Consider the following 57,671-nt stretch of genomic DNA (forward strand, 5'->3'; position numbering starts at 1 on the left):
AACCATTGTAATTTTTGGTAAAATTCCCAAAAAGAAGTTAATATATATTGGACTATTAGGATTAATAATATGCAGTGTAATTTTTTCATTTAAAAACCCGGTTTCTATAAGAGTAAAAGAATATTATAAAACAGGTTTAAATGTTTTAAATGTGAATTCAAAAAAATATGAATATAATTCTTCTAATGTTAGAAATGGTATTTATTATTGTTCTTTAAAATTAGTTAAAAATAATTTTATTTTTGGAGTTGGAATTGGTGATGTGCAAGATGAATTAAATAATTGTTATTCTGATAATATCTCCTCAAATATTTATACATGGAGAGATTATAATACACATAATCAATATCTTTTTTTCTTTGTTACAAGTGGAGTATTTGGATTTTTGTTTTTTTTATTGTTTCTCTATTATTTGATTAATAAATCTTATAAGCAGAAAAATTTTATTTATTTTTACTTTATAATTTCTGTTAGTTTAATGTTTTTAACAGAGAATATTTTAGAGAGATCAGATGGAGTAATATTTTTTTCTTTTTTTAATTCAATTTTCCTTTTTAACAATTTTAAAAGAAGAGTTTATTTATGATTATAGTTAATTCGAGATTTTTAACTCAAAAAATTACAGGAGTACAAAGATTTGCTATAGAAATTTGTAAAGAATTAAAAAATTCTAATTTAGAATTTGAATTTGTAACACCTAAGAATATTATCCATAATAATTTAGCTGATTTTTTAGAAGTGAAAAAAATTGGCAAACTTCAAGGTCATTTATGGGAACAAATTACATTACAATTATATGTTTTAAGAAAAAAAGCATTGTTAATTTCATTCTGTAATACAGCTCCAGTTTTTATCAGAAATCAAATAGTAACAATTCACGATTTAAGTTTTAGAAAGTATCCACAATGGAACTCTAAAGCGTTTTCGTTAGTTTATAATAATCTGATTCCCTTTTTAGCAAAAAAAGCAATGCATATTTTAACCGTTAGCAATACATCTAAGCAAGAGCTAGTAAATGAGCTAAATATTTCGGAAGAAAAAATTAGTGTTGTATATAATGCCGTAAGTTCAATATTTAAAGATCAATTAGATATTAATAATAATAGAGAAAAAGAAAATTATATTTTAACTGTTTCCTCATTTCATCCTAGAAAAAATTTAAAAAGATTAATAGATGCTTTCCTTAAAATTTCAAATTCAAATATAAAACTTTATATTGTAGGTAATTTTGATAAAAATTTTACTGATGAAGGATTTGATAAGAACGTATTAAGCTCTAGAATTAAAATATTAACAAATATTACAGATAAAGAATTAAAAACTTATTACAATAGTGCAAAACTATTTGTTTATCCAAGTATATATGAAGGGTTTGGTATCCCAATAATAGAAGCGATGAGTTGTGGTATTCCTGTATGTGTATCAGATATCAGTGTTTTTAGAGAAGTTTGTGGGAATAATGCTACTTTTTTTAATCCTTTTGATATTGAAGATATTAAAGATAAAATTATTTTGTCTTTAAAGAGAACAAAAAGTGATTTAAAAAGTACAGAAAAATATAGCTGGAATACTTCAGCTAGAAAAATAAATGAAATTATTTTAAAATTAAATTAATGAAAATTGCATTGGTTCACGACTGGTTCTATACAAATGGAGGAGCAGAAAAGGTAGTTCATTCAATTAGCAATATATGGGATGATTTAGATTATTATTCCTTAATAGACTTTTTAAACAAAAAAGATCGAGAGTTTATTGTTAAAGGAAAAAAGGTGAATACTAGTTTTATTCAGAGACTACCAACCGCAAAAAAAAATCATAGAAAATTTTTACAGTTCTTTCCAAAAGCAATTGAATCTTTTAATCTTAATAATTATGATTTAGTTATATCATCATCATCATCTATAGCTAAAGGAGTTTTAACAAACCAAAATCAATTACACATATGTTATTGCCATTCACCAATGAGATATGCTTGGAATTTATATCATGAATATTTAGAAGATAAAAAATTAAGAACTGGTTTAAAAGGTTGGTATGCAAAAAATGTCTTGTTTAATTTAAGAACTTGGGATTTTATTTCGAATAATAGGGTAGATCATTTTGTTGCGAATTCAAAGTATATAGCAGAGAGAATAAAAAAAATATATAATAGAGAAGCCACTGTTATCTACCCACCAGTAGATATAAATAGTTTTCAATTAGAAGCGAATAAAGAAAATTATTACGTAGCCGCTTCAAGATTGGTTTCCTACAAGAAGATTTTATTAATTGTTGAAGCTTTTAATAAAATGCCAAATAAAAAACTAAAAGTAATTGGTGATGGACCAGAAATGTCTAAAATAGTTAATACAGCAAATAATAATATAGAAATCTTAGGTAAAACTAGTCAAAAAGTAATGCTTAATGTTTTGCAAAAGGCAAGAGCTTTAGTTTTTGCAGCCGATGAAGATTTTGGAATTCTACCAGTAGAGGCACAAAGTTGTGGTACACCTGTTATAGCTTTTAATAAAGGTGGGTTAAGAGAAACCGTTATTGATAATGAAACCGGAGTGTTTTTTCAAAAACAATCTGCACCTGATATAATTGAAGCTGTGACTAAATTTGAAACAATGAAATTTGATCCTAAAATAATAAGGAAAAATGCAGAACGTTTTAGTAAAGAAAGGTTTGAAAAAGAGTTTAAAGAATTTGTACAACAAAAAGTAAAAGATTTTTAAATTGAGAAAAAGGTATTCAAAATACATAAAGCCCTTATCAATTATTTTTGATCTATTAATAATAAACTTAGTCGTATTTTTTATTTATGACAAAGAATTTTTAAATAGATATTTTCTAATTTATATTTCTTTGTTTTGGCTTATATCATCATTTTCTTTAGGGTATTACAAGACTTTTAGAAATACAAGATTATTTCAGATTTTTAGATTGTTAATAGTTCAAATGGTCATTTTTATACTTGGTTATTTTACTTATTTTGGTTTTTTTAGAGAAGGGGTAATTGTCAACAATCAAACTAAAATATTAACAACAATTATTGTACTGCTATTAAGCTTTAAACTTTTTATTTTTTATGCCATAAGAATATATCGGTCTAAAGGTAATAATTACAGAAAAGTTATTGTTTTAGGTAGTGATGCCTCTACAAAAAAAGTAATTCAGACATTAAATAAAGATAAAGGATTAGGATATAGGTATCTTGGTTTTTTTTCTGATAGTATAAAAAATAATAAGTTATACTTGGGTTCTATTAAATCGAGTTTTAGATATATTTTATCTAATGAAGTTGATGAAATATTTTGTTCTTTAAGTGAGTTGAAAGAATTAGAATTGAGAAAAATTATAAAATTTGCAAATAAAAATAACTTAATTTTAAAATTAATACCCAATCCTAAAGAGTTGTATAGTAAGGATTTAAATACTGAATATTTTGGAAACTCATTACCTATTTTAAATGTAAAAAAATTACCACTTGAAGTCTTCGAAAATAGGATGTTTAAAAGACTATTTGATATAATTTTTTCACTATTTATTTGTTTATTTATTTTTTCTTGGCTATTTCCTATTATAATATTAATTATTAGATTAGAATCTAGAGGAGCATCAATTTTTAAGCAAAAAAGAGAAGGTATTAATGGAGAAGAATTTGTTTGTTTTAAATTTAGATCGATGTATAAATCAAAGTTATTTGATTCTGGTCATACAAAGAAAAAAGATGCTAGAGTTACTAGAGTTGGATACTTTTTAAGAAAAACAAGTATAGATGAGTTTCCGCAATTTATAAATGTTCTTTTAGGGCAAATGAGTGTTGTAGGACCAAGACCACATATGAATGTTCATTCTTTAAAATTTGATAGAGAAGTTACTAATTATATGAAAAGAAAATCTGTAAAACCAGGTATTACAGGTTTAGCACAAATAAGTGGTTATAGAGGTGAGATACAAAAGAAATCAGATATTGAAAATAGAGTTCGTTTAGATGTTTTTTATATCGAAAATTGGTCCTTTTTATTAGATGTTAAAATTATAGTTAAAACCATTGTTAGTGTTTTTCTTGGAGAGGAGAAAGCTTATTAAATATGATGAAAGAAAAATTAGACATAACAGCATCTATTGTTCTTTATAATGAAAATTTAGAAGAGTTAAAAAAAACAATAAAATGTTTTTTAAATGTTCCGTTAAAGAAAAAGTTAATTTTAATAGACAACACTTCAAACACTTTGTTTAAGAATTCCTTTAAGCACCCAGATATTGAATATTTTGGAGTTGGAAAAAATATAGGTTTTGGTGCTGGTCATAATCTAAGTATTAATAAAATTAAAAATGCATCTAACTTTCATTTAATTTTAAATCCAGATGTTACTTTTAAAAAAGATATTATAAATAATTTAATATTAGAATTAGAGAGAAATAAAGAAGTTGCTATGATTGCACCTAAAGTATTATTTCCTAATGGTAATCATCAGTATTCATGTAGAAGGTATCCTTCAATTTCAGAATTGTTTGCAAGAAGGTTTTCTTTTTTAAAACCAGTATACAAGAAAACTATTTATAAAGGTCAATATAGAGATAGAGATTTAAATAAGGCGTTTTTTGTTGACTACATCACTGGTTGTTTTCACTTATATAGAACTAGTGATTTTGTGAGTTTAAAAGGTTTTGATGAGCGTTATTTTTTATACATGGAAGATGTAGATATTTGTAAAAAAATAGATTCTTTTGGAAAGAAAAAATTATACTTTCCTCAAGTAGAAATAACTCATGTATTAAAACAAGGTTCATCTAAAAGTTTTAGATTATTTTTTAGACATGCTACTTCCGCTTTTAAATATTTTTTAAAGTGGGGATTCTAATTCTCAAGAATATTTAAAATATATTTGCACTAACAACAACATAACAAACAATGAATGTACTTATTTTAGGTTCTGGTGGTAGAGAACACGCTTTTGCTTTAAAGTTACAAGAAAGCAATAAAATCAATCAACTTTTTGTAGCTCCTGGAAATGCAGGAACAGATAAAATAGCAACAAATATTAATATCAATCCAACAGATTTTAATGCTGTTAAAAAAACAGTGTTAGAGAACGATATTAAAATGGTTGTTGTAGGACCAGAAGCACCTTTAGTAGAAGGAGTTCATGATTTCTTTTTAGCGGATTCAGATTTAAAAAATATACCTGTAATTGGACCCAAAAAAGACGGTGCATTATTAGAAGGATCTAAAGATTTTTCTAAACAGTTTATGCTAAAACATGGTGTGCCAACAGCAAGATACCAATCGTTTACTAAAGATAATTTACAAGATGGTTTTGCTTTCTTAGAAACGTTAGAACCACCTTTTGTTTTAAAAGCAGATGGTTTAGCAGCAGGAAAAGGAGTTTTAATTTTAAACTCTTTAGAAGAAGCAAAAGCAGAATTAGAAGAAATGGTTTCTAATCAAAAATTTGGAGAAGCATCTGCAACAGTTGTTATCGAAGAGTTTTTAAAAGGGATTGAATTATCTGTTTTTGTTTTAACAGATGGTAAAAACTATAAAATTTTACCTTCAGCAAAAGATTATAAAAGAATTGGAGAAGGTGATGCAGGTTTAAATACTGGTGGAATGGGAGCCATATCTCCTGTGCCATTTGCAGATGAAGCTTTTTTAAATAAAGTTGAAGAATTGGTGGTTAAACCTACCATAAACGGATTGCAAAAAGACGGTATAGATTATCGTGGATTTATTTTTATTGGGTTAATGAACGATAATGGAAATCCTTCTGTTGTAGAATACAATGTAAGAATGGGAGATCCAGAAACAGAGGTTGTTTTACCAAGAATTGAATCTAATTTATTTGATTTGTTCGAAGGTGTAGCCAACCAAAATTTAAACGAAAAATCATTTTCTGTAACCAATAAAACTGCAACAACAGTTATGTTGGTTTCTGGTGGTTATCCTGAGGCTTATGAAAAAGGAAAAGAAATGACAGGCTTTAATGATGTTCAAGATTCTATCGTTTTTCATGCAGGAACAACTATTAAAGATGGTAAAGTAGTTACAAGCGGAGGTAGAGTTATGGCAGTAACTTCTTTTGGAAATACTATTGAAGAAGCTTTAGAAAAAAGTTATAAAAGCATAGACAAAATTCATTTCGATAAAATGAATTACAGAAAAGATATTGGTTTCGATTTAGTTTAGGCTTATTTTTATTTGGGCGTTTTAACAGGCTTTCGCTACTCGCTTTTTTGTTGAAAAAACAAAAAGAGCTCAAACACGCGCTCAATCCTTAACGCACAAGTTTACAATCTAAATTCTAATTCGAAAATTCAATTATTATTTAAAAATTTGGTAGCTTTAAACTGAAATAAAAATGAATACTACCAATAAAAAAATAATAATAGCACCTTTAAATTGGGGTTTGGGTCATGCAACACGTTGTGTGCCTATTATTAAAGCATTGATAGAAAATAGCTTTACACCAATAATTGCTTCAGATGGAAATGCTTTAGAGTTTTTAAGAAAAGAGTTTCCTAATTTAAAATATATAGAACTCCCAACTTATAATATTTCGTATCATAGAAATATAAAGTTGGGATTGTTTTTGCAATTTCCTAAAATTTTAAAAGCAGTTGAGGAAGAAAAGAAGGTAATCAATAAATTTATTAAACAAAATAAAGATGTTGTGGGTATCATTTCCGACAACAGATTTGGTGTAAGAAGCACTTTGGTTTCATCGGTTTATATAACACATCAAATAAATGTTTTATCTGGTAAAACAACGTTTTTAACTTCTTTTTTTCATCAAAAAATCATTAAAAAATTTGATGAATGTTGGATTCCTGATAATGAAAACTCTCAATTTTCTGGAAAACTATCATTAACTAATAAAAAAATAAATTCAAAATTTATAGGAGTTTTAAGTCGGTTTAAAAAAGAAGGTTTAGAACAAAAAATAGATGTTTTAGTTATTCTTTCTGGAGTAGAACCTAATAGAACAATTTTAGAAAAAAAGTTAATAAAAGAGTTTAAAAACGATGCTAGAAATATTGTTTTTGTATTAGGTAAAGTAGAGGTTGATCAAAAAAAATGGATCACTAATCATATTACTTTTTATAATTATTTGGTAAGTAATCAGCTTCAAGAAAAAATAAATTCGAGTAAAATAGTAATTTGTAGGTCTGGTTATTCTTCTATAATGGATTTAGCAGTTTTACAGAAAAAAGCTTTTTTTATTCCTACTAAAAATCAAACAGAACAAGAATATTTAGCTTTGTATTTATCAAATAAAAAAATAGCACCTTTTTGTAATATCAATAACTTTACAAAAGATAAATTGTTAGAATTAGAAAAATACACGGGTTTAAAAGTTAAAGAAAGTAAACTAAATTCTAATTTATTTAGCCTTTTCAAGCGTAAATGAAAATTCAGAACCTTCTCCGTATTTACTTTTTAACTGAATGGTTTCATTATGAGCTTCTACAATATGTTTTACAATAGATAAACCTAAGCCAGAACCTCCTTGTTCTCTAGATCTACTTTGGTCTACTCTGTAAAATCTTTCAAAAAGTCTAGACAAATGTTGTTGTTGTATACCTTCACCATCATCAGTAACTTTAATTAAGTATTTACCATTATAATTCTCTATTGCAACAGTTGTATAACCATTTGGCTTTCCGTATTTAATAGAGTTTACAACTAGGTTAATTAAAACTTGTTCAATTTTTTCTACATCTCCTTTTACATAAATAGAAGATTTGTATGTTTTATCTAATTTTAGTGTAATATTTCTTTTTTTGGCTTTCATTTCTAGCAAGTCAAAAACGTTTTGCACTAATTCTAAAAGATTAAAAACTTTTATATCAAGCTTCATTCCGTCATTTTCTAATTTAGAAATCATATCTAAATCTTTAATAACTGCAACTAATCTTTCTACACCTTTGTTAGCTCTTTCTAAATATTTAGTTCTTATTTGTTTGTCGTTTACAGCACCTTCTATTAAGGTTAATATGTAACCTTGTACAGTAAATAAAGGAGTTTTAAGTTCGTGAGCAACATTTCCTAAAAAATCTCTTCTAAAAGAATCTCTTTCTGTTAAGCTTTTTATTTCTAAACTTTTACCTTCTACATATTTTTGCATGCTCTTAGAAAGTTGCTCAATATCTGTAGTAGTAGAATCTTTTCGTAAATCATTAACATCTAGTATAGAAACATCTTCATAAATTTTTATGAGTCTTCTATAAATAAAGTGTTCTGTTCTATATTGAATTATTAAAAATGAAATAATAAAGAAAAAAGCAAAAGATAAAATTACAGTTGTAATTCCTAAATGTTTAACTACAATAAAGTAAGCTAAGGTTGCAATTATGGCAGATAGTATTGTTAAATATAAAGCAGACCAAAGAGCATAAGAATATGTTTTTTTTATTTTCATTAAGAAAAATTTATTTGTCAGAATCTTCTAAAACAAATTTATAACCTACACCTTTTACAGTTTTAAAATGGTCATCACCAATTTTTTCTCTTAATTTTCTAATATGCACGTCTATAGTTCTACCACCTACAACAACTTCATTACCCCAAACAGTATCTAAAATTACTTCTCTTTTAAATACTTTACCAGGTTTAGAAGTTAGCAAAGAAAATAATTCAAATTCTTTTCTAGGTAGAGATATTTTTTTACCGGCTTTATAAACTACATATTCGTCTCTATCTATTACAATATCACCAATTTTAAAAGTTTCATCACTTTCTTCTTCAGTTTTTAGTCTTCTTAATAAAGATTTTACTTTACTAACTAATACTTTAGGTTTAATTGGTTTGGTAATATAATCGTCTGCACCAGCTTCAAAACCAGCTACTTGTGAGTAGTCTTCGCCTCTAGCTGTTAAAAATGAGATAATTACATTTTCTAAAGATTTAATTTTTCTTATTTTTTCACAAGCTTCTATTCCATCCATTTCTGGCATCATTATATCTAGTAAGATTAACTGAGGAATATTCTTTTTAGCAGATTTTATTGCTTCTTGACCATTTGTAGCTGTAAAAACTTGATATCCTTCATTTTTTAAATTGTAACCTACAATTTCTAAAATATCTGGTTCATCATCAACTAATAAAATCTTAATATCACTTTTATTCATAAATAGATTTGTAAAACTATGAGTATCAAAAATAGTAATAAATATAGCACAATAACAACTACTTAACAATCATTTAATCTTTTCTTTGTTAGTTAACATTAAAATAACTTTACAAAAAAAAGATTTTAAGAATTTAACAGTTTCTTAAATACTTGTTTATTAAACAACAAATTAATTATTTCTTATCTTTACGTAATTAATTCACTTAATATTTATTTTATGAAAAAAAATTACTTTTTTACTTTATTGTTAACCTTATGTATAAGCTTTGTTTCGTTAGGACAGGTGCTTTTAACAGAGGATTTTACGTATGTTGATGGAAGTCTAGTTGGAAATGGCGCTTGGAAAAGTGTTGGAGGTACAGCTGGAGATTTTTTAGTTGCTTCAAACCAAGCTGTAGTTGAACATGGAACTCCAAGTGAAGATGTAGAAATTCCTTTTACCCAAGTTACTGGAGCTGTTTATGCTGGATTTAATTTTTCAGTAGATGATCTTGGAGCACCTTATAGTGGTACAGATAATGAATATTTTGCACATTTTGATTTTAAGGCAAGAATGGATGTGGTAGCTCCATCTGGAAGTGGTGATTTTAGTGTAGGTATTTCTTCAGGATCAGGTTCTGCAGAAGTTACCTGGGCAACAGATTTAACTTTTGGAACTAGTTACAGAGCAGTTTTAAAATATGATCAAGACACAGGTATTACTCAATTATGGATCAATCCAACAACATCAGCAGATACATCAATAACTACGTCAACAGCTAGTGTAGCTAATGTTAGTAACTTTGAATTAAGACAATCTGATTCATCAGAAAACGAAACAGTTAGAGTAGATGATTTGATGATTGGGCAAACTTTTACAGATGTTTTAGCTTTTGTAGCTGCAACTGATCCAGAATTATCAATTACTGGAATAAGTGAAAATGAAATATTTTCTCCAGAAACAACTAAAATCACAGCAGCTTTAAGTATAAAAAACTTCACTTTATCTGGAGATAATGGTTCTGGTATGAGTGATGGATCTGGAGATGGATACATTAAAACTACTTTTACTAAAACTGGAAATCCTGCAGAAGAAACTTCTTTTTTTACAACTACACCTCCAGATATTGAAGTTGAAGCAGGTGCAAGTTATTCTTTATCTGCAGAACTTGTAGATAATAGTGGAAATTCGTTAACTCCAGCTATTTCATCTTCTATTTCTTTTAGTGTTGCTTCTTATAATGTTGTAGCTGATATAGCAGCTTTAAGAGCTGGTAGTTCTGGAGATTTTTATGCACTTACAGGTGTAGAGGTAGTTATGACTTATAATGCTGGAAATTCTAGAAATCAAAAATATATTCAAGATGCAACAGGGGCTATCTTAATTGATGATACTTCAGGTGTAATAACAACGTCATATAACGTTGGTGATGGAATATCAGGTTTAAAAGGTAAATTAAGTTCATTTGGTGGCGTTATACAAATTGTTCCTCAAGTAGATCCTGGTGCTGCTACTTCAACAGGAAATACAATTACAGCTCAAGTTGTAACGATTGATGAATTAAATACTAATTTAAATAATTATGAATCTGAATGGGTTACAGTAGAAAATGTTAATTTTGCTGAAGCAGATGGTACAGCTACTTTTGCTGCTAGTACTAATTATAATATTTCAGATGGAACAAATACTTTAGTTTTTAGATCTGCTTTTAGTGGTTCTGATTTTATTGGATCAATAATACCTTCAAGTTCTGCTAGTGTTACAGGTTTAGCTGCTGAATATAATGGAACTTCACAATTATTTGGTACAAATTCTGCTAACATTGTATTAAGTACTTCTAAAAATGAAATTTTAGGTTTTGCTACATATCCAAACCCTATCACAAATAAAAGATTTACAATTTCTAGTAGTAATGCAGATTTAAAAGAAGTATCTATTTTTAATGTTTTAGGAAAAGAAGTGTTTTCAACTAGCTTTTCTGGATTAAATAAAAATATAGATGTATCTGCTATAACTTCTGGTGTTTATATCTTAAAAGTAACAGAAGCAGGTAAAACAGCAACTAAGAAATTGGTTGTGAGATAGTTTTATCTTCTTATAAATAATCAAAAAGCTCCGAAATTTTCGGAGCTTTTTATTTTTCACTATATTTAGTCAAGAAAAAGAAAACTTATTGCTATGAATTTGACTATCAAATTAAATGATATCCTGTTTTTGGATATAGAAACTGTACCCCAAAACGAAAACTGGAATCTTTTATCTAAAGAAACTCAAGAACTTTTTGAGAACAAAACAAAATATCAACGTAAAGATGATTTTACAGCTGAAGAGTTTTATGAACGTGCAGGAATTTGGGCAGAGTTTGGTAAAATAATCTGTATTTCTGTTGGTTATTTTGTAGACGTAGAAAATAATAAACAGTTACGAATAACTTCTTTTTTTGGAGATGATGAACATAAACTGTTATCAGATTTTAAAGTTTTATTAGATAAGCACTTTGTTAAAAAAAGTAATGTTTTATGTGCACATAATGGTAAAGAATTCGATTTTCCTTTTATAGCAAGAAGAATGATAATTCATCAAATAGAATTGCCTAAAAAGTTAAATTTATTTGGTAAAAAGCCATGGGAAGTACCTCATTTAGATACGTTAGAATTGTGGAAGTTTGGAGATTATAAGCACTATACCTCTCTAAAATTATTAACTTCAATTTTAGGAATTCCATCTCCAAAAGATGATATTGATGGAAGTGAAGTTGCACATGTTTATTATAAAGAAAAAAATTTGCAAAGAATAGTAGACTATTGTGAAAAAGATACAATAGCTGTTGCTCAAATTTTATTGCGTTTTAATAATCAAAAATTATTAGAAAAAGAAAATATTGTAAATGTTGATTAGCCTTCTAGTTTCATTGAAAGTTCTAACCAACGCTCTTCTTTTTGCTCTAAAGTATCAATGATTTTTTGTAGTTCTTCAGATTTTTCAGCAATATCTTCAGTAGTAATTTCTACATTTAAAAATTGTTTTTCAATGATATCTTTTCTTCTTTGAAGTCTTTCTATATCTGCTTCTAATGCACCAAACTCTCTTTTTTCATTAAAACTTAAAGAACTTTTTGTGTTTTTCTTTTCTACTTTTTCAACAATTTTGGTAGGTTTCACTTCTTTTAAAGCAGATGCATCATAAGCCCTAAAATCTGAGTAGTTTCCAGGAAAGTTTTCTACAATTCCTTCTCCTCTAAATACAAATAAAGCATCTACAATTTTATCCATAAAATATCTATCGTGAGAAACTACTAAAAGGTTTCCAGGATAATCTAACAAGAAATTTTCTAACACATTTAAAGTTACAACATCTAAATCATTAGTTGGCTCATCTAAAATTAAAAAGTTTGGGTTTTGTATTAAAACTGCACATAAATACAAACGTTTCTGTTCTCCTCCAGATAGTTTTTCTACAAAATCATATTGTTTCTTTTTGTCAAACAAAAATCGCTCAAGTAACTGAGAAGCAGAAATTCTTCTTCCTTTAGTTAATGGAATTTCTTCTCCAAATTCTTTTACAACTTCAATTACTTTTTGCCCTTCTTTTATTTCGATTCCTGCTTGAGTATAATACCCATATTTTACAGTTTCGCCTAAAATTACTTTACCAGCATCTACAGGAGCAGTTTGTGTAATAATATTTAAAAAAGAAGATTTTCCTGTTCCGTTTTTACCAATAATTCCAATACGTTCACCTCGTTTAAAAACATAATCGAAACCATCTAAAATCTTTTTGTCTCCAAAAGATTTATAAACTTTATGTAGTTCTAGAATTTTACTTCCTAAACGCTCCATATTAATTTCTAATTGAACCTGATGATCTTTTCTACGTTGATGTGCTTTTTCTTTAATCTTGTAAAAATCATCAGTTCTAGATTTAGACTTTGTTGTACGTGCTTTAGGTTGCTTACGCATCCAATCTAACTCTTTTTTAAACAAGCTTTTTGCTTTACTTAAATTTGTTGCTTCTAGAGCTAAACGTTCTTCCTTGTTTTGTAAATAATAAGAGTAATTTCCTTTGTATTTGTATATTTTACCTTCATCTAATTCTAAAATTTCGTTACAAACACGTTCTAAAAAATAACGATCGTGAGTAACCATAAATAAGGTAATCTTTTCTTTTGCAAAAAAATCTTCTAACCATTCAATCATTTCTAAATCTAAATGATTTGTAGGTTCATCTAGAATTAGTAAATCTGGTTTATTTATTAATACAATAGCTAAAGACAAACGTTTTCTTTGTCCACCAGAAAGCGATCCTACTTTTAGCGTTAAATCGTCTAATTTTAATTTAGATAAAATTTGTTTGTATTGTGTTTCAAAATCCCAAGCATTGTATTGATCCATTAAATCAAATGCTGCTTGATAAGCATCTGCATCATCAGGATTTTTTAAAGCATTTTCATATTGATTAACTATTGAAAGAATTTTATTATCAGTAGCAAAAATGGTTTCTTCAATTGTTAAATTTGGGTCTATATCATCTTTTTGTGCTAAATAAGCAATAGAAATTCCTTTTCTGCTAACTACTTGTCCAGAATCTGGTACATCTAATCCTGCAATAATGTTTAATATAGAAGTTTTACCACTTCCGTTTTTAGCAACAAAAGCAACTTTTTGATCTTTATTAATTCCAAAAGAGATGTCATCAAACAAGATACGCTCTCCATATGCTTTAGAAATATTTTCTACTGATAAGTAATTCACAAGTATTCTTTTTTGCAAAGAAACAAAAAACCCAAGTGTAAACTTGGGTTTTTGATATCATTTAATTTTATAGGAGGTTTTTTGGGGGATTGAAAAATTAAATGCCTTACTATGATATTGTAAAATTAAACCAAAAAAAGGTGCTTGTCAATCCCTGAAATCAGTGAAATTTTTTTCTCACTGAAAACAGTGAGATTATTCACTGAAAATGGTGATTAATCAATAGAATCAAATTTTTAAAATCTCTTAATTAATAGTATATTGCGACTTATAATATATCTATAAAAACTATGAAAATAATTGTGCCAATGGCTGGTATTGGTTCTCGTTTAAGACCACATACTTTAACAGTACCTAAACCTTTAACAGTAATTGCAGGAAAACCAATTGTACAACGTTTGGTGGAAGATATTACATCAGTAGTAAATCAAAAAATTGATGAAATTGCTTTTATTATTGGTCCAGCTGCTAAAGGGTTTCCAGCAGATACTTCAGAAAAATTAATTAAAATAGCTCAAGAATTAGGCGCTAAAGGTTCTGTATATGTACAAGAAGAAGCTTTAGGAACTGCACATGCTATTTATTGTGCTAAAGAATCTTTAAATGGACCTTGTGTTGTGGCTTTTGCTGATACTTTATTTAAAGCAGATTTTACTTTAGATGCTAATGCTGATGGAGCAATTTGGGTAAAACAAGTAGAAGATCCAAGTGCTTTTGGAGTTGTTAAATTAAATGATGGATATATTACCGATTTTGTTGAAAAACCTAAAGATTTTGTATCGGATTTAGCAATTATTGGTATTTATTATTTTAAAGACGGAGATAAAGTTAGAAATGAAATACAATATTTAATTGATAATGATCTTCGTGAAAATGGAGAATATCAATTAACAAACGTTTTAGAGTCATTAAAACAACAAGGAGCAAAATTTATTCCTGGTACTGTTAATGCATGGATGGATTGTGGTAAGAAAGACCCAACTGTAGATACAAATACACAAGTTTTAGGTTTTGAACAGAAAGCTGGTAATAATTTAGTTTCTAAAGATGTAGTTTTAGAGAATTCAGAAATTATTCAGCCTTGTTATATTGGTGAAAACGTTGTGCTTAAAAACACAAAAATAGGACCTTATGTTTCTATTGGGGCTAACAGTGTAGTAGAAAACTCTACTATTGTAAACTCATTAATACAAACTAATGTAGAAATTTCTAATGCAGATTTAGATAATGCTATGATTGGAAATCATGCAAAATATAATGGTAAATATACCTCTGTAAGTATTGGAGATTATACAGAATTAACATAAATGTATATAAATAAAAGGCAAAAAAATAAGAAAGAAAAGAAGGCTATTTATAATTATAAATTGGCTTTCTTTTCTTTTTTATTAGCTTTTTATTCTTTAAATAGTTTATCACAAGATAGTATTCCTGTTGCTGAAGATTTAACTGAAGAAAAAGAGTTGAAATTTCAGCAATTCTTTTTTAAAGCTTTATCAGAAAAATCGATTGGTAACTATCAAAAAGCTATTGAAAACTTAGAAAGTTGTAATCAGATTTTAAATGAAAATAATGCCGTTTTTTTTGAGTTTTCAAAAAATTACTTTCAATTAAATAAAACGTTATTAGCCAAAGAATATATTAATAGAGCTCTTATAAAAGAACCAAGTAATATATGGATGCTAAAACATTTGGTTAAAATTAATATTAAAGAAAAAGATTTTTCTGAAGCAATTCGTAATCAAAAAAAAGTTGTAGTTCTTAATTTAAAAGAAAGAGAGTTGCTTTTAAGATTGTATTTAAGAAACAGAGATTATGAAAATGCTGTTTTGTTAATGGATGAAATGGAACAAGAAAATGCTTTATCCTCAAACTTTAAGAGTTTAAAACTTAATTTAGAGAAAAAAACACGTAATACTGTTAAAAAACAAAAAGTTAATGATTCTGACTCTTTAATAGAGCAATTTAAAACTGATAAATCTTACCAGGTTTTAAAACAGTTATTAGAATTATATAAAACAAATCCACAAATTCTTTTAAAGTATTCTACTGAAGGAATGGCTCTTTTTCCTGCACAACCTTATGTGTATTTAATGAATGGAAAAGCATTAAATTATCAGAAAAGTTATAAAAAAGCGTTATTAAGTTTACAAAATGGTATCGATTTTGTAATAGAAGATAAAATGGAAGCAGATTTTTATAAAGAAATGGCAATTTCTTATAAAAATTTAGGAATGACTAAAGAGCAAAAAAAGGTTATTGAAAAATCTAAAAAATTAAAAAGTTAAGAATGAAGTTTATAAAGTATTTTGTTGTTTTTACCCTTGTTTTTGCTTCTTGTAAATCTAAAAAGAACTTAATGAGCGGGAGTATGGTTGCAGAAAAAATGTCGGCTAAAAAAGTAGCAAGAAAGCATATTGCATCTAACTTTGATAAAAAATCTATAGATGCAAAATTAAAAGCTAGCTTTAATAATGGAAAACTAAAACAAAGTATTTCTGTAAGCTTAAAAATGAAAAAAGATGAGGTAATTTGGTTAAAAGGAACCAAATTTATTACTGTATTTAAGGCAAAAATTACACCAACTTCAGTAAAATTTTATTCTCCTTATGCTAAAAATTATTTTGATGGAGATTTTTCTATGCTGAAAAAGTTATTAGGAACAGATATAAACTTTAATCAACTTCAAAATTTATTGTTAGGTCAATCTGTAATGAATGTTAAAGAAGAAAAACAAAATATAACTATAGAAAACAATTCTTATGTTTTATCACCAGAAAGTCAATCTTTATTGTTTGATATTTTCTTTGCTGTAAATCCTTCTCATTTTAAATTAGATAAACAATCAATTGTAAACGCTCAAAAAAATCAGAGATTAGATGTTTTTTATCCATCTTATAAACTAATTGATAATGCAGTTTTTCCTTCTAAAATTCAAATAAAAGCAAAACAACCTGGTAAATTTACAAATATTGATTTTACAGTAAAATCTGTAGTGTTTAATACAGAGTTAAACACCTCTTTTTCTATGCCTAAAGGTTATAAGCAAATAAAACTATAGTGAAAAGTAAAAAGTTTTACATACCGTTATTAATTTTTTTTCTAAGTGTTTTTTCTGTTATTGGTCAAACAAGAAAACAGTTAGAAGCTCAACGTAAAAAATTAAATAAAGAAATTAAACAGGTAAATGCATTACTTTTTAATGAAAAAAAGAAAGAAAAAAATGCTTTAGAAAATTTAAAAGATATCAATAAAAAAATTGAAGTTAGAGCTCAATTAATTTCTACAATTAATTCTGAAGCTAAAATTTTATCAAAAGAAATTACTGATAACGAAACTAAGCTTAAAAAGTTAAATAAAAATTTAGCAGATCTTAAAAAAGATTATGCAGATATGATATTTAAATCTTATAAAAGTAAGTCTCAACAAAGTAGAACTATGTTTTTGCTTTCTTCTCAAAACTTTTATCAGGCATATAAAAGATTAGAGTATATGAAACAATATACTTCTTTTAGAAAAACTCAAGGAGAAAATATTATTGTACAAACAAATATTGTAAAAAAATTAAATGACTCTTTATTGTATCAAAAAACAGTTAAGGACACTTTAATCTTATCAGAAAAAAGACAAAAAGAGCAAATAGAAGGAGATAGAAAAGATCAAGAACAATTAATTACTACTATTAAGAAAAAAGAAAATAAGTATAAGAAATCTCTTCAAAATAAAATTAAAGAAGAAAAAAAGATTGTTGCTAAGATTGATAAAAAAATTAAAGAAGAAATAGCAAGAGCAAATAGAATTGCAAGAGAAAAACTTAAAAATAAACCTAAAACAGTTAAGAAAAATGAGTTTATTTTAAGTCCAGAGGCAAAAGCACTAGCAACAAAGTTTGAATTAAATAAAGGTAAATTGCCTTGGCCTGTAAGTGAAGGTATTATTGTTAGAAAATTTGGAAAACAACCTCACCCAACATTTCCTGGTATTACAGTTAATGGAACTGGGTTGCATATTGTAACAAAAAAAGGGTTAAGTGCAGAAGCTATATTTAATGGTGTTGTTTTAAATATTTTGGTTAGTTCTGAAGGAAGAAAGAATATTTTAATTCAGCATGGAAATTATATATCATCATACAATAACTTAGAAAACACCTATGTTAAAAAAGGTGATAAAATAAAAACAGGCCAAAAAATTGGTCAAATATTTACAGATAAAGTTTCTAATAAAACAAAATTAATTTTTGTTTTATTTAAAAATACAACTCGTTTAAATCCTTCTTCTTGGATTTTAAGAAGGTAGTTTTATTTTTCTAAATTAAATTTGCTAAACAAAGCTTTTAAGGCAGTAGCATCATTTGGGTTTAATTTACCAGCTAAAACTAAACTTAGTTGTTTACGTCTTAAAGCACCTTCAAATCTTTCTTTTTCTATGTCAGTTTCAGGAATAATTTGTGGTATTTCTACAGGTTTCCCTATTTCATCTACAGCAACAAAAGTGTAAATACCTTCGTTAACTTTTGTTCTAGATCCAGATTGTCTGTCTTCTGTCCAAACATCAACGTAAGTTTCCATAGAAGATTTAAAAGCTCTAGAAACCTTAGCTTCTACAGTAACAACACTTCCTACAGGAATAGGTTTGCTAAAAGCAACATGATTTACAGATGCAGTAACAACAATTCTTCTAGAGTGTCTTCTTGCAGCAATACTACAAGCTCTATCCATTCTTGCCAATAATTCTCCACCAAAAAGATTGTCTAAATAGTTTGTTTCACCAGGTAAAACTAAATCCGTAAGAACAGTTAATGATTCTTTTGCAGTTTTTGCTTCCATAAAAAAATATTTTTGCAAAGATAGTAATCACTTATTTATAAAGTGAATATAAAATTGATAAGGAAAATTGAGTTAATGTTACTTTTTAATTAATAACCAAGCGTCTTTAGAAACAGTATCTTGAATCTTATAAAGATTATTGGTAGCTTCATTTCTGCTTGCATAACTATTAAAAGAAACTTGAGTAAGCCCCCATTTGTTAACACCTATAATTTTAGCATCAAAACCATTTGCTTTTAACTGTTTTACTTTTTTTTCTGCATTTTCAGCAAATTGAAAAGCACCAGCTATAATATGGTAAGGTTTAGAAACTTCTTTTTCTTTAGCAACATTTAAGTTAATAGTTGGTAAAGGATTAGAAATTACAAATGTTGCAGATTGAATCTTTTTTTGAAGTGCTTTTTCTTGATTAGCAAGTACTTCTTTCTGTTGTTTTTGTTGATATCCGTTTATAGCAGAAAAGCCTAATGTTAATAAAATTGCAGCAGTAGCAGCATATTTTATAAATGCAGGAATCTTCTTTTTTTCTTCTTTAACAAGAACAGGAGCTAAAGGTTTTACTTGTTGTTTGTATCTTGTAATTGCAGAAGATTCTACAGTTGTTAAACCAAAAGATTCTGTTAAGTAGTTAACAGTAGTATTTGGTTCAAAAACAATTTGTTTTTCTTCATTTAAACTTAAAACTCCTAAGTTTTCTATTTCTACAGCTTTAGATTGTAATTCGTTTTGCCATTTAATAACAGACAAAGAAATAGCTGTAGAGGCTTTTTCAAAAGAAATATTTTCTGCAGAAGCAATATAATTAGCTAATAAACCATCATTATGTTTTAATAGGTTGTTAAATGTAATTTGTTTTGTAGGTGCAGAAAAAGTGTGAGTAAAGTTATTCACTTTTGCTCCAATTTTATTGGTTACAAATCCTCCAAAATCTGGTACAATTACACAATCGTATCTGTATAATAAATCGTTTATATAAGTAGCTAATGTCATTATAACAAATATAGAGAATTTGGTGTTTTGTAAAAGAAAGTTCTCTAATATTTATCAACAAATATTTTTATATATTGGTATTCAAATTGTTACTGAATTGAAAGAAGAAAAATTACTTGCAATCTTAAGATTACAAAGATGTAAAGCTGTTGGCTCTATTTTGGCTAAGAAACTCATTGTAAATGTGGGAGATATAGAACAAGTTTTTAAAGAAAAAACAGCTGTTTTATCTAAAATTAACGGAATTGGAACACATGCTCTAAAACATCTTTTTGACACTAAAAACATCGAATTAGCAGAACAAGAGCTAAAATATATTAAAGAAAACAGTATAAATTATTCTTATTTTTTAGAAGATAATTATCCAGAAAATTTACAACATTGTATAGATTCTCCAATATTACTTTTTAAAGATGGAAACTTAGATTTTTCTAATAAAAAGATTATTTCTATTGTAGGTACAAGAAATATTAGTTCTTATGGAAGAGATTTTTGCAAGCAACTTATTAGTGATTTAGCAGAATACAATCCAATAATTGTTAGTGGTTTTGCATATGGTGTAGATATTTGTGCACATAAAGCTGCAATAGAAAATAACTTACAAACTATTGCTGTTTTAGCACATGGTTTTGAACAAATTTATCCAAAAGTTCATAAAAAATATATCAATCAAGTAAATGAAAATGGTGGTTTTTTAACCGAATTTTGGAGCGAAGAAACTCCTTTAAGAGAAAATTTTTTAAAACGAAATAGAATTGTTGCAGGTATTGCTAAAGCTACAATAATTATAGAATCTGCTTCTAAAGGTGGTTCTTTAGTAACTGCAGATATTGCAAACTCTTATGATAGAGATGTTTTTGCTGTTCCTGGTAGAAGTACAGATATTTATAGTAAAGGGTGTAATAATTTAATTAAAAACAATAGAGCACATTTACTAAACTCAGCTTCAGATATTGTTAAAATGTTAAATTGGGATGTTCAAGAAAAACCAAAACTAATTCAAAAACAATTATTTTTAGAATTAGATGAAAACGAACAAAAAATCTATGATCTATTACATGAAAAAGGACAACAATTATTAGATGTAATTTCTTTAGAATGTAATATTCCAATTTTTAAGCTTTCATCTATTTTACTTCAATTAGAATTAAAAGGAGTATTAAAACCTTTGCCAGGAAAGATGTTTGAAATAGTGTAGAGTCAAATTTTAATCCGTATTTTTGTTGTATATCCTTATTAAAATGGCAGAAAAACAAAAATTAATATCAAAAAAGAAACCCACTTTTCCTGTAAGTAAATTATTAGCTGCATTTTTAAAAAAACATAATAGAAGTACTAAAATTAGTATTTTATATAATGATTTGTTGCGTTTTCAGGGTTCTGTAAATGTGTATGATAAAAATGATGAGGATACACTTTGGGTAAGAACATATTATTCTGAGTGGGATAGAGAAGAAATAGATTTAAGTTTAAAACAAATTTATACAATCTTACACTCTGATGGTAATGATAATACAATTCCGTTTTTAAATATAGATGCAATTGATTTTTGTACGTTTGGTAACTCTAAACCTTTTAGAATAAAAGTTAGAAATATTTTAAATGATAATTTTACCTATTTCTATGTAAAACAAGCAGATGCTTCTCGTGTTTATGGTTTAGAATTAGAGCATATTTTATCTCCATACACCATTAACTATTTAGTGTATAAAGATACTTTAATAGAAGAGCATATTTCTGGAATTCCAGGAGATGATTTTATAGAAAACATACTTCCAACTTGTTCAAGGTCAGAGCAATCTCAAATAGCAAAAGAGTTTGTAAAATTTAAAGAAAGATGCTTTATTCGTCTTTTAGGAGATATGCGTTCTTACAACTATGTTATTACACCAATACACGATTTTGATAAAATTGTATATAAAATTAGAGCAATAGATTTTGATCAACAGTCTTTTGAAGGGAATTTAAAAGTTTACAACTTACAATTCTTAAAAGAAAACTTTAAAATGGTGCAAATGGTTGGTAAGAGGCTTCAAAACAGTTCTATAGAGCAATATAAAATTGAAGAACGTTCTTACATTGCAAAAAGAATGATTAGTTCTCCAGATAGAATTCAGCATATTGTTAGATGTATGAAACAAGATTCTATTTCTTTTCCAGAGCACATAGAATTATTAAAAAAAGGTTTAATAGATTATGTGCATGATGTTGAGTTTAGGAAATGTAAAAACATGGGAGAAATTTTAGAAACCATCTTAATATTTGTTAAGCGTAACTATTTAGATATTAGTGGAAAATAGTTTTTTTTGAAGCTGTTTCCTGCTTTTCACTATATCTTTTTTATGAAAAATAAAAAAGGATGTCGTTTCAATCAGGGCTAAACCTATTTGCTAGCTTTTTTACTTCTTACACTTTCAATAATAACTGTAAGCAAAATTAAACTACCACCAATATAAGTATTTAAGCTAGGTATTTCATTCACAAAAATATAGGCAATTATAATTCCAAATATTGGCTGAACACTACTAATTATACTTGCTGTAGAAACAGAAAAATGTTTTAAAGAACTCACTAACATTGTGTGTCCAATTGCAGTAGTTAATAGAGCAACTAGTAATAATAATGGTAATTGACTTTCAATATTCGAGAAATCACCAAAAAATAAAACAGGAATCAAGAATAAAGTAACTACAATCATTTGATAAAACATCAACATACTACCATTGTAATCTTTAACATGTTTTTTAATAGTAAGATTTCTAAGGGCATAACATAAGGCCGAAAAAATTCCGAATAAAATTCCTTTTAACTGATCGTTTTCTAAAGAAAAATCTGGCACAAGCATATAAACACCAAATAATACTAAAATTGCCAGAAAAACATGAATTGGGTTAAGTTTTTGCTTAGAAAAAAAAGGTTCTAATAATGCAGTAATAACAGGAAATGTATACATAGAAAGCATGCCAATTGCTACATTAGATAGTTTTAAAGCATAAAAATAAGTAACCCAATGAGCAGCCATAAAAAAGCCACTTATAATAAAAGAATAACCATCTTTTTTAGTTTGAACTTTTAAGTTTATTTTTTTAAATCGACAAAAAATATAAATAAAAATCGAAGCAAAACTAGCTCTACACAAAATAATTACTTCTGGAGATAAAGCAATGTATTTACCTAAAACTCCAGATGTACTTATAAAAAGCGTAGCTAAAATTAAAAGCGATAAGTTTTTAAAATGAGAATTTTCCATTTAAATATTTAGAAGTTTTACGAAGGTGTTTTTTTAATATTACTCTTTCCACTCTAAAGTTTCTACTAAATGCAAAATGTCTTTTTTAATATAATCTACAGCAGGTAAAACAGAATCGTAATTAGGTTTTATATAAAAATATAAAGACCCTTTTATAAAGTTTTTAGTACTATCTGTAATATGAAATTGAATTTGAGAAGCTGCATTACCAGTAATTTCATACATACTACCAAAAACTCTTTTTTGTGGGTTTACAAAGTCTTTAGGTATAATTTCTTCTGCTTTTACTGTATGTTTAAAAACCAATTTTTCTGCTTCTGTTAAAAGTTCGTTTAAGTTGTTTTTAATTGGTCTGTATGTTATATCTATAGAAGCTTTTAAGTTTGGGTATTTAATTTTTAACCAATTATTATTTTCATCAATAATTGTTGTATTTTCTAAAACATTAAAAGAGTAAGGTCTGTCTAAATTTAACTTTTTATATGCTTTTTCAGGATAATTTAAGCCTAAATATGCCTTTGGTTTGGGTAGTACTTCTTCTTTACAAGAAATAAAAAAGAGGATAAAAATTAATAGTAAAATGTTACGCATTTCTTGTAGCTTTAACTTGTTTAATACGTTTTTTGTCTAATGCTTCAATAGTAAACGTATAATTCTTAAAGTTTATTTTTTCTCCTTTTTTAGGAAACTTACCAGAAATTTCTAAAATAAAACCTGCCAAGGTTTCACTTTCTCCTTTTTCTTCTTCAAAAATATCTTCATCTTCATCATCTAAAACTCTACAAAAGTCTTTAATAGATGTTTTTCCTTCAAAAATATAGTTGTTGGCATCAATTTTAGAATAAGACAAATCATCATCATCAAATTCATCATTAATATCACCTACAATTTCTTCAATTACATCTTCTAAAGTAACCAAACCACTTGTACCTCCATATTCATCTACAACAATAGCTAAGTGATTTTTCTTTTCTCTAAAATCGCCTAACAAGTCATCTAATTTTTTGTTTTCTGGAACAAAAAAAGGTTCTCTAACTAGTTTTTGCCAATTAAAAGTGGTTTTGTTTAAGTGCGCTAACAAATCTTTAGCATACAAAACACCAATTATATTGTCTATGTTTTCTTTATAAACAGGGTTTCTTGAGTAGCCATTTTTTAGAATCTTATCTAAAACACCTTCATAAGATTCTTCATCAGAAAGTGCAAAAATATCTATTCTAGGTTTCATTATTTGTACAGTTTCAGTATTACCAAAACTTACAATTCCTTCTAGTATTTTTTGTTCATCTTTAGTTGTTGCTCCTTCAGATGTTAGCTCTAATGCTTGCGATAATGTTTCTACAGAAAAGTTATTGTTTTTACTTCCTAATTTATTTTCAATCCATTTTGTTAATGTAATTAATGGCAAACTAAAAGGAGTTAATAAAATATTTACTGTATGTATAAACTTAGACATTATTTTAGAAAAACGAAGTGAATTTCTAGATGCGTAAACTTTAGGTAATACTTCTCCAAATAAGAGAATTAAAAAGGTAACTAGAACAATTTCTATAAAAAAACGAACAGGAATTGTTATAAAATTTAGGTCTATTTCATAATTAAAACCACCAAATAAGGTTTCTGCCAAAGAAGCAAAAAGCAACACAATTAAAATATTTATAAAATTATTGGTTATTAAAATTGTTGCTAATAATTTTCGCGGTTTTTCTAATAAAGTAACAACTATATTCTCTTCTTTTCCGTTGTTAGAAAGTTCGTTTAAATCTGTTTGAGAAAGTGAAAAAAAAGCTACTTCTGTACCAGAAACTAATGCAGAACTAATTAGTAAAGCTACTAAAGCAATACAATTAAGAGTAGTTAATAAATCTATAGATGCTAAAAATAAAAACAAAATTTCGGGATCTGGGTCCAAATGCTATTTATTAGGTTAATTAAAATGGTAAATCATCATTTTCTTCTGGTTCTACAGCTTTTGGAGCTGTTACAGAAGGTTGTTGAATAGGTTGTGGGTTATTGGTGTTTTCTAAACTTCTTTTATTAGAAAGCATTGTCATTTCATTTACTTGTATTTCAGTTGAATAACGTTTTACGCCATCTTGTTCCCATTGTCGGTTTTTTAATTTCCCTTCAACGTAAATTTTATCTCCTTTTGTTAAGTATTTTTCACAAACTTTTGCAAGTCCATTTCTAACAACAAGGTTGTGCCAATCTGTAGTTGTAACTTTTTCTCCAGTTTGCCTGTTTGTATAGCTTTCACTGGTTGCAATAGGAAATCTTCCAACACAATTTTGATCATCAAAATAATGCATTTTAACGTCATCACCTAAATTACCTATTAAAATTACTTTGTTTATTGTTCCTGCCATAGCTTGTGTTTTTCTATATCAAAAGTAATAAAAATATCACTTACTTTATTGATTGAAAATTTTCTAAAAATTTTGCAATTAAAATCGGAACTGGAAATTTTTCAATTTCAGTCCAATTTATTGATGCATCAGTATGGTTTTTAGTTTCTATTACCCAAAATTGTGTATGTAAATGTTGATGAGAAAGTTTATGTACAATCTCTTTTTTGTTGAACAATGAAATTGTGGTTTCTTCAGGAAATAAATTGATAAAATCTTCAGTTGAAATTAATTCTTCTTTTTGTATTTTTTTATCGGTTTCAATTAATGGAAATTGATATAAACCTTGCCAAATTCCTTTTCCAGTTCTTTCAGATAAAATTGTTTTATTGTTGTTGGTTTTAATAACCAAGAAATTAAAGTATCTTTTTTTGATTTTAATTTTTTTCTCTTTTATGGGTAATTCTTTTGTGATATTTTTTTCTAAAGCAATACAACTGTCAGAAAAAGGGCAAGTTTGGCAAAGAGGATTTTGTGGTTTACAATGCAATGCTCCAAAATCCATAATGGCCTGATTATAAGTTCCTGGTTGTTTATTGTCTATTAAAGATTGTGCTAAAACTTTAAATTCTTTTATACCCTTAGATGAATTAATAGGTGTTTTAATTCCGAAATAACGCGAAAGAACTCTATAAACATTTCCATCAACAACTGCAGTTGGTTCGTTAAAACAAATAGATGCAATTGCAGAAGCTGTATAATCTCCAACACCTTTTAGGTTTATGATGTCATTATATGTAGCAGGAAAAATTCCATTTAATTCGTTTGCAATAAATTTTGCAGAGAAGTGTAAATTTCTTGCTCTAGAATAATAACCTAGCCCTTGCCACATTTTTAAAACTGTACTTTCATTAGCGTTGGCAAGATCAAAAACAGTAGGAAAAGTTTCTGTAAATTTTAAATAATAAGACAAACCTTGAGCAACTCTTGTTTGCTGTAACATAATTTCTGACAGCCAAATAAAATATGGGTTTTTGCTTTTACGCCAGGGTAAATCTCTGTTGTTTTGTAAGTACCAGTAAATTAATGTGTTAGAAAATTTCATTTTAAAAAAATAGATTTGCAATATTACATTATAAAATTCACATAAATTTAAGTGTTATTGTTTTTGGAATTGATTAATTATCATATATTTGCATCCGCATTTTTGAAATTAAATTAATAAAAAAATAGTAAAAATAGAGACATGACGAAAGCAGATATCGTATCAAAAATTTCAGATAAATCAGGAATAGAAAAAACAGATGTGTTAGCAACTGTTGAAGCATTCATGACTGAAGTGAAGGATGCATTAGAAAATGGCGATAACGTTTATTTAAGAGGTTTTGGTAGTTTTATTATCAAAACTAGAGCAGAAAAGACAGGTAGAAATATTTCTAAAAATACTACTATTAAGATTCCTGCACACAATATACCAGCTTTTAAACCAGCTAAAACTTTTACTGAAGGAGTAAAAAGTAAAGTATCAGTTAAGTAATAAAATATTAATCTAAACCTAAATAGGGTTTAATAAACAACAGAACATTATGCCAAGTGGTAAAAAAAGAAAGAGAGCTAAGATCTCTACACACAAAAGAAAGAAAAGAGCTAGAGCAAATAGACACAAGAAAAAGTAAGCATTCGCTTACTTTTTCGTTTATAGTTTAGCGAAAAAACAAAAAGTTCATTGACATAAGAGGTTAAACTAACCTCGCATGGTATTACTAATACCTGACAATATTAATCCATCTACACAATTTATGTGTAGTGTTAAAACCAGTTCAGTATGAAAACAGAATTAATAATTCGTTCAAATTCATCTGATATTGATTTTGCCTTATTAAGAGATGGAAAACTTATTGAATTAAATAATGAAACAACAGGTAATAAATTTTCTGTTGGCGATATTTTTTTAGCCAAAATAGGAAAAGTATTAACTGGTTTAAATGCAGCCTTTGTAAATGTAGGTTATCCAAAAGATGGGTTTTTACATTATCATGATTTAGGTGCGCAAGTAAACTCATTAAATTCATTCATTAAGAAAGTAAGCACAGGTAAGTATAAAGAATTCACTTTAAAAAACTTCCGAAAGGAAGAAGACATTAACAAAGACGGTAGTATTAATAATGTACTAAAATCAGGACAAAACCTTTTAGTACAAATAGTAAAAGAACCAATTTCTACAAAAGGACCAAGATTAAGTTCAGAGTTGTCTATAGCAGGTAGATATTTGGTTTTAGTTCCTTTTTCTAACCGAGTTTCTGTTTCTCAAAAAATAGCAGACCCAAAAGAAAAAGAACGTTTAAAAAGATTAGCAAAAAGCATTAAACCTAAAGGATTTGGTGTTATTTTAAGAACTGTTGCAGAAGGGAAAAAAGTAGCAGAATTAGATAAAGATTTACAAAACTCTCTAGATCGTTGGAAAAATATGTGTAAAAGCATACCCAATACAAATACACCAACAAAAATATTGAGCGAACTTAACAGAGCATCTTCAATTTTAAGAGATGTTATGAATGAATCTTTTACTAGTATTGTTACAAATGATGAAACTTTACAGATAGAAATTAAAGAATATCTACAAGAAATTTATCCTGAAAAGGAAAAAATTGTAAAGTTGCACAAGTCTGAAACTCCTATTTTTGAAAAATATGGTATAGAAAGACAAATTAAAACCTCATTTGGAAAAACAGTTTCTATGAGCAGAGGAGCCTATTTAGTTATAGAGCATACTGAAGCTTTACACGTTATTGATGTTAATAGCGGTAACCGTTCTAATAAAGCTGGTTCTCAAGAAGATACTGCATTAGAAGTAAATTTAATATCAGCTACAGAAATAGCTCGTCAATTACAATTACGTGATATGGGAGGAATTATAGTTGTAGATTTTATTGATATGCATAAGGCTGAAAACAGAAACAAATTGTATCAGCATCTAAAAGAACAAATGGCTTTAGATAGAACAAAGCACAAAATATTACCTCCAAGTAAATTTGGTTTGGTACAAATTACAAGACAAAGGGTAAGGCCTGAGTTAAGTATAAAAACTACCGAAACCAACCCAAATAAAAATGGAGAAGTAGAAGCACCAATAGTCTTGTTAGACAAAATTGAAGCAGATTTAGAGAAATTTATGTCAAACTCTAAAAATAAAAAAGTACAATTACATGTACATCCTTTTATTGCTGCTTATCTAACAAAAGGAATAAATTCTATTCGTTTTAAATGGTATTTAAAACACAAAAAGTGGATTACTATTATACCTCGTGACGCTTACACATACTTATATTATAGATTTAAATCTGTAAAGACTAAATAATATAATATAAAGGCAATAATTTATTATCAAAAAACCCCGCAACTATTAAGTTGCGGGGTTTTGTATTTTATTTAATAATTAAATTATTTCTTTTCTTTAATTAAATACATGTATACAGGATAATGATCTGAATAACCACCTGTGTATCCTCCATCTGCAAAACTTCTAAAAGGATACCCTTTGTATTTTCCTTTTTTACCACTTAAAAAACGTTTATTAAAAATCATAGCTTTAAACATTTTATAGCTAGAAAAATCTTTTTCTCCTTTATCTAAAAGAGGAGAAGAAATTAAAATCATATCAAACAGATTTAAATTATCTCTATAAGCTAAAGTGTTAAAACCTCTTCTATGTAAATCTTCATAAGGATTGTAGATGTCTTTTTCTCCAACATTTTTCTTTCTACTTTTAGTTTTTAACACCTTTTTAAAGCTAGAATTTATAGGGTCATCATTAAAATCTCCCATTGTTAAAATTTTAGCATTAGGGTCTTTTTCTCTAATTTGTTCAATAATCTTTGTGTTTTGATAAGCCGCTTTTTCACGTAAAGGTCTGCTTTTTGCTTCACCACCACTTCTAGAAGGCCAGTGATTTACTATTACATGTATTAACTCATCATCTAAATAACCAGATACTAATAATTGATCTCTTGTATAAACTTTATATCCATCTCTATAAATATTTGGATTAAACGCTTCATGATGAATTGGTTTAAAATATCTTTTCTGATATAATAAAGCTACATCAATACCTCTTTTATCTGGAGAATCATAATGTATAATGCCATAGTTTTTCTTTGCCAAATGTTTAGATTTTACTAAATCTTCTAATACACTTAAGTTTTCTACTTCAGAAACACCAATTATTGCAGGACTTGTTTTAGCTTTTTCAGTTCCAATTTGAGCAATAGTACTACCTAATTTGTCAATTTTGTCCCAATAAACTTTAGATTTATTAGATTTTAATTCCATCATTGGGCTAGCTTCATCATTCTTTGTAACATCATTAATGGTGTCAAAAAGATTTTCTACATTATAAAATGCGATTGTTCTAATATTATATTTTTTACCTTTCTTTTGAGAAAATACTAACGTAGATGTTAGTAAGAAAATAAATAATAAGGATAGATTTTTTTTCATTTTTTTAGTTTTACTATACAAACATATAAAACAAAAGTTAAGCCAAAAATTATATATTGATAATTTAACATTTAGATGTGTTAAAAAGCGTTAAATTTGTTAACGATTTAATAGGAAATTTTATTAAAAATACAAACAAACGTTTATGAGAAAAATTGTCGTTTCAATGTTTTTGCTTTTGTTCTTAGTTATAGGATTACAAGCGCAAAATATTGTAAAAGGAGTTGTGTCAGATGGCGATTCCGAGAAACCTCTGCAAAATGTTTTGGTAAGTGTTAATAGTACAACAGTAAGTCAAACTACAGGAATTGACGGAGTTTTTGTGCTTAAAAATTTATCAAACGGAACTTATGTTGTAGAGATTAAATTAAAGGGTTATGAAACTCAAAATTTTCCAGTAGAACTTTCTGGAAAAGCAGTTGATTTAGGAACTATTTTATTATATGAAGATATTTCTGAAGAACAAGATTTAAGTATTGTTACCATTACTGATGATGAATTAAATGATGATGCAAGTGCTGCTGATAATATTTCTGGGTTGTTACAAGCCTCTAGAGATATTTATTTAAGAACTGCTGCTTATGAATTTAGTTCTTCTTTTTTTAGAATTAGAGGTTTAGATTCTGAAAACGGAAAACTTTTAATTAACGGTTTAGACATGAACAAACTTTATAGTGGTAGACCACAATGGAGTAATTGGGGAGGTTTAAATGACGTTTTAAGAAATCAAGAATTTAGTACAGGTTTAACAGCTTCTGCATATACTTTTGGTGGTATTTTAGGTTCTACAAATATTGATGTTAGAGCTTCAAAACAAAGAGCAGGAACTCGTATTTCTTATGCTTCTTCAAACAGAAGTTATGCTCATAGAGCAATGGTTACTCATTCTTCTGGATTGTCAGAAAAAGGTTGGGCTTATACTGTAGCAGCTAGTAGAAGATCTGGTAATGAAGGTTATGTAGATGGTACAATGTATAATGCAACTTCTATGTTTCTTTCTTTAGAAAAGAAATTTAATGATAGGCATAGTCTTAATTTTACATCTATTACAGCTTTTAATAGAAGAGGTAAATCTGCACCACAAACTCAAGAAGTTTTTGATTTAAAAGGAATTAAATACAATTCTTATTGGGGGTATCAAGATGGTAAAATTAGAAATTCTCGTATAAAAGAAGTTTCTGAACCAATTTTAATGTTAAATCATTATTGGGATTTAGATGAAAATACATCTATCAACACAAATGTATCTTATCAGTTTGGAAAAACTGGAAACAGTAGAATTGATAATAACGGAACAAGAGTAGATGGTACTGCTTTAGATGGAAATGGGAATCCTTATATTGTAAATTTAGGAGCTTCAAATCCAGATCCTACTTATTACCAAAAATTACCTAGTTATGGTTTAAGACAAGGATATTCTAATATTTATGGTATTCACCAAAACTTTGTAAATAATGGACAATTAGATTGGAACAGTTTATATAACGCTAATTTAAATCCATATAACCAAGGTAATTCTTCTTATGTTTTATATGAAGATAGAAATGATGATACTCAATTTACAGTTAATAGTATTTTAAATAAAGAAGTATCAGAAAATATAACTTTAAATGCAAGAGTTCAATATACTAGATTAAAATCTAAGAATTTTGCAGAAGTTATAGACTTATTAGGAGGTACAGGTTATTTAGATGCAGATTCTTTTGCAGATTCTTTTGATGAAAAACAAAATGATTTATTAAACCCATTGAATGTTGTTGGTGTTGGAGAAAAATTTAAGTACAACTTTAATTTATATTCTAATGTTGTTGATGGTTTTGTACAAAGTCAGTTTAAATATAATAAAGTAGACTTCTTTGTTGCTGCAAGTGTATCAACTACTTCTCATCAAAGAGATGGGTTATTTCAAAACGGAGGTTTTGCAAACAACTCTTTAGGAAAATCAGAAAAGTTGTCTTTTACAAATTACGGAGCAAAAGCTGGGGCAACTTATAAATTATCTGGACGTCATTTATTTGATTTTAATGCAGGTTATTTAACAAAAGCACCAAACTTAAGAAACTCATTTTCTAACTCAAGAGAAAATAATAGTACTGTAGATAACTTAACAAGCGAAAAAGTTTTATCTGCAGATGCAAGTTATATATTTAGAAGTCCAATTGTACAAGCTAAATTATCTGGTTATTATACTAAAGTTCAAGATGCAACAGAAATTTCATTTTTCTTTGCTGATGGAATTGGAGGAGATAACACAGCATTTGTACAAGAAATTTTATCAGGAATTGATAAAAAACATTTTGGAGCAGAATTTGGTATAGAGGCACAAGTAACACCAACTATAAAACTAAAAGGTGCTGCAAATGTTGGTCAGTATACTTATGATAATAACCCAAATTTATATTTAACAACAGAAAACAATACACGTTCTAATGATGCTGGTTTTGTTAATGGACGTAAAGATTTTGGAGAAGCTAATCTTAAAAACTATAAATTAGCTGCAGGACCACAAACAGCATATTCTGTAGGTTTTGAGTATAGAGATCCAGATTATTGGTTTGTAGGTGCAACTGCTAACTTCTTTGATAATGTTTATGTAGATATTGCTCCTTTAACTAGAACATCTAATTTTGCAGATGATGGAGGAGTTCCTTTTAACGATTATGATGTAGATGTTGCAAGAGAATTACTACAACAAGAAAAATTTGATAATTATATGGTTGTAAATATGATTGGAGGAAAATCTTGGAAAATAGGAAATCAATACATTAGTGTATTTGCAAGTGTTGGTAACCTTTTTAATACTAAATATAAGTCTGGTGGTTTTGAGCAAGGAAGAAATGCTAATTATAGACAGTTAAAAGAAGACAAAGAACTAGATACACCTGTATTTGGAAACAAGTATTGGTTTGGTAGAGGAACAAATTATTTCTTAAATTTAAATTACAGATTCTAAAAAATTGAAAAACTCATTAATAGATCAAATTATGAAAACAAATAAAATTTATGGCTTTTTATCATTTTTAATGATAGCCTTCACAATAACATCTTGTGTAGATGATGGTAGTTTTACAGTTCCTAATGTTACTGTACAAGAACCTAACATTACACCAAATTCAACAATTTTAGCTATTCAAACTGCTTTACAACAAGAGTATAATTCTAATGGAGATGTAGTTTATAGTTTTTATGACAATCCAGAAAACCCTACTTATGTAGAAGGTTATGTAGTATCTACAGATGCTACAGGAAATTTTTATAAAAAAATAATAGTTCAAGATAAAATAGAAAACCCAACTGCAGGTATAGAGGTTGTTTTAAATAAAACATCTTTAGGAGAAACATATGAAGTTGGTAGAAAAATCTATATTAAATTAGATGGATTATCTGTTTCTTACGATGATGGTGAAAGTGCAAGTTGGATTAATCCTACAAACGGAATTATTGGGAAATATGTTTTAGGTGCTTTAGACGGAGATCAAGTAGATGATATTCCTTCTACATCTGTTAAAGATCATATTTTTAGATCTGCAACAGTTGCAGAAATTGTACCTACTACAATTAAGTTAGCAGATATTACAGAAGCTCATATTAATACATTAATTCAATTACCAGCAGCACAAATGTTAAAGTCAGATTTAACAAAAACATTTGCAGGCGAAGCTTCAGATGAGTATGATGGTTTTAGAACTATTTTTGAATGTGAAACTGAAAAAACGATTCAATTACAAACAAGTACATTTGCTAGCTTTAAATCAAATCTTGTTCCTCAGGGTAAAGGAACTTTTACAGCAGTACTTTCTAAAGACTATGCATCAGAATTTTTAGTAGCAATTGCTAATACACCTTCAGATTTAGCTTTTACAGATGCTAACAGATGTGATCCTCCAGTATTAGAATGTACAGGAGCAGTAGGAGGAAGTGTTGTTGTTTTAGATGAAGATTTTGAGTCTTTAACAACTGGAGCAGCTCTTACAGCAGCAGGATGGACAAGCGTTAACGCTAATGGAGGTACAACTTTATTTGCTCCTGCAAGTTTTGGAGGTAATAGATATGTTCAAGTTTCTGCATACAGAAGTGGAGAATCTCCATTAGAAGCGTGGTTAGTTTCTCCAGCAATAAATTTAGATGCTACTACAGGAGAAGAATTAACATTCGAAACGAATACTGGTTATGATAATGGTAAAGCATTATCTGTTTATGTGTCTTCAAATTTTACAGGAGATGTAAAAACTGCAACTTGGTTAAGAGTAGATGCAGCATTATCAGAAGGTCCTTCTTCAGGTTATAATTCTTTTTCTAGCTCAGGTTCTATAAATATTTCTTGTTTATCTGGAGACATTCATGTTGCTTTTAAATATGATGGAGCTGATGGTGGAGTAACTACTACTTTTCAAGTTGATAACGTAAAAGTTACAGGAAACTAATTAAATATATTTTCATATTTTAAACCAGTAAAGTTAATTCTTTACTGGTTTTTTTTATTTTTACTATATGGAAAAAATAGAGCACATTGGTATTGCAGTTAAAGATTTAGAAAAATCTAATAAGTTATTTGCTTCATTGTTTGGAGAACCTCATTATAAGATGGAAGAAGTGGCTTCAGAAGGCGTTAAAACATCATTCTTTAAGACAGGTCCAAATAAAATAGAACTATTAGAAGGAACTACATCAGAGAGCCCAATAAGCAAGTTTATTGAAAAGAAAGGAGAAGGAATTCATCATATTGCATTTGCAGTTTCTGATATTAAATCTGAAATAAAAAGACTTCAAAAAGAAGGATTTAAAGTTTTAAATGAAACTCCTAAAAAAGGAGCAGATAATAAATTAGTTGCTTTTTTGCATCCAAAATCAACAAATGGAGTTTTAATTGAACTGTGCCAAGAGATAGAATAGTTAAAATACTGCCAACTCTTACTGTCAACTGATTACTAATTATTATCTTGCCAGCTTAAAATTATCTTTTAAAAATGTCAACTAAATTTGATTCTTATCAAAAACGAAGGCTGCAATCTTCTTACTTTTCTGTAGTAATAAGTATTGCTTTAGTGCTTTTTATGGTTGGTATTTTAGGATTGGTTTTATTAAAATCTACGTCAGTAGCAAATCGTGTTAAAGAAAAAGTAGCAATTACTTTATTTTTAAAAGATGAGGTTTCATCTAAAAACAGAAACGATTTAAAAGCATCTTTACAAAAAGAAGAATTTACAAAAAGAATTATTTATACAAGTAAAGAAAAAGCAGCTAAAATTTATAGTAAAGAAATTGGTGAAGATTTTTTAAAGTTTTTAGGTAAAAACCCATTAAAAAATGGAATTGACGTTTACTTAAAAGCCGATTTTGTTACCCCAGAAAAAATGCAGCAGTTAGAAGAACGTTTTTTAAAAAATGCTTTTATAGCAGACGTTTCTTATGATAAACCTTTAATAAATTTATTAACTAAAAACATAAAAAGAATAAGTTTTTGGTTGTTAGTTGTTAGTGGTTTTTTTGGTTTAGTAGCTATGGTTTTAATTAATAGTTCAATAAGATTATCTATCTATTCTAAAAGATTTAATATTAAAACCATGCAAATGGTTGGAGCTACAAAAGGTTTTATTAGAAAACCATTTATTTGGCAAAGTATAAAATTAGGTGTTATTGGTGCTATTTTAGCTCTTATTGGTTTAGGAATTATGATTTTTTATATTGATAAATATGCTCCAAGTTTAGGATTGATAAATGATTATATAACTATGGTGTATTTAGCAGGAGGAGTTTTAATTTCTGCTTTTCTAATTACCCTAATAAGTACTTTTTTCGCTACTCAGCGCTTTTTAAATTTACAAACAGAAGAACTTTATTATTAATAATATGGAAAAAGAAAATATACAAAAACCAGATTTTTTATTTGGTAAAAGAAATTACATTATTATGATTGTTGGTATTATTTTCATTGCCCTTGGATTTATCTTTATGGCAGGTGGAGGTAGTGATAACCCAGAAGTTTTTAATGAAGAAATTTATAATTGGCAACGAATTCGTTTAGCACCTACTTTAGTAATTATAGGTTTAGGAATTGAAATTTACGCTATTTTAGCAAATCCTAAAAAATAATAATGGATATAATAGAAGCAATAATATTAGGTATTATACAAGGTTTAACAGAGTTTTTACCAGTTTCATCAAGTGGTCATTTAGAGTTAGCAAAAGCTATTTTAGGAGATACTTCTGTACCAGAAGAAAGTTTAACATTTACGGTAGTTTTACACTTTGCAACAGCTTTAAGTACATTGGTTATTTTTAGAAAAGAAGTTGCAGAAATTTTTAAAGGATTATTGCAGTTTAAATGGAATGAAGAGTTTAAATTTTCTTTAAAAATAATTCTGTCTATGATTCCTGCTGTAGTTGTAGGTTTACTTTTTGAAGAGCAATTAGAGTCTTTTTTCGGCGGAAAAATACTATTAGTAGGAGTTATGTTAATTGTAACTGCAATACTTTTATTATTAGCTGATAAAGCAAAAAATACAGACAAAGAAGTTTCTTTTTCTAATTCTGTTATTATTGGAATTTCACAAGCAATAGCAATGTTACCAGGTATTTCTAGATCTGGAGCAACTATTTCTACTTCAGTTTTATTAGGAATAGATAGAACTAGAGCTGCAAAGTTTTCTTTTTTAATGGTAGTTCCTTTAATTTTTGGAAAAATTGCCAAAGATTTATTAGGAGGAGATATTAGTTTTCAATCTTCAGAATTTGTGCCAATATCTGCAGGTTTTATAGCTGCATTTGTTGCAGGTTTATTAGCTTGTAAATGGATGATAGCTTTGGTTAAAAAAAGTAAATTATCTTACTTTTCTTTATATTGTGCTATAGTTGGTTTTATTGCAATAGGTTATGCTCTTTTAAATTAATATGACAGAAGAAGATTTTAAAAATGGTCAAGTTTTATTGATTGATAAACCTTTAACTTGGACATCTTTTCAGGTTGTAAATAAACTTCGTTGGGAAATTAGACAACGCTTTAATATAAAAAAAATTAAAGTGGGTCATGCAGGTACTTTAGACCCTTTAGCTACTGGTTTGTTAATTATTTGTACAGGTAAACAAACTAAAGAGATAAATGTTTATCAAGGTCAAATTAAAGAGTATACAGGTACTTTTACTTTAGGCGCAACAACACCAAGTTACGATTTAGAAACAGAAGTAGATAAAACTTATCCTACAGAGCATATTACAAAAGAACTTCTAATTGAAACTACCAAACAATTTATTGGTGAGATTCAACAAAAACCACCAATCTTTTCTGCTATTAAAAAAGATGGAAAACGTTTATATGAATTAGCCAGAAAAGGAGAAACTACAGAAATAAAATCTAGAACAGTTACAATATCAGAGTTTGAAATTACCAATGTAAATTTACCAGAGGTAGAGTTTAGAGTTGTGTGTAGTAAAGGAACTTACATTAGATCCTTAGCTTATGATTTTGGATTAGCACTAAATTCTGGTGCTCATTTAACAGTATTAAGAAGAACCAAGATTGGAGAATTTTCTGTAAATAATGCTGTTTCTGTTGATGGTTTTATTAATGATTTAAAAAAATAATTTTATAGAAAACTTAATATAAATTCAATAAAAAACCCAAGCTTAAGCTTGGGTTTTTATTTATATAAATTTAAAAATTTATTATTTCTTAGCTAATAAATCTCTAATTTCAGCTAATAAATCTTCTTGACTTGGTCCTTTTGGAGCTTCTGGTTTAGGCTCTTCTTTCTTTTTAGTTGCGTTAACACCTTTTACAATTAAGAACATTACAAATGCAACAATAATAAAATCGATAACGTTAGTTAAGAAATCTCCGTATAAAACAGCAACTTCACCAGTAACTTTACCAGCTGTATCTGCTACACCTTCTTTAACAATCCATTTCAAGTCTTTGAAATCTGTATTAAATATTAAACCAATTAGTGGAGAAACTATTCCTCCAGTAAAAGAAGTTACAACTTGTTTAAAAGCTGCACCCATTACAAAACCAACTGCAATATCTACAAGGTTACCCTTCATTGCAAAGTCCTTAAATTCTTTAAGCATTCCCATTATTTCTTGTTTTAATTAATTTGTTAGATTGCTAAAATAGTAAAAAAATACTTACGTTAACATTTTTTTAACACGTTGTGAAATAGCTGTTAGGGTTTCGTAAGGGATTGTCTCAGAAACATCTGCAATATCTTCAATCATTTCTTGAGTGTTAAAGATTATAACTTCATCTCCTTCTTTACAGTCAATTTTAGAAACATTAACCATAATCATATCCATACAAACATTACCAATAATTGGTGCTTTTTTATTGTTTATAAGAACATACCCATTTTTATTTCCTAATCTTCTAGATAAACCATCTGCATGACCAATAGGAATTGTTGCAGTTTTACCTCTTCTTTTTGCAGTAAAAGCTCTATTGTAACCTACAGTTTCTCCTGGTTCTATTAAATGAATTTGAGAAATAATAGATTTTAAATTATGAGTGTTTTTTAGTTGAGAAGTTTCTTTTTCATCATTTCCAAAACCATATAAACCAATACCAACTCTAACCATATCAAACTGTGCCTGAGGAAAATTTACAACTCCAGAAGTGTTTAAAATATGCAACATTGGTTCATAACCTAAATGTTTATAGAATTGCTGTGCTATGTATGCAAAATTGTTAATTTGATTTATTGTAAAATCTTGTTCCTCTAAATCTTCACTTGCTGCTAAATGAGAAAAAATAGATGCTGCTTTTACATGAGTAGTTTCTTTTAAACTAGTTATAATTTTAGGAATATCTGTATGCCAAAATCCTAATCTATTTAAACCTGTATTAAACTTAATATGAATAGGATAATTCATTAACGGAATTTCATCTGCAAGTTTTAAAAAGGCATTAAATATTTTAAAATTATATAAGTTAGGTTCTAATCTAAAATCTATGATAGATTGTAAATTAGGTACTTGTGGATGTAAAACTAAAATAGGAGTTTTAATTTCTGCTTTACGTAAAGCAATTCCTTCATTTGCATAAGCAACAGCAAAATAATCTACTTTATCTTCTAAAAATTTTGCAACCTGTATTCCATCACTACCATATCCAAAAGCCTTAACTACAGCTAAAATTTTTGTATTTGGTTTAAGTTTTTGTTTAAAATAATTAAGATTATGCACTAATGCATTACTATCTATTTCTAAAACAGTTACATGATTATTCATCTTTAGAAATTTCGTTTTTAGAAGTGTTTTCTTCTTGCTGATTTCTTAAAGCCTTATAATATGCAGCTCTACTTAATGGTTCATATTCTTGTGTTTCACCAAGCATTACAATATCATCATTTTGTGCTTTTCTAAAACTATAATGAGCTAAATTTCCTGTATGTGTACAAACTGCATGTACCTTTGTTACATATTCTGCAGTAGCCATTAAAGCAGGCATTGGGCCAAAAGGATTTCCTTTAAAATCCATATCTAAACCAGCAACAATTACACGAATTCCTCTATTTGCTAAATCGTTACAAACTGCTACTATTTCATCATCAAAAAACTGAGCTTCATCAATACCAACAACATCAACATCAGTTGCTAATAAACGAATATTTGATGCTACAGGCACAGGTGTAGAGCGAATTCTGTTGTCATTATGAGAAACAACTTCTTCATCATCATAACGTGTGTCTATTGCAGGTTTAAAGATTTCTACTCTTTGTTTTGCAAACTGAGCACGCTTTAATCTTCTAATTAATTCTTCTGTTTTACCAGAAAACATAGAGCCACAAACTACTTCAATCCAACCAAATTGTTCTGTATGATTTACTGTATTTTCGAGAAACATTTTGTAATTTTAGGCGTTAGAATATTAATTTTGATGTTACTTTGACTTTCAACAAATTTAATAATATTTACGAGTAAAAAATAAAATCAACATACAACTTATGCACAAAAAATTAGAAGCAGATTTAATAAGTTTAGCACACAGTATTTTACAAATGAAAAATAAAGATAATGTGTTTTTATTAAAGCAAAAATCGAAGGATATTTATGAAAAACTATCCATATTAGCGTTTGTTGAAGAGTATGTAAACTCAACTCCTAACATTAAAGAAACAAAAGAAGATTTAATTGATAAAGTTGAAAAAGCAATAGAATTAAAAGAGTCTGCTAAAGAAGAAGTAGAAAAAGTAATTCATCAATTAGAAGAAACTAAGGTTATAAAAGAGGAAGAAGTTATAGAGGTTGATGAAATTTTAGAACAGCCTTTTGAAGAACTAGAAGAAATTATGTTTTCTGAGCCAGAAACCAAAACTGAAGAAGAGCCAGAAATTATAAATGATGTTGTAAAAGTAGAAGAGAGTAAAACAATGTCTTTAGAAGAGGAGTTAAAAGATACAATTTCTGTTGATGAAATAGCTACTTTGTTTGATATACCTGTACCAAAATCTTTAAATGATAAATTAAATACAAACATTCAAATAGGATTGAATGATAGAATTGCCTTTGTTAAAAATTTATTTGAAGGAAGTCAAGAAGATTTTAATAGAGTAATTTCTCAAGTAAATACTTACGCCACTGTAAAAGAAGCTAAAAAGTTTATAAATAAAATGGTGAAACCAGATTACGATTGGTCTAATCAAGAAGAATTAGAAGCTCGCTTAATAGATATTATTGAACGTAAATTTGCATAGACCTTACAATTTGAAACCAATTTTAATTCATACACATTTTCATAAAAGAAGAACAGGAGTAACAAGAAGTATAGAAAATGTACTACCTTTTTTTGATGAAAAGTTTGAAACATATATTTATGGATATAATGTAGAAGGCAAAAAAATATCTTCAAAAAAATTAAGATCATTATTGTTTTCTAACAGAGAAGTTGTTGTTCATTGTCATAGAAATAACGAAATAATGAGAATGTTGTTTTTTCGTTTTTTAGGCGCAAAATTTAAATTGATTGCAACACGTCATGCAGAAACTGTTCCTTCTGGATTAACAATGAAACTGCTTAAAAAAGCAGATAAAGTTGTAACGCTTATAGAAAGTATGAGTAAAAATCTAGGATTAAAAAATACAATTGTTGGTCATGGAGTTAATGTTGATTTCTTTAAACCAAAAGAGGATGTTTCTTTAGCTAATATTGAGCAAAAAAATATTATTTTATGTGCAGGAAGAGTTCGTAAAGCAAAAGGACAAATTGTTTTATTAGAAGCTGCAAAAGTATTAAAAGATCAAGAAAATTGGGCTTTAGTAATTGTTGGTAAAATAGATAAACCAGCTTTTTTAGAAGAGTTAAAAGAAATTGCAAAAAAGCATTCTATTGAAAACAAAGTGTGTTTTGTAGATGAAACTTCAGATATTGTTTCTTATTATCAAGCTTCAAAAATTGCAGTTGTTCCAAGTTTTTCAGAAGGATTTTCTTTGGTAACTGCAGAAGCAATGTCTTGTGGTTGTTCTGTTATTGCTACAAAAAATGTTGGAGTTCATTCTTCATTAATTTCACATACAAAAAACAGTTATTTATTTAAAGCAGGTAATATTACTGAATTAGAAGACTTATTGTCTAAATCAATTACTAATAAAATTCCTAATTTAGGAAAACAAGCAAGAGAAGAAATTCTTAAAAATTGGAGTTCTCAAAAAGAAGCAGAAAACCTTATAAAACTATATCAATCAAATTAATAAAACCCAAAAATAATTAAAAATGAAAAACTTAATTTTTACAATCATCTTATCTGTATTTACTTTATCATTTGTTAACGCTCAAAAAATTGAAATGAAAAAAGTATTTGGAGGTTATGCCTTTTCTCAAAATGACAAAAACTTAACATTAGCTCAAATGCAAGAGTTAATGAAAGATAACAAAGAAGCTTTTAATTTGGTTAAATCTGCTAAATCTAATCAAACTTGGGCAATGATTTTAGGAACTGCAGGTGGTGCATTAGTTGGTTTTCCTGTAGGAACTGCAATAGGTGGTGGAGAACCTAAATGGGCTTTAGCAGGTGCTGGAGCAGCATTAATTGTTGCCTCTATTCCTATTGTAAAAGGCTTTAATAGAAAAACTAAAGAAGCTGTAGATTTGTATAATTCTGGTTTGCCAAGTGTAAGTTCTAATTTTAATCCGTCATTTAATTTTAATGTAAAAGGTACTTCTATGGGTATTTCTATGCGTTTTTAACAACGTGTAAAAATATAAATGTAACAAACTTAGTTGTAAGTCGTCTTCATTTTAAAACCAATTATTATGACCAGATTAACAACAGTTTTATTTGCACTTTTTATTACAGCTGTATCAGCCCAAGAAGCTAAATTCGAAAAATTTTATAAAATAAATAAAGAAAAATCTACATTCTCAATTAATTTGTCAGCTTCATTAGCAGGTTCTTTTTTAGACGACGAAGATGATGGAGATTTAATGAACATCATTAAAAAATCTAGCGATTTTAAGTTAATGATTTTTAGCAATGAAAATGATGAGGTTTCTAAAGATTTTAAAAAATTTAGAAGAAAGAATAGACTAAAAACTTACGCTAGAGTAAAAGAAAATGGTAGTAAAGCAGAGTTGTTCTTAGTAGAAAAAAACAATCATATTAGAGAAATCATTATAAGAACCAATAGTAATAACGATAAGTTAGTATTATTTGGCTTAAAAACTAAAATAACTCATGATGAGTTTGCAGCAATGATTTCATCTTCAGATATTAATGTATCTATAGATTAAACCCCAAAAGAGAAGATTTTAACCAATCTTCTCTTTTAGTTTTTCTATAACTTTTTTACTGTTTCCAATAAAAATTTCATCATTTAAAATAAAAACAGGTCGTTTTAAAAAGGTGTATTCATCTAATAAAAACTGTCTGTAATCAGCTTCAGATAAAACTTGGTTTTTTAAATCCATAGCTTTATACAATTTAGCACGCTTGTTAAAAAGAGCTTCATAACTACCAGAAAGTTTGTACATTTCTTCTAACTGAGAAGTTGTAATATTATTAGCTTTAATTTCCTGTCTTTCAAACCCATCAGTATTTACTTCTTTTAAAATTCTACGACAAGTATCACAAGTTTGTAAAAAATATACTTTCTTCATATTTATCAATTATATTTACAGTTCAAAATTATAGATAAAAAATGAATATACAATTTGATGTTTTAAGAAAATCTAGAGAACTAGTTTTAAAAGAATTAGAAGGTTTAACTTTAGAGCAAATTCATACAATTCCTACCGGATTTAAAAATAATATTGCTTGGAATGTAGCTCATTTAGTAGTAACTCAGCAGTTATTACATTACAAATTATCTGGTTTAAACTGTTTATGTCCAGACAATTTAATAGAATTGCATAAAAAAGGAACTTCACCAACTAAAACTTTTACAGAAGAAGAATTTGAAGAAGTAAAAGAATTATTAATAGGGTTGCCAGATACTTTACAAGAAGATTTTGAAGCAGGAATTTTTGAAAACTATAATGAATATCCAACAAGCACAGGTTTTGTTTTAACGTCTATAGAAACTGCAATTTCGTTTAATAACTTTCATGAAGGAATTCATTATGGAATTATAAGATCTATAAAAAAGTTTTTATAAGAAGCTATTTCCAGCTTTCACTACTCGCTTTTTTTCGTACACTTAAAAAGAGCTCAAACAAACCGTTCAATCTGGGCTAAACTCATTAATTAGCTTTTAGAATATCACAAAAAAAAAAGAGAGCCTCAATAGAAGCTCTCTTTTTTTTTGAATTAAATAATTTAGGGGTCTTATAAAATTCGTGGGGGAATTTAGGGGATTTTTAATAGAATAATGGAGAGCTAAAGTTAAGATGGTAGACGATACCAAACTGTATATTTAATAGCCATTCATTATTTTTATTTTCAATTACAGGTGCTTCTAAACCATCAATAGTATCAGAAAAGAAATATTGATAAGAATACTGAGCAACTAAATCTATTTTTGGTGCCAATTTAAATCTTGTTCCTAAGCCAACTGCTAAAGAAAAAGCTTCTCCAGAACCTATTTTTAAAGAGTTTTGTAATGTGTATTTTTCTGGTAAAACAGAAATGTCTTCGCGCCAATCTCCTATATCAGAACTTAATCCATTAGTATAAGATGAATATTTAAAACCAAAAGTAAAAAATGGATTAAACCAAAGATCAGTATATGGATACACAAACTCTTCTAATGGGCGTAAGTAGTATTCTAAATTTACACCAAGTTCTAACATTCTTAAGGTACCTTTCATAGAATTTAATTGGTTACCTGCATAAGATTTTTTCTTAGCCCAAACACCATGGTGTTCTAGTTGAGCATTGTCTAAATATTGTATTTCTGTTTTAACCATTAAATGGTTATGAAGTACATTATTTGGGTCCCAACGCAAAGTTCTATTATAAAAACTAAGGTAGTGTGCAACAGAAAATGTCTTTCCGTTGTTATTCCATTCGCTTGCCAAATTTCCTCTTTGGCCGTAATCAGATTGCAAACTAGTAGAGCCAACAAATGCACCAATATCATGGGTGTAGTGTTGAGCCTTAAATTCTAGAATAGCAACAATTACAAAAATAATTGTTATAGGGGTTTTCAAGATTTAGGGGTCTTAAAGTAAAACCCAAATGTAATGTAATTTTTTTATACCAACAAATCTTAATCTAAATTGGCAATCGTAAAGATATTACCATCTAAATAATAATTAGCTCTAAGTTCTAATTCTTCAGTAAAATAAATGATTTTTTCTGGTTGAGATTTTAATAGGTAATTTCCAGTATCCCATTTATTATTTTTATTTGTATCTATAATAGCTCTAAAATAATATGTTTTAGGTTCTAAGTTATTAAACCTTAATTGTGTAGATTCTGTTACAAACGTTCTTTCTACTAATTTGTCTTTATCTTTTCCTTCTAAAAGTTCAATAATTAAGTTTTCTGAAGTTTGGTTAACAATATCAATTGTAATACGTCCATAATCTTCAATTTCTTTGGTGCTAAAATGGTATTTTAAAGTATCATTTTTTTGTTCAAAAATGTCAAAAATGGCTTCAGGTAAAACGTTAAGTTTGTATTTTTCTTGAGGTTTTTTATCAAAAATTAATCCAATTTTATTTTCTTTTTTTGAAATAAAACTAGAGTAAGATACTGCTAAAGTATCTTTGTCAGTTAGTACAATTTTACTAGTATCAATTTTTGTAATAGGATTATTTCCTTCAATAAAAAAAGTATCTCTTAAATGTAATGTGTTACTTACTGTTGATTTTAATAATAAAGAGTCAATCTTTTTCTTGCGTAATTTTACAGTAACTGTATCTATAAAGTTATTGTTTGTTACAATAAAATTTAAAGAATCTGCTTCAATAGGAGTGTACCAATAATTAAGTGTGTCTTTGTCTTTTTCAAATTTAGAAATACTTTTAAAGTCTTTAGGTGTTTTAGAAATAATTTCAACTTTTAAGTTTTCTGCTTCACCTTCAAACCCAAATTCTATTTTTCCTTTTGTAATTTCTTTACCTCTTCTAAGTCTATAAGGTTGTAACTCTTTAAATAAAAGAATAGGGTTTTCTATAATACTATCTTGTGGTAATGTTATAGTGTCTTTGTAAAAACCTATTTTATCTTCTTTAGGGTTAAATAAATAATCATTAACATTTTCTTTTAAAGCAATCATCAAATATTTTCCTTTCTTTAAATTTGATAAATTAAAATGAGTAGTATCTAGAGTGTTGGTTACGTAATTGGGCTTTGTTTTAAAAACAATAGAATCATTAAAAGAACTATCTATTCTATATAATAATACGTTTGTGTTTTTAAGTTTTGCATCTAAGAAAGCATCTTTAACTTCTCCAGATGTAGTAAGAGAATCTATATAACTACCTGTAGAAAAAACATATTTAAAACGTTCTAACTTATTTCCTTCATTATTATCTTCTATGGCATTACCAAAGTTAATAATGTATGTAGAGTTTTCTTTTAAAGTATCTAGTATTGATAAATCTAAAAACTTACTTGCAGATCCTTGAGGAGAAACAAATAAAGGTGTTTTTAAAGGAGGAGATACTATAAGTTGTTTGTTTAAATCTTTAAGCTTTATATACTCATTAAAGTTTAAACGTATTTCTTTTTTGTCAAAATTTACAGTTTTATATGGAGGGTTAGCTGTTACAAATAAAGGAGCGTCTTCATCTTTAGGGCCACCTTCTGGTCTTCCTGTTCTTGCACAGTTAGATAAAATTAGAACTGTTATACTAAAAAAAATAAATCTTAAAATAGGTTTCACAAAAAGTAATTTTTATACAAATTAACAATATATTTTTCATTTAAAAACATAAATTTTATTCTGTGTATGCCATAGTTAAAATACTGATTGTAACATTTTCAGATTTTTGTAATTCTAAAGCACAAGCTTCTAAGGTTGCTCCAGTTGTAATTACATCGTCAATTAATAAAATGTGTTTATTTTTAAAGGTTGATATGTCTAATAATTCAAATTTAGTGTCAATATTATTAAAACGTTCAAACCGAGCTTTAAATGTTTGAGTTTTAGCTGTAGATGTTCGTGTTAAAATATTTTCTATAAATGGTTTTTGAAGATAAAAACTGATTCTTTTTCCAAACTTAGTAATTTGATTGTATCCTCTTTCTTTTTGTTTTTTTGGGTGTAAAGGAACAGGAACAATACAATCTATAGTTGAAAATTCGTTGTTTTCTTTTAGAATTTCACCTAACCAATTACCAAAAAAGACACCAATTTCTTCATTTCCTTTGTATTTAAGGTCATGTATTAATTTTTTTGTGATGCCTTTTTTTCTGTAAAAAAGTAAAGAATAGGCTTTCTTTACAGAAATTCTTCCAAAAAAAGATTTTGATATTATATTATTAGAATAACTCCTAAAATTGGTTAAAGGCAAGTCATGTCTGCAAAATGTACAAATAACAATTTCATTTTTTGATAACTGATTTTCACAATTAGCACAAAGATTTGGGTAAAATAACCCAAAGAAATCATTTAAAATTTTCATATTTTTCTTAGCAATTCTTCTTAAAGATAAGTAAAAATGATAAAATGGTATTTTACATCACATAAACAATAAACTTGAAAGATTTTTTCTTGAAAAATTTCTGTAAACGTGTATCTTTGCGCTCATTATGGCAAAACAAGAAGATCAGTTTAAAAAAGTTTTATCGCACGCAAAAGAATATGGTTATGTTTTTCAGTCTTCTGAAATTTATGACGGTTTAAGTGCGGTGTACGATTATGCTCAAAATGGAGTTGAGTTAAAGAAAAATATTAGAGATTATTGGTGGAAAGCAATGGTGCAAATGCACGAAAATATTGTAGGTATTGATGCTGCAATTTTAATGCATCCAACAACTTGGAAAGCTTCTGGTCACGTAGATGCTTTTAACGATCCTTTAATTGACAATAAAGATTCTAAAAAACGTTACAGAGCAGATGTTTTAATAGAAGATTATTGTGCAAAAATAGAAGGTAAAATTAATAAAGAAGTTACTAAAGCAGCAAAACGTTTTGGTGATGCTTTTAATAAAGAAGAATTTTTAGCTACCAATGGTAGAGTTTTAGGTTATCAAGAAAAAATTACTTCAATTTTAGCAAGAATGGGTAAGTCTTTAGAAAATGAAGATTTAGCAGATGTTAAGTTGTTAATTGAAGAATTAGGAATTGCTGATCCTTTAACGGGTTCTAAAAATTGGACAGATGTAAAACAGTTCAATTTAATGTTTGGTACTAAATTAGGTGCTTCTGCAGAAACTGCAATGGATTTATATTTACGTCCAGAAACAGCTCAAGGTATTTTTGTTAACTTTTTAAACGTTCAAAAAACAGGACGTATGAAAATTCCTTTTGGTATTGCACAAACAGGTAAAGCTTTTAGAAACGAAATTGTTGCAAGACAATTTATTTTTAGAATGCGTGAGTTTGAACAAATGGAAATGCAATTTTTTGTAAAACCAGGAACTCAAAAAGAATGGTATGAGCAATGGAAACAAACGCGTTTAAAATGGCATTTATCTTTAGGTATGGGAACAGATAATTATCGTTTTCATGACCATGATAAGTTAGCACATTATGCAGATGCAGCAGCAGATATTGAGTTTAATTTTCCTTTCGGATTTAAAGAATTAGAAGGAATTCACTCAAGAACAGATTTCGATTTAAAAGCACATGAAGAATATTCTGGTAAAAAATTACAGTATTTTGATCATGAAGAAAATAAAAGTTATGTTCCTTATGTTGTAGAAACTTCTATAGGTTTAGATAGAATGTTTTTAGCAGTTTTTTCTAACTCTTTAAAAGAAGAAGCTTTAGAAAATGGAACAACAAGAACGGTTTTAAAATTACCAGCAGTTTTAGCTCCTTTTAAAGCAGCAGTTTTACCTTTAGTTAAAAAGGATGGATTGCCAGAAGTTGCTCGTAAAATTATGGACGATTTAAAATGGGATTTCAACGTTTTTTATGATGAAAAAGATGCAGTTGGTAAACGTTATAGAAGACAAGATGCTGCAGGAACACCTTTTTGTATTACTGTAGATCATGATACTTTAGAAGATAATTGTGTTACTATTAGACACAGAGATACTATGGAGCAAAAAAGAGTTGCAATTTCTGATTTAAAAGATATTATAAAGAAAGAAGTAGCTATTAAAACTTGGTTGCAAAAAATGTAATAAAAATTTACACATAAAAAAAACAGCATCTAATTTTAGATGCTGTTTTTTTTTGTGTTAAAAAGAGTGTTTTAAGCTTTTTTGTCTTTACAGCACTCCATCTTGCAATCTTCTTTGCACTCCTTTTTTGTAGCTTCTTTTTTGTCCTTACAACAAGCCATAGTGCAATCTGGTTTACATTCTTTAGAAGCACTTTCGGTTTTTTTGCATTCCTTTTTTGGATCACATTTCTTGTCTCCAGTACATTCTTTTTTAGTTCCGTTTTTAGTAGTACATTTTTCTTTACAAGTTTCAGAACAATTTTTACCACCTTTTTTAGGAGTAATAGAAGCTTTGTATAATTCTCCACCAGCAATACCATCTACAAAAGCAACTAAATCTTTTTTAGAAGTAGTGTTTGCATCGTACTCAATATTAGCAATACTATCAGTAAAAATTACTTTAGCATTTAAAACACCTTCTTTTTTAGACAATTTAGATTGAATTGTTTTAGCACAACCAATTTCGCAAGTCATTCCAGAAATAGCTAAAGAAACATTTTGTTTATCTACAGCTACAGTTTCTTTTTTTGCTTCATTTTTACATCCTGTTAAAACGAAACAAGCAATTGCAAAAGAAAATAATATTTTTTGAATTTTCATCAGATTAAATTATAAGATTATTGTACAAATTTATTAATAAAAGAGTTGGTATTTAAAGTTTTATCGGATTTTTGTTAAATATTTTTAATATAAATGAACAATCAACAAAAAAAGTGGTTTTATTTAATTGTGTTATCCATTGTTTGGGGGAGTTCTTTCATTTTGATGAAAAAGGCTCTTCTTGGGGTAAACCCAATACAATTAGGTGCTTTAAGAATGATTTTTACAGCTGTATTTATGTTGTTAATTGGTTTTAAAAGTATACAAAAAATACAGAAAAAACATTGGCCTTTTATTGTTTATACAGCACTTTTAGGAACTTTTATTCCTGTTTTTTTGTTCTCTTATGCAATTTTAGGAATAGATAGCTCTATTGTTTCTATTTTAAACTCGTTTACACCTTTTAATACGTTTATTTTTGGGGCTATTGTTTTTGGGTTTTCATTTAAGAAAAAACAATTTATTGGTATTATAATTGGTTTAATAGGTACTTTAATTTTGATTTTAAAAGGTGCAGATTTAAATCCGAATCAGAATTATTGGTATGCATTATTAGTTATTATTGCTTCTGTTGGATATGCATTTAATGTAAATATTGTAAAAAAATATTTATCAGATTTAGATGCTTTAGCAATTACTACTGGTAATTTTTTATTATTAATTATACCTGCAATAGTTGTTTTAGTTTTTACAGGTTTTTTTACAACTTTTAAAACAAATGAAATAGGATTAGAATCTTTAGGGTATATAACTATTCTTTCTGTTGTAGGTACAGGAATAGCAAAAACAATGTTTAATAAATTGGTACATATTTCAAATCCAATTTTTTCATCATCTGTTACTTATTTAATACCTATTGTTGCTGTTTTTTGGGGAATTATTGATGGTGAAAATTTGAGTTTAACTCAGCTTTTTGCAGGTGTCATAATCCTTTTTGGCGTTTATATGGTAAATAAGGCAAAATAAAAAGAGCCAAAACCTAAGTTTTGACTCTTATAATGTATTTGTAAAAAAATAATTTTATTTAAAATCAGCGTCAGTTACTCCTTCGTTAATTTTAATATCTTTTACTTCAAATTTCATATCCATAGGTCCCATTTTTTGACCAATTGTATAAGGAAATTTCATTCCATTTAATTCTTTGTAATTAGAAAAAACAGTAGGAATACTAACTTCTTTACCACCAGCTTTTACCGTTTTTACTTCTTTTAATTTTAAACCGCTTTTTACATCAAAAAATATTTCTTTGTCTTCATATTTAATAACATAAGCTTTCTTGTCGTTTAAAGGTTCTATTCTTAAAAGTGTTCCGTTTTTATAATCTAACTCTTCAGAAATAGCGTTTTTAGCTTTTGCCTTAGCAATTTCATCTGCAGTCATATCTTTCTTTCTTCCTTGTGCTTCTTGGTAACCTGTTTCTCCATCAAAAACCATTTTAGAAAAAACACGTCCCATACCAGACACAACTACAGAAGTTTTATTTGGAGCTGCTGCTTTTGTTACTAAAGTAATTTCCATTCCTTGTACTTTTGCAGTAGAGGTAATTACTAAAGATTTAACAGCCATTAATTTATCTTTACCTCCAATAGCGTTAATGTACTTGTCTACTACAGTACTAGCAGTAACTCCATTAGGAATTGGAATTGTCATTTCTGGCTTTTCAGTTTGGTTTCCGTTTTTGTCAAAATATTTAATAGGATAACCTGATTTTTCTAAATTTTCAATTACATCAATTCCTTTACCTGCAATTACTATTCTAGAATTATCTAAACTAAAATATTTAATAGCAGCTTTTTGAACATCATCTAAAGTAACAGCATTTATATTTTTTAAATAATCTTCGTAATAAGTTTTAGGTAATTTATTTTGAAGAATATTTAAAGCATAACCAGCAATTGTAGCAGGTTTTTCTACATTTCTAACAAAGCTACCAACATATTTTGCTTTTGCAATATCTAATTCTTTTTGAGTTGCTTTTTTAGAACGAATTTCTTTAATCTCTTTCATGAATTCTACTATAGTACTATCTGTAACAGCATTTCTAACAGATGCAGATGCTTTAAAACGAGAAGCATATCTACTTGCGTTTATTCCAGAATAAGCACCATAAGTATATGCTTTATCTTCACGTAGATTTTTATATAATCTACCTGTACCACCACCACCTAAAATTTGATTTGCTAATAAAACAGCATAATAATCAGCATCACTCATTTTTAAATTAACAGCATTTATAATTGATACTTCAGATTGAACAGCATTAGGCATATTTATAAAGTTAATTTCTGTAGCAGTAACATTTTTAACCTCTGGTAAAGCTGTAGTAGCCATAGTTCCTTTATCCCATTTTTTGAATAAAGTTTTAACTTGTTTTTTTACTTTTTTGTAATTAACATCACCCATAATAACTAAATAAGCATTATTAGGTTTAAACGCTTTTGCATATAAATCTTTAACATCTTGTAAGGTGATGTTTTTTAAAGATTCTTCTGTAGTAAATTCTCCATAAGGATGGTTTTTTCCGTAAGTTAATAGTCTATTAACTTTACCAGCTATTGCAGGTACACTATTTTCATTAGATTTTATAGCATCTAATGCTTGTTTCATTTGTTTGTCAAATTCATCTTGACTAAAAACAGGATTAAAAGCAGCATCTGCCATTAATTCTAATACTCTCGGAAAGTATTTAGATAAAGAACTTGCAAAAGCACTTTCTGAACCAAAAGAAATGTTTGCTCCTAAATAATCTACTTCAGAGTCAAATTTTTCTTTAGAAATTGTAGTAGAACCTGTACCTAACATTCCACCTACAAAACTTTCTACTCCTTTTTTGCTTCCTTTAGCCATAGGAGGATTGTCTATATCTAATGTTACAGAAACTCTTGGTAATTTATGGTTTTCTACAACTAAAACTTGCAAACCGTTTTTAAGTGTAAACTTTTTTGGTGTTCCTAAATTAATTTTAGGAGCAGGACCAGATACTGGCATTTTAGTTCTATCAACTTGAGCAGAAATACTTATTGATAGAAATAATAGTGTTAAAATTGAATATATCTTCGTTTTCATTATTCTTCTATTTATTTTATTATTTCTTTTTTGATGCAGGTAAGTAATCTAACACAACACGTCTGTTTTTAGCTAAATATTTTTTAGCAACTTCTCTAATTTCTTCTTTAGTAATAGAGTTAATAATTTCTAATTCTGTGTTAATTCTATTAGTATCACCAGCTAACATATAGTTTCTTGCTAATGAGTTAGCAATACCTGTAACATTAGAGTTAGATGCAACAAATTGGTTTTCGAATTTATTTCTTACTTTTTGTAAATCTTCATCAGAGATTAATTCTGTTTGAAGTTTTACAATTTCTTCATCCATTTCTTTAATTAAATCATCTAAAGGTGTTTTTCCTAAAGGCATTGCACCAATAATGTAAACGCTATAATCTTCTAATGGTCTAGCAAAAGAAAATGCTTGTAATGCCTTTTTCTTATCATCTACTAATTTTTTATATAGTCTAGAACTTTTACCATTACTTAAAACAGTAGAAATTACATCTAATACTTTAGCATCTCTTTCTCTCATAGAAGGAGTTTTGTATGCTAAACCTATTAAAGGTATTTGAATGTTAGAGTCATATTCAGTTACTCTTTTTTCTACAGTTCTTTCTGGCTCAGTAATTTTTATTCTATTTGGTTTTGTTCTTGCAGGTATAGAAGCAAAATAATCATTTATTAAAGATTTTGCATTTCCTTTTTCAAAATTACCAGCAACAACTAAAACAGCATTATTAGGCATGTACCATTTATTGTAAAACGCTTGAAACTCTTCTAATTTAGCAGCATCTAAATCTTTAATATAACCAATCATTGGTCTACCATACTTATGTTTTTCAAAAAGATGACTGTAAACATCTCCATAAATAACTTTTCCATAAGGAGCGTTATCCATACGTTGTCTTTTTTCTTCTTTAACAACTTCGTTTTGAGTGTCTACTGCTTTTTGATCAATAATTGGGTGTAATAATCTTTCAGATTCCATCCATAAAGCTAATTTTAACTCGTTAGAAGGAAACGTTTGATAGTAATATGTTCTATCCCAGTTTGTGTTAGCATTTCCTGCACCACCTCTTGCAGAAGTTATTTCATTCCATTTACTTCTCTCAATATTTTTTGTTCCAGTAAATAATAAGTGCTCATAAAAATGTGCCATACCAGTTTTACCATCTACTTCATCTTTAGCACCAACATGATACATTACTCCAACAGTAACTATTGGTGCAGAATCGTCTTGATGCAGAATAACGTGCATTCCATTGTTTAAATCATACTCTTCAAACTCAACTTTTTGTGCATTTAAAGAAAATGCTACTAAAAAAGCAGAAGTAAGAGATAAAATACTTTTCTTCATTTTGTTTTTTTTAATTAATAATTGACAGTTTGTTTGACGCAAGTAAATAAATTATGTTACACTTTTAACCAAACAATTTATGTTAGTATCAAAAATAGAAAAGATTTTATAGACTAAAATGTTAAATTCTTCTATTATTATCTTGATTTTGATAGAATTATTTACAAAAACAACATTGTTAGATTGTAAAAAAGGTGTATATTTGCACCCGCATTTTCGTTGAGTTAATGCAAAATAATAAGTATAAATACGCAAAACTAACAGTATGTACGCAATCGTAGAGATAGCAGGGCAGCAATTTAAAGTAGCGAAAGACCAAAAAGTATACGTTCACCGTTTACAAGGAGAAGAAGGATCAAAAGTAACTTTTGATAACGTTCTTTTACTAGATGACAGTGGAAATGTAACTATTGGCGCCCCAGCTATAGAAGGAGCTTCAGTAACGGCTCAAATTTTAAGTCACTTAAAAGGTGATAAAGTAATTGTTTTCAAAAAGAAAAGAAGAAAAGGTTACCAAAAGAAAAATGGACACAGACAGTATTTAAGCGAGATTCAAATTGAGTCTATTGCTGCTACTGGTGCTAAAAAATCAGCTAAAAAAGCTGCTCCTAAAAAGGAAGCTGCTCCAAAAGCTGAAGTAAATGAAGCTGCTACAACAGATTATAGTTCTATGACTGTTGCAGAATTAAAAGCTGCTGCTAAAGATGCAGGTATTAAAGGATACACATCTTTAAAGAAAGCAGAATTAATTGATGCTTTAACTAAATAAGAATTTCAATTTTAAAACCATAGTATCATGGCACATAAAAAAGGAGTAGGTAGTTCGAAGAATGGTAGAGAATCAGAATCGAAACGACTTGGAGTAAAAATATTTGGAGGACAAGCTGCAATTGCAGGGAACATTTTAGTTCGTCAAAGAGGAACAACTCACAATCCAGGAGAAAACGTTTACATGGGTAAAGATCATACTTTACATGCAAAGGTTGATGGTATTGTAGAATTCCGTAAGAAAAAAGATAATAGATCTTATGTATCTATTACACCATTTGAAGCTTAGAAATAAGTTTTAAAAGATTTAAAAACGCTTAAACAATTTATTGTTTAAGCGTTTTTCTTTTTTATTACAGTTTTTTTCTCTTAATTAGTTATACACAACTAACATTTTATGAAATTCTTATCTAATTTTTTTGCGCTCGTATTTTCTATTTCATTATTAGCACAAGCTACTTCAAAGAACACAAGTTATATTTATAAAACTGAAGAATTTATTTTGTTTAACAAAATGGATTCTGCTAGGTATTATCTTAAAAATATTAAAGATAGTTCTTATAAAGATGTTTTAACTAAACTCGTTAATAATGAAGAATTAACTTATTTAGAATATTATGAGTATACTTCTAAGATAGGAAATAGAAAATCTGTTAATTTTAATGAAGTTTCAGATTACATAGATCAATTTGTAAAAAAGCCAAAATCTTCAAAAAAAATAAATTTAAATTATTTTGAAATTAAATGGACGCAGGTTTTTAAACATACAGACAATGGTAATTTAGAGACTGCTTCTAAAATTCAAAAAGAATTAGAATCTTATTTAAATAGTTTTGATGCAACTAATGTTGATGTTATAAAAGCTAAAATAAAGTCTAAAACGCATCAAGCTGTAATGTATTTAATTCAAGAAGATGTAGAGAATGGTAAAAAATTATGTTTAAGTAATATAGCTAAGGCAAAAGAGTTAAAAGATAAAAAATTACAAATTACTTTTTTATACCATTTAACAGACTTTTTATTAATAGAAGGTAAGTTGCAAGAGTATATAGATGTTAGTGAAGAAAGTTTAAAATTAGAAGAAGAGTTAGATTTTAAATCTTCTTATTATCATGGTACAATAGAGCATTTAATAAATGCTTATGTTTATAAGAGAGGACATAATGAAAGGGTAATAAATTTAATTGATATACTTTATAATAATGATGTAAGAAGAATTTATACTTATTCTTTATATGCTCAACTAGTGTCAGAGTTAGATACTAATTCACTATTGTTAAAACAAATACTTAAAAAATTCGAAGTAAAAAATGTTCCAGATTTAATAAAGAAATTCGAAGTCTTAGGAAAAGATTTAAATTCAAACGATTTTTATCACATTGTAAATTCTGGTTCAAACGCTTTAGCAGCACATGGTTATGATGAATTAGCTTTAAATTATAAAGATAAAGCCATCATTATTACAAGAAAAGTGTATTCTCAAGATTTGTCTGAATCTTTAGCAAATTATAAAACAGAACAAGCAGTAAAAGAAAAAGAAAAAGAAGTAAAACATGCCCAAGAAAAAACTAAAATTTATAGCATTTTTACCATTCTTGCAGTTGTTTTATTATTTATTGCTTTATTAGTTCTTATAAAAATTAGAAAACAATCTAAAGAACTTTCAGAAAAAAACAAGTTTATAGAAGAAGCTTTAAAAGAAAAAGAATTACTTGTAAAAGAAGTACATCACAGAGTAAAAAATAATTTTCAAATAGTATCTAGTTTATTAGAATTACAAACCAAAGGAATTGAAGATGAAAAAGCTTTAGAATTAGCAAATGAAGGAAAGAATAGAGTAAAATCTATGGCCTTAATCCATCAAAAACTATATCAAAACGAAAGTGGATTAATAGATTTTGATGAATATATAAAACAACTTATTAAAGAATTATCTTCCTTGTATTCTTCTTATAAAAATGTAAATACTATTGTTACATCAAAAGATGTAATGTTTGATGTTGATACAGCAATTCCATTAGGCTTAATTATTAATGAAATTATAACAAATTCTTACAAATATGCTTTTCAAAAAAATGAAAATAATAATTTAAAAATCTCATTAAGTAAAGAAGCTAATGAAGATTATAAATTAATAATTGAAGATAATGGCCCTGGTTTATCCGATAATTTTGATGTAAAAAAAGCAAAAAGTTTAGGTTTACGTTTGGTAAATAGATTAGTTAAACAATTGCATGGAAATTTAATTCAGACCAATGTAAATGGGGCAAAATTTGAAATCAGTTTTAAAGATAGTAATGCAAGGCAACTTGTAAATTAGTTTTGTAACAGATTTTATTGCCTTCAGAACATTTTAATTAAGTTTTGCATCAAATACTTAAAGGAAGTTATATTTTAGTAAAAAAATCATTTCCCTATGAGTAAAGTAAAAATTTTGGTTGTTGAAGATGAGTTAATTATTGCAGATGATATTTGTGATACATTAAATGACTTAGGATATGAAACTCTTGAGCCAGCAATAAATTATACTGAAGCACTTATTAGAATTGAAGAAGAAAAACCAGATATTGCAATATTAGATATTCAATTATCAGGAAAAAAAACAGGAATTGATATTGCCAAAAAAATAAGAGAATCATATAATTTTCCTTTTATCTTTTTAACATCAAATGCAGACAAATTTACTTTAAATCAAGCAAAAGAGGTCATGCCACCAGCTTATTTGGTAAAACCTTTTTCTAAAGACGAGCTTTATACTTCTATAGAAATTGCCTTATTTAATTTTTCTAAAAAAGTAGGAGAAGTAGATGATAATAATCTAATTATTAAAGATTCTCTTTTTGTAAAAGAAAAAGGCTATTACACTAAAATAAATTTTGATGAAATTTTGTATTTAAAAAGTGCTCATGTTTATATAGAAATCATCTTAAAATCTCAAAAAAAGATGGTGATTAGAACGAGTTTAAATGACATTTTAGAAAAATTAAACGATAGTTTTGTTAGAATTCATAGAGGTTATATTATAAATACAAAGTATTTGTCTCAAATAACCCAATCTTCCGTAAAAATAAATAAAGAAGAAATTCCAATAGGGAAAAAGTACAAAGAAGATATCTTAAAAAGAGTAAACCTAATTTAACAAATTAGTACTTCTTTGATATTTAGAACAATATAAAGTTGTTTAGAACATTTTAAGCTCTTATAACAATAATTAAAAGTAAATTTGAATACGGTTTTAGAGATGGATAACATTTTTTTCGGGGGAATGGCAATGTTATCATCCAATTAAAATCGTAATATAAAATTTAAGCTACTCTTTTTGAGTAGCTTTTTTTATGGGCTTTATTTTTTGAAACTTACTTATTAGTATTTTGTACTTTTGCAGCTATGAAATTTCTATACGACCTTTTGGTCTTTATTGCATC

57 protein-coding genes (2 of these 57 only partly in view) are annotated in these 57,671 nt (G+C 27.6%); 36 read left to right on the forward strand and 21 right to left on the reverse strand.

Annotation, left to right across the window (positions count from 1 at the left end):
• The 7 genes from MPF13_RS03455 to MPF13_RS03485 all read left to right on the forward strand — a co-directional run.
• Window positions 1-586: the 3' portion of an O-antigen ligase family protein gene (locus MPF13_RS03455; protein WP_249980921.1), read on the forward strand. 725 nt of this gene lie to the left of the window's left edge; the window shows 586 of its 1,311 coding nt (coding positions 726-1,311); the start codon falls outside the window, past its left edge; its stop codon occupies window positions 584-586.
• Window positions 583-1,614, forward strand: coding sequence for a glycosyltransferase family 4 protein (locus tag MPF13_RS03460; protein WP_249980922.1), 1,032 nt, complete (start codon window positions 583-585; stop codon window positions 1,612-1,614). Before MPF13_RS03455 ends, MPF13_RS03460 begins: the two co-directional genes overlap by 4 nt.
• Complete coding sequence (locus tag MPF13_RS03465; protein WP_249980923.1) at window positions 1,614-2,717, forward strand: glycosyltransferase; 1,104 nt, start codon at window positions 1,614-1,616, stop codon at window positions 2,715-2,717. The genes MPF13_RS03460 and MPF13_RS03465 overlap by 1 nt, the downstream gene beginning before the upstream one ends.
• A 1-nt stretch (window position 2,718) precedes the next feature.
• A complete protein-coding gene (locus MPF13_RS03470) occupies window positions 2,719-4,074 on the forward strand; it encodes an exopolysaccharide biosynthesis polyprenyl glycosylphosphotransferase (protein ID WP_249980924.1) in 1,356 nt (451 codons plus the stop codon).
• 2 nt (window positions 4,075-4,076) lie between these two features.
• On the forward strand, window positions 4,077-4,850 hold the full coding sequence (locus tag MPF13_RS03475) for a glycosyltransferase family protein (protein ID WP_249980925.1): 774 nt from the start codon (window positions 4,077-4,079) through the stop codon (window positions 4,848-4,850).
• A 50-nt stretch (window positions 4,851-4,900) separates the two neighbouring features.
• On the forward strand, window positions 4,901-6,175 hold the full coding sequence (gene purD / locus MPF13_RS03480) for a phosphoribosylamine--glycine ligase (RefSeq protein ID WP_249980926.1): 1,275 nt from the start codon (window positions 4,901-4,903) through the stop codon (window positions 6,173-6,175).
• Between the two features lie 172 nt (window positions 6,176-6,347).
• Window positions 6,348-7,397 (forward strand): glycosyltransferase, encoded by a 1,050-nt coding sequence (locus MPF13_RS03485; protein WP_249980927.1) that lies wholly within the window; start codon window positions 6,348-6,350, stop codon window positions 7,395-7,397.
• Here MPF13_RS03485 and MPF13_RS03490 read toward each other — a convergent pair.
• Together MPF13_RS03490 and MPF13_RS03495 are read right to left on the reverse strand one after the other, a co-directional pair.
• On the reverse strand, window positions 7,371-8,408 hold the full coding sequence (locus MPF13_RS03490) for a sensor histidine kinase (protein WP_249980928.1): 1,038 nt from the start codon (window positions 8,406-8,408) through the stop codon (window positions 7,371-7,373). The two genes, MPF13_RS03485 and MPF13_RS03490, sit on opposite strands and share 27 nt — an antisense overlap.
• 10 nt (window positions 8,409-8,418) lie before the next feature.
• Window positions 8,419-9,117: a response regulator gene (locus tag MPF13_RS03495; protein ID WP_249980929.1), complete on the reverse strand. Its 699-nt coding sequence runs from the start codon at window positions 9,115-9,117 to the stop codon at window positions 8,419-8,421.
• A 219-nt stretch (window positions 9,118-9,336) separates the two neighbouring features.
• On the opposite strand from MPF13_RS03495, the gene MPF13_RS03500 reads away from it, so the two are divergent.
• On the forward strand, window positions 9,337-11,184 hold the full coding sequence (locus tag MPF13_RS03500; protein WP_249980930.1) for a T9SS type A sorting domain-containing protein: 1,848 nt from the start codon (window positions 9,337-9,339) through the stop codon (window positions 11,182-11,184).
• Window positions 11,185-11,277: 93 nt separating this feature from the next.
• Window positions 11,278-11,997: a 3'-5' exonuclease gene (locus MPF13_RS03505; RefSeq protein ID WP_249980931.1), complete on the forward strand. Its 720-nt coding sequence runs from the start codon at window positions 11,278-11,280 to the stop codon at window positions 11,995-11,997.
• On the opposite strand, the gene MPF13_RS03510 is transcribed toward MPF13_RS03505, so the two are convergent.
• Window positions 11,994-13,850, reverse strand: a complete 1,857-nt coding sequence (locus tag MPF13_RS03510; RefSeq protein ID WP_249980932.1) for an ABC-F family ATP-binding cassette domain-containing protein — start codon at window positions 13,848-13,850, stop codon at window positions 11,994-11,996. The two genes, MPF13_RS03505 and MPF13_RS03510, sit on opposite strands and share 4 nt — an antisense overlap.
• Before the next feature lie 290 nt (window positions 13,851-14,140).
• On the opposite strand from MPF13_RS03510, the gene MPF13_RS03515 reads away from it, so the two are divergent.
• From MPF13_RS03515 to MPF13_RS03530, 4 genes are read left to right on the forward strand one after another with little or no spacing between them, the layout of a single operon-like run.
• Window positions 14,141-15,157, forward strand: coding sequence for a sugar phosphate nucleotidyltransferase (locus MPF13_RS03515; protein WP_249980933.1), 1,017 nt, complete (start codon window positions 14,141-14,143; stop codon window positions 15,155-15,157).
• Window positions 15,158-16,138, forward strand: coding sequence for a tetratricopeptide repeat protein (locus tag MPF13_RS03520; protein ID WP_249980934.1), 981 nt, complete (start codon window positions 15,158-15,160; stop codon window positions 16,136-16,138).
• Between the two features lie 2 nt (window positions 16,139-16,140).
• A complete protein-coding gene (lolB1, locus tag MPF13_RS03525) occupies window positions 16,141-16,911 on the forward strand; it encodes a lipoprotein insertase outer membrane protein LolB1 (RefSeq protein WP_249980935.1) in 771 nt (256 codons plus the stop codon).
• The gene (locus tag MPF13_RS03530) at window positions 16,911-18,146 is read left to right on the forward strand and encodes a murein hydrolase activator EnvC family protein (RefSeq protein ID WP_249980936.1); all 1,236 of its coding nucleotides are present in this window, start codon (window positions 16,911-16,913) and stop codon (window positions 18,144-18,146) included. Before lolB1 ends, MPF13_RS03530 begins: the two co-directional genes overlap by 1 nt.
• Window positions 18,147-18,148: 2 nt before the next feature.
• Here the strand turns inward: MPF13_RS03530 and MPF13_RS03535 are convergent, their stop codons facing one another.
• Window positions 18,149-18,676 (reverse strand): acyl-CoA thioesterase, encoded by a 528-nt coding sequence (locus MPF13_RS03535; RefSeq protein ID WP_249980937.1) that lies wholly within the window; start codon window positions 18,674-18,676, stop codon window positions 18,149-18,151.
• 78 nt (window positions 18,677-18,754) lie between these two features.
• Window positions 18,755-19,666, reverse strand: coding sequence for an HU domain-containing protein (locus tag MPF13_RS03540; protein WP_249980938.1), 912 nt, complete (start codon window positions 19,664-19,666; stop codon window positions 18,755-18,757).
• 97 nt (window positions 19,667-19,763) lie between these two features.
• On the opposite strand from MPF13_RS03540, the gene dprA reads away from it, so the two are divergent.
• Both dprA and MPF13_RS03550 read left to right on the forward strand, forming a co-directional pair.
• A complete protein-coding gene (gene dprA / locus MPF13_RS03545) occupies window positions 19,764-20,864 on the forward strand; it encodes a DNA-processing protein DprA (protein ID WP_249980939.1) in 1,101 nt (366 codons plus the stop codon).
• A gap of 43 nt (window positions 20,865-20,907) precedes the next feature.
• Window positions 20,908-21,966, forward strand: a complete 1,059-nt coding sequence (locus MPF13_RS03550; RefSeq protein WP_249980940.1) for a hypothetical protein — start codon at window positions 20,908-20,910, stop codon at window positions 21,964-21,966.
• An 83-nt stretch (window positions 21,967-22,049) separates the two neighbouring features.
• Here the strand turns inward: MPF13_RS03550 and MPF13_RS03555 are convergent, their stop codons facing one another.
• The 5 genes from MPF13_RS03555 to mutY are packed head-to-tail and all read right to left on the reverse strand — an operon-like array spanning window position 22,050 to window position 26,366.
• Window positions 22,050-22,916: a DMT family transporter gene (locus MPF13_RS03555; RefSeq protein ID WP_249980941.1), complete on the reverse strand. Its 867-nt coding sequence runs from the start codon at window positions 22,914-22,916 to the stop codon at window positions 22,050-22,052.
• A gap of 39 nt (window positions 22,917-22,955) precedes the next feature.
• A complete protein-coding gene (gene gldD, locus MPF13_RS03560; RefSeq protein ID WP_249980942.1) occupies window positions 22,956-23,507 on the reverse strand; it encodes a gliding motility lipoprotein GldD in 552 nt (183 codons plus the stop codon).
• Window positions 23,500-24,828: a gliding motility-associated protein GldE gene (locus MPF13_RS03565; RefSeq protein WP_249980943.1), complete on the reverse strand. Its 1,329-nt coding sequence runs from the start codon at window positions 24,826-24,828 to the stop codon at window positions 23,500-23,502. The genes gldD and MPF13_RS03565 overlap by 8 nt, the downstream gene beginning before the upstream one ends.
• Window positions 24,829-24,847: 19 nt before the next feature.
• A complete protein-coding gene (locus MPF13_RS03570) occupies window positions 24,848-25,282 on the reverse strand; it encodes a single-stranded DNA-binding protein (RefSeq protein ID WP_249980944.1) in 435 nt (144 codons plus the stop codon).
• A gap of 40 nt (window positions 25,283-25,322) precedes the next feature.
• Window positions 25,323-26,366, reverse strand: coding sequence for an A/G-specific adenine glycosylase (gene mutY / locus MPF13_RS03575; protein ID WP_249980945.1), 1,044 nt, complete (start codon window positions 26,364-26,366; stop codon window positions 25,323-25,325).
• A 141-nt stretch (window positions 26,367-26,507) separates the two neighbouring features.
• Between mutY and MPF13_RS03580 the strand changes: the two genes are divergently transcribed.
• Together MPF13_RS03580 and MPF13_RS03585 are read left to right on the forward strand one after the other, a co-directional pair.
• Window positions 26,508-26,798 carry an HU family DNA-binding protein gene (locus tag MPF13_RS03580; RefSeq protein WP_249980946.1) on the forward strand — a complete coding sequence of 97 codons (291 nt, stop codon included), beginning with the start codon at window positions 26,508-26,510 and terminating at the stop codon, window positions 26,796-26,798.
• Between the two features lie 288 nt (window positions 26,799-27,086).
• Window positions 27,087-28,619 carry an Rne/Rng family ribonuclease gene (locus MPF13_RS03585; protein ID WP_249980947.1) on the forward strand — a complete coding sequence of 511 codons (1,533 nt, stop codon included), beginning with the start codon at window positions 27,087-27,089 and terminating at the stop codon, window positions 28,617-28,619.
• Between the two features lie 83 nt (window positions 28,620-28,702).
• On the opposite strand, the gene MPF13_RS03590 is transcribed toward MPF13_RS03585, so the two are convergent.
• Entirely contained in the window at window positions 28,703-29,758 is a 1,056-nt protein-coding gene (locus MPF13_RS03590) for an endonuclease/exonuclease/phosphatase family protein (protein ID WP_249980948.1), read from the reverse strand.
• Window positions 29,759-29,903: 145 nt separating this feature from the next.
• Here MPF13_RS03590 and MPF13_RS03595 point away from each other — a divergent pair, with 145 nt between their 5' ends.
• From MPF13_RS03595 to truB, 7 genes are all read left to right on the forward strand, one after another.
• The gene (locus MPF13_RS03595) at window positions 29,904-32,711 is read left to right on the forward strand and encodes a carboxypeptidase-like regulatory domain-containing protein (protein ID WP_249980949.1); all 2,808 of its coding nucleotides are present in this window, start codon (window positions 29,904-29,906) and stop codon (window positions 32,709-32,711) included.
• Between the two features lie 31 nt (window positions 32,712-32,742).
• Window positions 32,743-34,182: a DUF5689 domain-containing protein gene (locus tag MPF13_RS03600; RefSeq protein ID WP_249980950.1), complete on the forward strand. Its 1,440-nt coding sequence runs from the start codon at window positions 32,743-32,745 to the stop codon at window positions 34,180-34,182.
• Between the two features lie 67 nt (window positions 34,183-34,249).
• The gene (mce, locus tag MPF13_RS03605; RefSeq protein WP_249980951.1) at window positions 34,250-34,651 is read left to right on the forward strand and encodes a methylmalonyl-CoA epimerase; all 402 of its coding nucleotides are present in this window, start codon (window positions 34,250-34,252) and stop codon (window positions 34,649-34,651) included.
• 74 nt (window positions 34,652-34,725) lie between these two features.
• Complete coding sequence (locus MPF13_RS03610) at window positions 34,726-35,604, forward strand: cell division protein FtsX (protein WP_249980952.1); 879 nt, start codon at window positions 34,726-34,728, stop codon at window positions 35,602-35,604.
• 4 nt (window positions 35,605-35,608) lie between these two features.
• Complete coding sequence (locus MPF13_RS03615; RefSeq protein WP_249980953.1) at window positions 35,609-35,851, forward strand: DUF3098 domain-containing protein; 243 nt, start codon at window positions 35,609-35,611, stop codon at window positions 35,849-35,851.
• A gap of 2 nt (window positions 35,852-35,853) precedes the next feature.
• Window positions 35,854-36,648 carry an undecaprenyl-diphosphate phosphatase gene (locus tag MPF13_RS03620; RefSeq protein ID WP_249980954.1) on the forward strand — a complete coding sequence of 265 codons (795 nt, stop codon included), beginning with the start codon at window positions 35,854-35,856 and terminating at the stop codon, window positions 36,646-36,648.
• Window position 36,649: 1 nt separating this feature from the next.
• Window positions 36,650-37,339 (forward strand): tRNA pseudouridine(55) synthase TruB, encoded by a 690-nt coding sequence (gene truB / locus MPF13_RS03625; protein WP_249980955.1) that lies wholly within the window; start codon window positions 36,650-36,652, stop codon window positions 37,337-37,339.
• Between the two features lie 81 nt (window positions 37,340-37,420).
• Here truB and mscL read toward each other — a convergent pair whose 3' ends face one another.
• Genes mscL through MPF13_RS03640 form a run of 3 tightly spaced genes read right to left on the reverse strand, consistent with a single transcriptional unit; the run spans window position 37,421 to window position 39,596 of the window.
• A complete protein-coding gene (gene mscL / locus MPF13_RS03630) occupies window positions 37,421-37,825 on the reverse strand; it encodes a large conductance mechanosensitive channel protein MscL (RefSeq protein ID WP_249981001.1) in 405 nt (134 codons plus the stop codon).
• A gap of 57 nt (window positions 37,826-37,882) precedes the next feature.
• On the reverse strand, window positions 37,883-38,980 hold the full coding sequence (gene alr, locus MPF13_RS03635; RefSeq protein WP_249980956.1) for an alanine racemase: 1,098 nt from the start codon (window positions 38,978-38,980) through the stop codon (window positions 37,883-37,885).
• Window positions 38,973-39,596 (reverse strand): thymidine kinase, encoded by a 624-nt coding sequence (locus MPF13_RS03640; RefSeq protein ID WP_249980957.1) that lies wholly within the window; start codon window positions 39,594-39,596, stop codon window positions 38,973-38,975. Before MPF13_RS03640 ends, alr begins: the two co-directional genes overlap by 8 nt.
• Window positions 39,597-39,696: 100 nt before the next feature.
• On the opposite strand from MPF13_RS03640, the gene MPF13_RS03645 reads away from it, so the two are divergent.
• The 4 genes from MPF13_RS03645 to MPF13_RS03660 all read left to right on the forward strand — a co-directional run bounded on the left by MPF13_RS03645 (window position 39,697) and on the right by MPF13_RS03660 (window position 42,479).
• Window positions 39,697-40,446 carry a DUF8457 domain-containing protein gene (locus tag MPF13_RS03645; protein WP_249980958.1) on the forward strand — a complete coding sequence of 250 codons (750 nt, stop codon included), beginning with the start codon at window positions 39,697-39,699 and terminating at the stop codon, window positions 40,444-40,446.
• Window positions 40,447-40,456: 10 nt separating this feature from the next.
• Window positions 40,457-41,440 carry a glycosyltransferase family 4 protein gene (locus MPF13_RS03650; RefSeq protein ID WP_249980959.1) on the forward strand — a complete coding sequence of 328 codons (984 nt, stop codon included), beginning with the start codon at window positions 40,457-40,459 and terminating at the stop codon, window positions 41,438-41,440.
• Window positions 41,441-41,462: 22 nt separating this feature from the next.
• Complete coding sequence (locus tag MPF13_RS03655; RefSeq protein WP_249980960.1) at window positions 41,463-41,936, forward strand: hypothetical protein; 474 nt, start codon at window positions 41,463-41,465, stop codon at window positions 41,934-41,936.
• A gap of 66 nt (window positions 41,937-42,002) precedes the next feature.
• Window positions 42,003-42,479, forward strand: coding sequence for a DUF4252 domain-containing protein (locus MPF13_RS03660; protein WP_249980961.1), 477 nt, complete (start codon window positions 42,003-42,005; stop codon window positions 42,477-42,479).
• Between the two features lie 18 nt (window positions 42,480-42,497).
• Here the strand turns inward: MPF13_RS03660 and MPF13_RS03665 are convergent, their stop codons facing one another.
• Window positions 42,498-42,845: an arsenate reductase family protein gene (locus tag MPF13_RS03665; protein WP_249980962.1), complete on the reverse strand. Its 348-nt coding sequence runs from the start codon at window positions 42,843-42,845 to the stop codon at window positions 42,498-42,500.
• A gap of 41 nt (window positions 42,846-42,886) precedes the next feature.
• Here MPF13_RS03665 and MPF13_RS03670 point away from each other — a divergent pair, with 41 nt between their 5' ends.
• A complete protein-coding gene (locus tag MPF13_RS03670; RefSeq protein ID WP_249980963.1) occupies window positions 42,887-43,342 on the forward strand; it encodes a DinB family protein in 456 nt (151 codons plus the stop codon).
• Window positions 43,343-43,544: 202 nt separating this feature from the next.
• On the opposite strand, the gene MPF13_RS03675 is transcribed toward MPF13_RS03670, so the two are convergent.
• The 3 genes from MPF13_RS03675 to MPF13_RS03685 are packed head-to-tail and all read right to left on the reverse strand — an operon-like array spanning window position 43,545 to window position 46,760.
• Window positions 43,545-44,336, reverse strand: coding sequence for a THC0290_0291 family protein (locus tag MPF13_RS03675; RefSeq protein WP_249980964.1), 792 nt, complete (start codon window positions 44,334-44,336; stop codon window positions 43,545-43,547).
• Between the two features lie 59 nt (window positions 44,337-44,395).
• Window positions 44,396-46,018, reverse strand: a complete 1,623-nt coding sequence (locus MPF13_RS03680) for an Ig-like domain-containing domain (RefSeq protein ID WP_249980965.1) — start codon at window positions 46,016-46,018, stop codon at window positions 44,396-44,398.
• A 55-nt stretch (window positions 46,019-46,073) separates the two neighbouring features.
• Window positions 46,074-46,760 carry a ComF family protein gene (locus MPF13_RS03685; protein WP_249980966.1) on the reverse strand — a complete coding sequence of 229 codons (687 nt, stop codon included), beginning with the start codon at window positions 46,758-46,760 and terminating at the stop codon, window positions 46,074-46,076.
• Between the two features lie 127 nt (window positions 46,761-46,887).
• On the opposite strand from MPF13_RS03685, the gene MPF13_RS03690 reads away from it, so the two are divergent.
• On the forward strand, window positions 46,888-48,429 hold the full coding sequence (locus MPF13_RS03690; RefSeq protein ID WP_249980967.1) for a glycine--tRNA ligase: 1,542 nt from the start codon (window positions 46,888-46,890) through the stop codon (window positions 48,427-48,429).
• Window positions 48,430-48,500: 71 nt separating this feature from the next.
• On the opposite strand, the gene MPF13_RS03695 is transcribed toward MPF13_RS03690, so the two are convergent.
• Window positions 48,501-49,070 carry a cation transporter gene (locus MPF13_RS03695; protein ID WP_249980968.1) on the reverse strand — a complete coding sequence of 190 codons (570 nt, stop codon included), beginning with the start codon at window positions 49,068-49,070 and terminating at the stop codon, window positions 48,501-48,503.
• 93 nt (window positions 49,071-49,163) lie between these two features.
• On the opposite strand from MPF13_RS03695, the gene MPF13_RS03700 reads away from it, so the two are divergent.
• Window positions 49,164-50,036, forward strand: a complete 873-nt coding sequence (locus MPF13_RS03700; RefSeq protein WP_249980969.1) for a DMT family transporter — start codon at window positions 49,164-49,166, stop codon at window positions 50,034-50,036.
• Between the two features lie 54 nt (window positions 50,037-50,090).
• Here MPF13_RS03700 and MPF13_RS03705 read toward each other — a convergent pair whose 3' ends face one another.
• Entirely contained in the window at window positions 50,091-52,136 is a 2,046-nt protein-coding gene (locus MPF13_RS03705; RefSeq protein ID WP_249980970.1) for a M16 family metallopeptidase, read from the reverse strand.
• A 19-nt stretch (window positions 52,137-52,155) separates the two neighbouring features.
• On the reverse strand, window positions 52,156-53,478 hold the full coding sequence (locus MPF13_RS03710) for a M16 family metallopeptidase (protein ID WP_249980971.1): 1,323 nt from the start codon (window positions 53,476-53,478) through the stop codon (window positions 52,156-52,158).
• A 265-nt stretch (window positions 53,479-53,743) separates the two neighbouring features.
• Here MPF13_RS03710 and rplU point away from each other — a divergent pair, with 265 nt between their 5' ends.
• The 5 genes from rplU to MPF13_RS03735 form a co-directional block, all read left to right on the forward strand.
• Window positions 53,744-54,247 (forward strand): 50S ribosomal protein L21, encoded by a 504-nt coding sequence (gene rplU, locus MPF13_RS03715; protein ID WP_249980972.1) that lies wholly within the window; start codon window positions 53,744-53,746, stop codon window positions 54,245-54,247.
• Window positions 54,248-54,274: 27 nt separating this feature from the next.
• Window positions 54,275-54,535: a 50S ribosomal protein L27 gene (gene rpmA, locus MPF13_RS03720; RefSeq protein ID WP_249980973.1), complete on the forward strand. Its 261-nt coding sequence runs from the start codon at window positions 54,275-54,277 to the stop codon at window positions 54,533-54,535.
• Window positions 54,536-54,643: 108 nt separating this feature from the next.
• Window positions 54,644-56,566 carry a sensor histidine kinase gene (locus tag MPF13_RS03725; protein ID WP_249980974.1) on the forward strand — a complete coding sequence of 641 codons (1,923 nt, stop codon included), beginning with the start codon at window positions 54,644-54,646 and terminating at the stop codon, window positions 56,564-56,566.
• Window positions 56,567-56,662: 96 nt separating this feature from the next.
• Window positions 56,663-57,385 (forward strand): LytR/AlgR family response regulator transcription factor, encoded by a 723-nt coding sequence (locus MPF13_RS03730; protein WP_249980975.1) that lies wholly within the window; start codon window positions 56,663-56,665, stop codon window positions 57,383-57,385.
• Window positions 57,386-57,633: 248 nt separating this feature from the next.
• A protein-coding gene (locus MPF13_RS03735) for a 3-deoxy-D-manno-octulosonic acid transferase (RefSeq protein WP_249980976.1) crosses the window boundary here: on the forward strand, window positions 57,634-57,671 show its 5' end (the start). 1,213 nt of this gene lie beyond the right edge of the window; 38 of the gene's 1,251 nt are visible here — the first part of the coding sequence; it begins with the start codon at window positions 57,634-57,636; the stop codon falls past the right edge of the window.

Source organism: Polaribacter sp. Z022, assembly GCF_023555495.1.
In the GTDB taxonomy this organism is placed as follows: domain Bacteria; phylum Bacteroidota; class Bacteroidia; order Flavobacteriales; family Flavobacteriaceae; genus Polaribacter.

Excerpts from the sequence above, each read along its gene's own strand:
- MPF13_RS03460 (WP_249980922.1), top strand. The coding sequence starts at position 583 with ATGATTATAGTTAATTCGAGATTTTTAACTCAAAAAATTACAGGAGTA.
- MPF13_RS03465 (WP_249980923.1), top strand. The coding sequence starts at position 1,614 with ATGAAAATTGCATTGGTTCACGACTGGTTCTATACAAATGGAGGAGCA.
- MPF13_RS03475 (WP_249980925.1), top strand. The coding sequence starts at position 4,077 with ATGATGAAAGAAAAATTAGACATAACAGCATCTATTGTTCTTTATAAT.
- purD (WP_249980926.1), top strand. The coding sequence starts at position 4,901 with ATGAATGTACTTATTTTAGGTTCTGGTGGTAGAGAACACGCTTTTGCT.
- MPF13_RS03485 (WP_249980927.1), top strand. The coding sequence starts at position 6,348 with ATGAATACTACCAATAAAAAAATAATAATAGCACCTTTAAATTGGGGT.
- MPF13_RS03490 (WP_249980928.1), bottom strand. The coding sequence starts at position 8,408 with ATGAAAATAAAAAAAACATATTCTTATGCTCTTTGGTCTGCTTTATAT.
- MPF13_RS03495 (WP_249980929.1), bottom strand. The coding sequence starts at position 9,117 with ATGAATAAAAGTGATATTAAGATTTTATTAGTTGATGATGAACCAGAT.
- MPF13_RS03500 (WP_249980930.1), top strand. The coding sequence starts at position 9,337 with ATGAAAAAAAATTACTTTTTTACTTTATTGTTAACCTTATGTATAAGC.
- MPF13_RS03505 (WP_249980931.1), top strand. The coding sequence starts at position 11,278 with ATGAATTTGACTATCAAATTAAATGATATCCTGTTTTTGGATATAGAA.
- MPF13_RS03515 (WP_249980933.1), top strand. The coding sequence starts at position 14,141 with ATGAAAATAATTGTGCCAATGGCTGGTATTGGTTCTCGTTTAAGACCA.
- MPF13_RS03520 (WP_249980934.1), top strand. The coding sequence starts at position 15,158 with ATGTATATAAATAAAAGGCAAAAAAATAAGAAAGAAAAGAAGGCTATT.
- lolB1 (WP_249980935.1), top strand. The coding sequence starts at position 16,141 with ATGAAGTTTATAAAGTATTTTGTTGTTTTTACCCTTGTTTTTGCTTCT.
- MPF13_RS03535 (WP_249980937.1), bottom strand. The coding sequence starts at position 18,676 with ATGGAAGCAAAAACTGCAAAAGAATCATTAACTGTTCTTACGGATTTA.
- MPF13_RS03540 (WP_249980938.1), bottom strand. The coding sequence starts at position 19,666 with ATGACATTAGCTACTTATATAAACGATTTATTATACAGATACGATTGT.
- MPF13_RS03550 (WP_249980940.1), top strand. The coding sequence starts at position 20,908 with ATGGCAGAAAAACAAAAATTAATATCAAAAAAGAAACCCACTTTTCCT.
- MPF13_RS03555 (WP_249980941.1), bottom strand. The coding sequence starts at position 22,916 with ATGGAAAATTCTCATTTTAAAAACTTATCGCTTTTAATTTTAGCTACG.
- gldD (WP_249980942.1), bottom strand. The coding sequence starts at position 23,507 with ATGCGTAACATTTTACTATTAATTTTTATCCTCTTTTTTATTTCTTGT.
- MPF13_RS03570 (WP_249980944.1), bottom strand. The coding sequence starts at position 25,282 with ATGGCAGGAACAATAAACAAAGTAATTTTAATAGGTAATTTAGGTGAT.
- mutY (WP_249980945.1), bottom strand. The coding sequence starts at position 26,366 with ATGAAATTTTCTAACACATTAATTTACTGGTACTTACAAAACAACAGA.
- MPF13_RS03580 (WP_249980946.1), top strand. The coding sequence starts at position 26,508 with ATGACGAAAGCAGATATCGTATCAAAAATTTCAGATAAATCAGGAATA.
- MPF13_RS03585 (WP_249980947.1), top strand. The coding sequence starts at position 27,087 with ATGAAAACAGAATTAATAATTCGTTCAAATTCATCTGATATTGATTTT.
- MPF13_RS03590 (WP_249980948.1), bottom strand. The coding sequence starts at position 29,758 with ATGAAAAAAAATCTATCCTTATTATTTATTTTCTTACTAACATCTACG.
- MPF13_RS03595 (WP_249980949.1), top strand. The coding sequence starts at position 29,904 with ATGAGAAAAATTGTCGTTTCAATGTTTTTGCTTTTGTTCTTAGTTATA.
- MPF13_RS03600 (WP_249980950.1), top strand. The coding sequence starts at position 32,743 with ATGAAAACAAATAAAATTTATGGCTTTTTATCATTTTTAATGATAGCC.
- mce (WP_249980951.1), top strand. The coding sequence starts at position 34,250 with ATGGAAAAAATAGAGCACATTGGTATTGCAGTTAAAGATTTAGAAAAA.
- MPF13_RS03610 (WP_249980952.1), top strand. The coding sequence starts at position 34,726 with ATGTCAACTAAATTTGATTCTTATCAAAAACGAAGGCTGCAATCTTCT.
- MPF13_RS03615 (WP_249980953.1), top strand. The coding sequence starts at position 35,609 with ATGGAAAAAGAAAATATACAAAAACCAGATTTTTTATTTGGTAAAAGA.
- MPF13_RS03620 (WP_249980954.1), top strand. The coding sequence starts at position 35,854 with ATGGATATAATAGAAGCAATAATATTAGGTATTATACAAGGTTTAACA.
- truB (WP_249980955.1), top strand. The coding sequence starts at position 36,650 with ATGACAGAAGAAGATTTTAAAAATGGTCAAGTTTTATTGATTGATAAA.
- mscL (WP_249981001.1), bottom strand. The coding sequence starts at position 37,825 with ATGCTTAAAGAATTTAAGGACTTTGCAATGAAGGGTAACCTTGTAGAT.
- alr (WP_249980956.1), bottom strand. The coding sequence starts at position 38,980 with ATGAATAATCATGTAACTGTTTTAGAAATAGATAGTAATGCATTAGTG.
- MPF13_RS03640 (WP_249980957.1), bottom strand. The coding sequence starts at position 39,596 with ATGTTTCTCGAAAATACAGTAAATCATACAGAACAATTTGGTTGGATT.
- MPF13_RS03645 (WP_249980958.1), top strand. The coding sequence starts at position 39,697 with ATGCACAAAAAATTAGAAGCAGATTTAATAAGTTTAGCACACAGTATT.
- MPF13_RS03655 (WP_249980960.1), top strand. The coding sequence starts at position 41,463 with ATGAAAAACTTAATTTTTACAATCATCTTATCTGTATTTACTTTATCA.
- MPF13_RS03660 (WP_249980961.1), top strand. The coding sequence starts at position 42,003 with ATGACCAGATTAACAACAGTTTTATTTGCACTTTTTATTACAGCTGTA.
- MPF13_RS03665 (WP_249980962.1), bottom strand. The coding sequence starts at position 42,845 with ATGAAGAAAGTATATTTTTTACAAACTTGTGATACTTGTCGTAGAATT.
- MPF13_RS03670 (WP_249980963.1), top strand. The coding sequence starts at position 42,887 with ATGAATATACAATTTGATGTTTTAAGAAAATCTAGAGAACTAGTTTTA.
- MPF13_RS03685 (WP_249980966.1), bottom strand. The coding sequence starts at position 46,760 with ATGAAAATTTTAAATGATTTCTTTGGGTTATTTTACCCAAATCTTTGT.
- MPF13_RS03690 (WP_249980967.1), top strand. The coding sequence starts at position 46,888 with ATGGCAAAACAAGAAGATCAGTTTAAAAAAGTTTTATCGCACGCAAAA.
- MPF13_RS03695 (WP_249980968.1), bottom strand. The coding sequence starts at position 49,070 with ATGAAAATTCAAAAAATATTATTTTCTTTTGCAATTGCTTGTTTCGTT.
- MPF13_RS03700 (WP_249980969.1), top strand. The coding sequence starts at position 49,164 with ATGAACAATCAACAAAAAAAGTGGTTTTATTTAATTGTGTTATCCATT.
- MPF13_RS03705 (WP_249980970.1), bottom strand. The coding sequence starts at position 52,136 with ATGAAAACGAAGATATATTCAATTTTAACACTATTATTTCTATCAATA.
- MPF13_RS03710 (WP_249980971.1), bottom strand. The coding sequence starts at position 53,478 with ATGAAGAAAAGTATTTTATCTCTTACTTCTGCTTTTTTAGTAGCATTT.
- rplU (WP_249980972.1), top strand. The coding sequence starts at position 53,744 with ATGTACGCAATCGTAGAGATAGCAGGGCAGCAATTTAAAGTAGCGAAA.
- rpmA (WP_249980973.1), top strand. The coding sequence starts at position 54,275 with ATGGCACATAAAAAAGGAGTAGGTAGTTCGAAGAATGGTAGAGAATCA.
- MPF13_RS03725 (WP_249980974.1), top strand. The coding sequence starts at position 54,644 with ATGAAATTCTTATCTAATTTTTTTGCGCTCGTATTTTCTATTTCATTA.
- MPF13_RS03730 (WP_249980975.1), top strand. The coding sequence starts at position 56,663 with ATGAGTAAAGTAAAAATTTTGGTTGTTGAAGATGAGTTAATTATTGCA.